The following is a 57,671-nucleotide window of genomic DNA, read 5'->3' as shown; positions in this document are numbered from 1 at the left end:
CATGACTTATTTTTTTCTCAGATTTTAATGAATTGATCAAATATGTAATCATAATGATTAGAAAAATAATCAATGCAATAATGAGATAAAGTAATATGGTAGGAAGTTGAATCATGCGAAAAATTCTAACTCAAAGATAGAATAATTTATGAATAAAAAAATCCAGAAAGTAGAACCTTCTGGATTTTTAGAAATATTGTGAAAGAAATTATTAAGCGTAATATTTTGCTTTTAATTCTTTTACTTTTGGATCATCTAAGAATTCATCATATGTCATATAACGATCGATGATTCCGTTTGGAGTTAACTCGATAATACGGTTACAAGTTGTTTGAATCAATTCGTGGTCATGAGAACCCATTAAAATTGTTCCTTTGAAATTAACCAAAGAATTATTCAATGCTGTAATCGATTCTAAGTCTAAGTGACCTGTTGGCTCGTCTAACAATAATACGTTTGCACGTAATAACATCATGCGAGAGAACATACAACGCATTTTTTCACCTCCTGATAAAACAGAAGATTTTTTAAGAGCTTCGTCTCCAGAGAATAACATTTTCCCTAAGAAACCACGCATAAATTCTTCGTGACGTTCATCGTCTGATTCTGTATATTGACGTAACCAATCAACCAAGTTGATATCTTCTTTGAAGAAATCTGTATTATCTAAAGGTAAATACGCTTGTGTTGTTGTAATTCCCCAAGTAAAATCTCCAGAATCTGGCTGAGCTTTTCCTGAAAGAATTTCGAAAAATTGAGAAACCGCTTTCGAGTTACGAGAGAAAATACCAATTTTATCACCTTTTTTCAAGTTGATGTTTGCATCTTTAAATAAAACTTCTCCATCTACAGAAGCAGATAAATTGTTTACTTCTAAGATTTGATCACCAGCCTCACGCGATTGTTCCCAGATAAGTGCTGGATATCGACGAGAAGAAGGTTTGATATCTTCGATATTTAATTTCTCGATCATTTTCTTACGAGAAGTCGTTTGTTTTGCTTTAGCAACGTTAGAAGAGAAACGAGCAATGAAATCTTGTAATTCCTTTTTCTTTTCTTCAGCTTTTTTGTTTTGTTGCGCACGTTGTTTTGCAGCTAACTGAGAAGACTCGTACCAGAATGTATAGTTACCAGAATATAGGTTTAATTTAGAGAAATCTAAATCACAAATATGCGTACAAACTGCGTCTAAGAAGTGACGGTCGTGCGATACAACGATTACAGTATTCTCGAAATTACCTAAGAAATCCTCTAACCATTGAATTGTATTAACGTCCAATTCGTTGGTAGGCTCATCTAAGATTAACACGTCAGGATTTCCAAATAAAGCTTGAGCAATCAAAATACGAACTTTCGCTTTATTATCTAAATCTCCCATTAATGTATAATGCATATCCGAATCAATTCCTACATTCGATAATAATGTAGCAGCATCAGATTCTGCATTCCATCCGTTCATTTCTTCATAAACGACACCTAATTCTCCTGCTTTGATACCATCTTCTTCAGAAAAATCTGGTTTAGCATATAAAGCATCCATACGTTCTTTAATATCGTATAATACTTTATTTCCACGTAAAACAGTATCCAATACTGTATATTCGTCATATTTGAAGTGATTCTGTTCTAAGACAGACATACGTTTTCCTTTTTCAAGACTAACTTGTCCTGAAGTTGGATCGATTTCACCTGATAATATTTTTAAGAAAGTAGATTTTCCTGCTCCATTGGCACCAATTATCCCGTAACAGTTGCCATTTGTAAATTTTATATTAACTTCGTCGAAAAGTACACGCTTGCCGAATTGAAGCGATAAATTAGAAACATTTAACATAATTTTTGGTATGATGTTTGTTTGACCTTCCGGCAAAGTTACAAATTTTAATTGGAATAAAATAAAGTGCAGAAAGAAGTTACGATTAAGAATAAACGTGCAAGGTTTGAGTATGAATTATTAGATTCTTACGAAGCCGGCATCCAATTATTTGGGACTGAAATAAAATCTATCCGAATGGGAAAAGCTTCGATTACTGAAAGTTTTTGTCAAATGAAGGATGGAGAACTCTATATTGTTAATATGTTTATTGACGAATATGATTGGGGAACATACTTTAATCATAAAACGAGACGAGACAGAAAACTTTTATTACAAAAATCTGAGTTGCGAAAATTAGAACGCAAAACGAAAGAGACAGGATTGACAATTGTAGCAACCACGCTGTTTATAAACAATAAAGGGTTGGCAAAATTGAAGATATATTTGGCAAAAGGGAAGAAACTTTTTGACAAAAGAAACACAATAAAAGGAAAAGATTTGAAAAGAGATTTGGATAGAATGATAAAGAATTCTTAAATTTGTCTTATAATTGTATAAAATTAAGTAAAATTTAATATATTTAAAACGCTAAATATTTGATAATGAAAAAGTTTAATCTATTATTATCTGCAGTAGTATTATTCCTAGCGGGTAATTCTTTTGTAGATGCTCAGAATTCTAAGAATCCTTGGGCAATTACAGTTGGTGCTCACGCAGTTGATCACAACTCGATCACTGGACCATTCAACCAGTATTTCAAAACAGATAATTGGGATATCGTTCCTCCTTTATCTAAATTATCTATCATCCGTAACTTAAACAGATCTTTTGATGTTGATTTAACTGCTTCAGTAGGTGAAGTTGATAACAACAGATTACGTATCAAAGATGAATTATTCATCAATGCTGGTTTAGGTTTACGTTATAAGTTAGCTAATGGTTATATCTTAAAAGAAGATTCTTGGTTTGATCCATATATCCGTGTAGGTGCTGGTTACCACAGATACGACTACACAGGATTACAATTTCCATTAACAGCTTACTATGGTAATGGTGATGGAAATGAAACTTATCAATTAACTGAAGTTGAAGATTTAGAGAAAAATCATTTCGTAGCTTCTTTAGGTGCTGGATTTAACTTATGGTTTACTAAAAACTTCGGTTTAAACGTTGCTTCTGATTATAACTGGTTACCAGCTTACGGAGGAAACAATTATTTTGACTTCTTCCAACACACAGTAGGAGTTACTTTCCGTTTCGGAAGACCAGATAGAGATAAAGATGGTATTCCTGATGATGAAGATGCATGTCCAGATACTCCAGGTATTGCTACAAATGATCCATCAACAAACGGATGTCCAGATACTGATGGAGATGGAATCTTTGATAAAGATGATGCTTGTCCAACAGAATTTGGTTTAGCTGAATTCCAAGGTTGTCCAGATACAGATGGTGATGGTGTTCCAGATAAAGACGATGCTTGTCCAACAGTTCCAGGACCAATTGAAAACAATGGTTGTCCTTGGCCAGATAGAGATGGTGACGGTATTCCTGATAAAGATGATGCTTGTCCAGATGTACCAGGTTTACCTCAATTCCAAGGTTGTCCAGATACAGATGGTGATGGTATTCCAGATCCAGATGATGCTTGTCCAACTGTACCAGGACCAAAAGAAAATAACGGATGTCCATGGACTGAAGTTCACGTAGCAAAACGTTTATCTAATATTTTATTCGAATACAACTCTGATAAAATTGTTCCTTCTTCTTACGAAGATGTACGTGTAGCTGCTCAAATTTTAAATTCTGATGATTTAAAAGAAAAAAGCTTCTACATTGACGGACATGCTGACCAAAGAGGTAAAGACGCTTATAACAAAACATTATCTTTAAAACGTGCTCAAGCGTTAGTTAATATTTTAGTTGAAAGAGGTGGAGTGGATAAAGCTCGTTTAACTGCTCGTGGTTTAGGAAAATCTCAATTGTTATGTACTGAAAACACTGAAGAGTGTTACCAAAGAAACAGACGTGTTGAGGTATTACCTAGAACAGCTGTAGTAACTGAAACAAAAGTTATCAAAAAAACAGCTACAAAAAAGAAATAATAATTCTTTGAATAGCTTACAATAGAAATAGCCACCTCATTGAGGTGGCTATTTTATTTTTATGAAATTAGGATTAAAATTATTTCTTTCTAAAAACCAATATAATGATGCAACCAGCTGTAAAAATAGATAACAAATAGCCAATCCAAGAAAGTAACGGCATATCCAAAACTATGGGACGAACAGTCGTATTCGCAAGCATACTTGCTCCAATTCCAAAAGCTAAAGTAAGAATAGCTAAAACAAGTTTATTGATACTATCTTTTATTAATTTCTGAATATTATCTATTTGGTCAATCTTGAAGTTTAAAGCCAATTTATCATTGTTTACTTTTTCAATTAATTTCAAGGTATCTTCTGGCAAATCGTTGATTAAATCCTGAATATCTTTAAAATTATCAATTGCTTTTTTACTCAAATATTTAGGATGAAATTTTTGTCGAGCCAATTTTACTGCATAAGGGCGCATCGAACGTTGCACATTAAGATCAGCGTGTAATTGTTGTCCAATTCCTTCTATAAGCGCAATTCCGCGTAGTAAAATGTAAACATATTCGGGTAATAAAACATGATTTCGCTGTAGAATATTATTGAATTTTTTGATGATGATTTGAACTTCTATCGTATCAACGGTATTGTATTCTAAGTAATCAAAAATATCTGCAATATCACGTTCTAATTGTTTTTCGTTTTCGATATAATGTTTAATTGCCATTTTTTTGAGTGAACGAACAATTCGTTTCGGATTTTTTAATCCAAAATCAATTACAACATTTTCTAAAGCCTCTTTTTCGTTGATGGCTAAAATTCCCATCGAACCAAAATCTATAAAAGCAAGTCGTCCATCTTTTAAAATAAAAATATTTCCGGGATGTGGATCAGCATGAAAAAATCCATCATCAAGTAATTGTTTCAAATAAATATCAAAACCTTTCTGTACGATTTTTTTCGGGTCAACTCCTAAAGCTTCTAACTGTTCAACATCGTTTACCTTGAAGCCTTCGATGAATTCCATGCAAAGAAAATTATTGTTCGAATAATCTTCATATGTTTTCGGAACATAAACATCTTTACTATTCTCGAAATTTTTTCTGAAACGTTCGATGTTCTGAAATTCATTGGTTAATGAAAGTTCTTTCAGAATTGAATTTTCAAATGATTTTTCGATTTCAGAAATGAATAATTTTTGAAGTTTCTCATATTTTTTTTCCAAAAAATGAACAATGTCTCGAATCAGGGCTAAATCTGATTCAATTATTTTCTGAATATTAGATCGTTTTACTTTGAAAACAACTTTTTCTCCATTCAACAAAGTGGCACGATAAACTTGCGAAATACTTGCAGCAGCAAAAGGTTGTTCTTCTATAAAAAGAAAATGTTCGTCTGGTTCTATTCCAAATTCATCTCTAATTTTTTGTTTGATGTCAATTTCTTCTGGCGGAACATTATCTTGTAATTTTTTTAGTTCTTCAACCAAAGATTCAGGAACCAAATCTTTACGATTACTCAATAATTGTCCAAATTTTATATAGGTCGGACCAAGTTCTTCCAAAGCCATTCGGAAACGTTGATTGAATGATTGGTTGAAAAATTCGGTATTGTGATCAGAATGAAACAAATCATTTCCGCGAGAAAGAATTTCTTCAAAACCATATTTAGAAACGACTTTTACGATTTTAGAAAATCGTTTTATTTTCTTTAGACTATCCATAAAGTTGAGATTCGATTACAAGTTACGAATAAACAAGTGTGTAATTTCTTTATAAAATCTTAAATTTCTTTGAGTTGAATCTAAAATTATTCCAAATATTAAAATATAATTGTTTATCTTTGCACTCGCTAAAATGGTTTAGGAATCAAGCGATTAATTATTAAGTTAAACATCTCTCGGTCATTTATTTGCATTTGAAGATTTCGAAATAAAATAGATTGAGATACAAATTTTTAGAATTATGTCTAAAGAAACAAAACAAGAGGAGGTACAAGAAGTTGTATTAAACACTCCAGTATTAGATGCGTCTGCTAATGCAAACGTAGCGCCAGAATCATTTGATTGGGAATCTTTCGAATCAGGATTAAACGAAGAAGATCGTAAAGAAAAAGCTGAATTAGAGCAAATGTACGATACAACTTTAGAAGACTTACATGAGAATGAAGTATTCAAAGGACAAGTTGTACGTATTACAGATAAAGAAGCTATCGTAGATATCAACTTCAAATCAGAAGGTGTTATTTCATTAAACGAATTCCGTTACAACTCAGACTTGAAAGTTGGGGATATTGTTGAAGTAATGGTTGATCAACGTGAAGATAAAAATGGTCAATTAATTTTATCTCACAAAAAAGCTCGTACATTAAATGCATGGGATGCTGTTAATAAAGCACACGATTCTCAAGAAATCGTTAACGGTTACATCAAAGCTCGTACTAAAGGTGGTATGATCGTTGACGTATTCGGAATTGAAGCTTTCTTACCAGGTTCTCAAATCGATGTTAAACCAATCCGTGATTACGAACAATTCGTAGGAAAAACTATGGAGTTCAAAGTTGTTAAAATCAACCCAGAATTCAAAAACGTAGTAGTTTCTCACAAAGCGTTAATCGAGGCTGATATCGAAGTTCAGAAAAAAGAAATCGTTGCTCAATTAGAGAAAGGACAAGTATTAGAAGGTGAAGTTAAAAACATCACATCTTACGGTGTATTCGTAGACTTAGGAGGTGTTGACGGTTTAATCCACATTACTGACTTATCTTGGTCTCGTATCAACCACCCATCTGAAATCTTAGAAGATGGACAAAAAATCAACGTTGTAATCTTAGATTTCGACGAAGATAAATCTCGTATCCAATTAGGTATTAAACAATTAGAAGCTCATCCATGGGATGCTTTAGATGCTGATATCAAAGTTGGTGATAAAGTTAAAGGAAAAGTAGTTGTTTTAGCTGACTACGGTGCATTCGTTGAGGTTGCTCCAGGTGTAGAAGGTTTAATCCACGTTTCTGAAATGTCATGGTCTACTCACTTACGTTCTGCTCAAGATTTCGTAAAAGTAGGTGATGAGGTTGAAGCAGTAGTTTTAACTTTAGATAGAGAAGAAAGAAAAATGTCTTTAGGTATCAAACAATTAACTCCAGATCCTTGGACAGATATTACAACTAAATACCCAGTAGGTTCTACTCACAAAGGTAAAGTTCGTAACTTCACTAACTTCGGTGTATTCGTAGAATTAGAAGAAGGTGTTGACGGATTAATCTACATTTCTGACTTATCTTGGACTAAGAAAATCAAACACCCATCAGAATTCTGTGCAGTTGATGATATTTTAGACGTAGTAGTGTTAGAATTAGACGTAGAAGCTCGTCGTTTATCTTTAGGTCACAAACAATTAACTGAAAACCCATGGGATCAGTACGAAGCTAAATATGCAGTAGGTACAGTTCACACAGGTAAAGCAGTTGACGTATTTGACAAAGGTGCTACAGTACAATTCGAAGATGCTGACGTTGAAGCTTTCGCTCCAGCTCGTACATTAGAGAAAGAAGACGGATCTCGTATCAAAAAAGGTGAAGAAACATCTTTCAAAGTTATCGAGTTCAACAAAGAATTCCGTCGCGTTGTAGTTTCTCACACAGCTACTTTCCGTGAGGAAGAAGTTAAAGCTGAGAGATCATCTAACAATAATAACAACAATTCATCTAACACAATCGAAACTTCTACTTTAGGAGATATCGATTCATTAGCAGAATTGAAAAAGAAAATGGAAGAAGGAGGAAACTAATTCTCTAACCAAAATTTTTTAAAATAATAGAAAGGCTACTCATTTTTTGAGTAGCCTTTTCTTTTGAATAATGATGTTGTTTTATAGAATTAAAATGAATTTAATTTATAGTTTAAAATCATATCAAGAATAACATACAATTTTTGATATATTTTTTGAATATTATTCAAAATAGTCTTAATTTTGCAGTCGAAATGGAAAAGATAGAATTTAATTTAGATGCTACTGATTTGAAAATCATGCGATTAATGCAAGATAATGCACGTATTAACAATGCGGATATCGCAAGAGAATTGGGAATGGCACCTTCTGGAATATTAGAACGTGTGAAAAAGCTTGAAAATAAACAAGTTATTTTGGCTTATCACGCAAAAATAAATCCAGTGGCAGTTGGACAAAAATTACTTTCGTACATGTTCATCAAAACCGTAGATATTATCGGTGATGAAACAGTAGGAAGACAACTTGCCGAAATTCCAGAAGTTTTAGAGGTTCATGATATTGCTGGAGAAGATGGTTATCTAATCAAAGTGAGAACTTCTGATAACGAAGGTTTGGTGGAATTGATGCGCAAACATTTGAGTAAAATTGGCGGAATCACTTCTACGCGTACAACTATAGTTTTACAAACAATAAAAGAAGAACAAAATATCGTTATACCAACGATTTAAAAAAATATAGATTGAATGAAAGGGAATCAACCAAGTAAGTGGCTGATTATTGCAGCGTATTTCGTGGTTTATGTAGTTTGGGGATCAACTTATTTTTTTATAGATAAGGCTTTGCATGGTTTTAGTCCGTTTATTTTGGGTTCGTTTCGCTTTATTGCGGCGAGCACAATGTTGATGGGGTATTGTAAATTGAAAGGTTACAAGCTGTGGGATAAACAAATAGTGAAACAATGTATGTTTACAGGTTTTATGTTGTTGTTTATTGATATGGCTGGGATTATTTGGTCCGAACAATTTTTACCAAGTGGAATTGTTGCAATTATGGCAGCATCGGCAGCAATTTGGTTTATTGTGTTAGATAAACCGAAATGGAAACAAAATTTTTCAAGTATTCCTACTATTTTAGGTGTTCTGTTAGGTTTTGTTGGCGTTTTGATGTTGTTCTATGAACAAACAACCACTGTGCATGCAGATGCAGATCAACAATTCTTAAATATGATTGGGTTGATTGTTCTTATCTTTTGTTCGATTGCTTGGACGTTAGGTTCTTTGTATTCAAAATATGTAACAGAAAAGCAGAAAAAAGAAGTTACGAAACCAAAAGAAGATTTGAACATCATGGTCAAAACGGCTTGGCAAATGATTACTGCTGGAGTTTTGTTTAATACAGTTGCAATCTTCAATGGAGAATATGCTAATTTCAATTTTGCGAATGTAGTGACAGAAGATTGGATGGCAATGGTTTATTTAACAACTTTTGGCTCTATTCTTGCTTTCGGATCATATGTTTGGTTGTTGCAATACCGACCAGCTGTGGAAGTTTCTACTTATGCATATGTAAACCCTATTGTAGCCGTTGCATTGAGTTATTTTTTTACAGATGATGTCGTAACTCATTTGCAGATTTATGGTTTGGCAGTAATTTTGTTCAGTGTTTTATTAATGAACTGGAATCTTTATAAAAACACAAAATTAGTTCAGAAAATTCTGCATTTTGTTTCTCGTAAACATTATGCGCATTAAATATTATGATGATTATTAATAAGAAAGCTTCTCGATTTCGAGAAGCTTTTTTTGTATTATTGAGTTTTAAAATTAATAATTAATTCATTGTTGTCTAATTTTAATGGGTAGCCATCTTCTGATTTGAAACCATTTGAAATTACAAATTCATATTCTTTAGTTGGAGTTAATTCCATAGTTATTACGAATGTAGTGTTATCATTAGAGAAATTGATTTTTGTAAACTTAGGACTATACTCTTTTCCTTTTTTTGAGAATCTTATTGAATATTCTTTTGGATTCATTGGTTTAGAAAATATAATTTTAAATTCTTTGATAGATGAATCTATATTTGTTGAACCATTTTCGAAAGGCTCAATTTTTATGATATAAGGTTGTTTTTTTTCGTATTCTTTTATTAATTGATCTTTATCAAAACCTTCTTCGTAAAAACCAGATTTTCTTAGAAAATTTTCAACTTCTTTTTCATCTTGATAATTCAGTTCAATAATATCTTTTATCGCTTGTTTTTTATTTTTAGCTTGATTGTAATATGATTTACATATTTCATATCCAATAAAATATCCCAGATCAGCAGCTTCACCCTTTTGTCCTCCATTGTATAACCAATTTGAAAAATCATCTATAAACATCTCTTCTTTAAATTGTTTTTTCAAATCATCGAAGTGCTGTTTTCCATAAAAAATATATTGTTTTTCAATTGGTTCTCCTAAAACAAGCTCTGTAATAAAATCGCACGAACCTTCTTTTAGGGTATGGTGTAATAATGAGTTGTTTTCATTTGGTTTTTGTTGTGTGTGTACATATTCATGAATATTTAGTGAAATAATATTATCAAGTGATTGCTTCGCAAAAACATTTTTTAGCCAATCATTTTCAAATTCTGAAACATCTGTTTTTGGAATTCCTGTAGCGATTTCAGAACCAACTAAAACCATATTTTCATATAAAGTTCCACCTGAACGCAAGCCACCAATTGTAAAATACATTTCTCCTTCTTTTAGCTCAGGATATAGTTTTTTTAGTTTTTTTACAGCTTTAGTTAATTCTTTTGTTTTATTTTTTATGGTAAGTGTATTAGGTCTAATAGAATTCCAAAACTTAGGATAATTATCAATAAGTTTAATATAAAGAGTATCATTATAATCTCTTACTTTCATAAAGGATTTTAAACCTTTTGTCCCTTTATCAATGTATAAAGTATTAATGAATTTTATTTTTTGTGAATAATTATTTGTAGTTTGAATACTATCAAAAGCTATCCAGAAATTATCTATATCAGAAGTGTAAATTTTATTAGCTATTGAATTTTGTCCAAATGAAATACTCGTAAGAATAAAAAATATTAAAGCTAAAGTTTTATTTTGCATATTGTGTTTTTATATGAGATGTCAATTTAATCAAAAAGTTACAAAATGATTCAAAAAAAAAAGCAGCTCTTCTCAGAACTGCTTTTGTATATTGTGATGAATTATTTCTTACAATTTAGTACATTTTACAATTTCCAAACCGTATTGCGTCGTATGTGGTTCTTCTAAAGTGCGTGTAATCAAATTCATTTTTTGGATGCCTAAATCTTTGATGATTTGAGAGCCAATTCCGTGATCTTTTTCATCGGCTGGTAAAACACCTGATTTAGATTTTCCTTCAGAAAAACTTTTGAAAATCTCTAATTTTTGTTCAATCAACTCAGAACTTTGAATGTTATTAATAAAAATTACAACACCTCTTTCTTCTTCGTTGATAATGTTCATTGTTTTTTCTAACAATGGTGTTTCGCCGTTTTGTAAAGCGCTAAACAAATCATAGTAGCTATTTGTTGATTTTACACGAACTGGAACTACATCATCTTTTGTCCATTTTCCTTTTTTCAAAGCGAAGTGAACTTGATTATTTGTTGTTTGTTGATAAGCGATTAATTCGTATTCTCCGAATCTTGTTTTTGCAGGAAATTGCTCGATACGTTTTACTAATGATTCGTTTTCTAATCGGTAAGCAATCAAATCTTCAATCGAAACAATTTTAAGATCAAATTTCTTCGCAATCTCTAACAATTCTGGCAAACGAGCCATTTCTCCATCTTCTTTCAAAATTTCGACAATACATCCAGCAGGATAATGTCCCGCCATGCGAGCTAAGTCAACAGCAGCTTCTGTATGTCCCATGCGAACCAAAACTCCACCATCTTTTGCTATAAGAGGGAAAATATGTCCTGGTTTTCCTAAATCATCTGGATTTGTATTTTCGTCAATTAAAGCTTGAATAGTTTTAGAACGATCCGAAGCCGAAATTCCTGTTGTACAACCATGTCCTTGTAAATCGACAGAAACGGTAAAATTCGTTTCATAAATCGCTGTATTGTGACCAACCATAAGATCTAAGCCTAATGCTTTACATCTTTGTTGTGTAAGTGGTGTACAAACCAATCCGCGTCCATGCGTTACCATAAAGTTGATGACTTCTGGCGTAGCAAACTCGGCGATACATAGGAAATCTCCTTCATTTTCACGATCTTCATCGTCAACTACAATGATAACTTTTCCTTGTTTTAAATCTTCTAAAGCTTCTTCAATTGTGTTTAATTGAGATGATCTATTTTCCATTGTTTTATGTTATTGATAACGAGAATGCTCCTCGTTTTTGTTTGTTTTCTTAAACTTATTAAAGTATTTTATAATCGGATCGATGTAAATACTTATGTCAAATAATCCTGAGTCTTGGTTGGCTTTATAACTAAATAAAATAGAGAACGGAAGCGCGATAATATTCGCTGCCCAAGCAGCAAAAGTTGAGTCTAATTTACCATTTTTCGCCATGTTTTCTGCGGAGAAATTTAGAATAAAATAGATAACGAATATGACAATAGAAATAACAACCGGCATTCCAATTCCTCCCTTTTTAACAATTGCTCCTAACGAAGATCCTATCAAAAAGAAAATAATACACGTTACTGCGTACGAAAAGTTTCGGTTGTAATGAATGTTTACTTTTGCATATAGTTTTTCTCGACCTATAATTTCTTGTTCAGAAAATAACATATTTTCTTGATCTCGATTTACCATTTGTATCGATTGATTGATAATTCTGTCTTGATCTTGAGCAGAATGTTCTTTTATATCGAAAATCATTTTGGTATTTACAGAATCAATCTCTTTCATTTTATGAAAGTAATAATAATTCTGATTGAACATATTTGTTTTTAAATCTGAATAATACTTTTTATAGTCTACATTTAACGAATCTATCAAATGTCTCAGACCTTTTCCATCCAAATATTTATACGAGTTTCCTGGATCTTCGTCTTTCCCTGAATTTAAAATATCCGAAATATCAATGTAATAATTAAGCGTATCAAATTTAGTATATTGATTTTCTTGACGTTTGCGTTGATCAAAGTTTTTATTTTTGATGTTATCGGTATAAGCAATTCCATCAAAAAGTTCCATTTTCAAGTAATGATTATCATTTTTGTCTGGTGCAAGATTTCCCTTTTTCGCAATAATTGTCATCGTATTTTCTCCAAAAGGTGCATTCTGATGAACAAAAACGTCTTCTAATTTTTCTGAATTTTCGCCCGTAACTTTATTAATTTTCATCTGAAAACCAGGAACCGTTTCAATAAAAACACCTTCTTTCATATTTACAGTAGGTTTTGTCTGTAAAATACTATAGAGCATTGTTCTTGCTTTTCGTTGAGAATAAGGCATTACTTTGTCTCCAAAATAATACAACCCTATTGACATTAACATAATTAATCCAAAAAGTGGGGCAAGAATTCTTGTTAAAGAGATTCCAGACGCTTTCATTGCTGCCAACTCGTAACGCTCACCAAATCCTCCCATTGTCATGATAGACCCCAAAAGAATGGTAAGTGGCAGTACAAGTTGCACCACGTTAATACCAAAATAAAAAAGTAATTCCGCTATAGTGTACCATTCTAAACCTTTTCCAATAAATTTTTCCATTTCTTGCCATGCAAACTGCACAATAAAGATGAAAAACAGAACACTAAAAATGAAAAAAAATGGACCTAAAAAGGTCTTAATTAAATACCAGTCAAGCTTTTTTAACATTGATTATAATTGTGTAATAATATAGCCTTGCGACTTATATTTCTTTTGGTCAAAGTTAAAGTAACTTTTGTGAATAAGTAAATTTTGAACGTAATCTTTTACAACGATAGACATTGTATCTCCATTTTTACCATATTCTTTATAATCATGGATTTGATTATTCGCTGTATTGACTCCTAAAACCGAATATTTGATTGTTGAAGTTTTAGTTGGCGTTAATTTTATATACTGAATTGTTTTTCCTCCAACGGTTTTTTTATCTGTTAAAGCGTAGCTGAAATCAGTACGATATGTGTTTAAAACTTTAGTTGGTGTTAAGAAATCATCTGTGTTAGATGCATCAGAAATAGTTACTTCTTTGTCATCTTTTGCAATTGTATATAATTTAGTTCCTGTGAAAATTTGGTTGATATCGCCTACATTCAAGTTAAATTTTTGTTTCATTGCAAAAACTTCTCCCGAACGACTTGTTGATTTTCCATTTGCATTATGGCTAAAATCAAATTTGATGTAATACGAGTTTGCGTTGGTATATTTAGCGTAAACTTTGTCTAAGATTTGTTTTGCTGATTGAGCGTTTAATGTTCCAACCCCTACTAATAAGAGTATGAAAGAATAGATAATCTTTTTCATACAATTTAATTTTCTATCTGTTTTTAATAAATTTTAGTTCAAATTATTCAACAACTGTTCCAAACTCATGTCATCTTGTATCAATACCTGTCTTGCTTTACTTCCTTCGAAAGGACCAACAATTCCAGCAGCTTCCAATTGATCAATTAATCGTCCAGCACGGTTATATCCTAATTTTAATTTTCGTTGTAATAAAGACGCGGAACCTTGTTGATTCATTACAATTAATCGTGCAGCATCTTCAAAAAGTACATCACGATCAGATAAATCAATATCTAAATTAGATCCACCTTCTTCACCAACATATTCTGGTAAATGCATCGCGTCTGAATAACCACGTTGTTCACCAATAAATTCGGTAATTTTATCCACTTCTGGCGTATCCACAAATGCACATTGTAAACGTACTAATTCGTTTCCAGTTGTGTACAACATATCACCTTTACCAATTAATTGATCGGCTCCTTGCGAATCTAAAATCGTTCTCGAATCTATTTTTGACGTTACACGGAAAGCGACACGACCAGGGAAATTGGCTTTAATTGTTCCTGTAATCACATTTACAGACGGACGTTGAGTTGCAACAATCAAGTGAATACCAACGGCACGAGCTAATTGAGCCAAACGAGCAATCGGTAATTCAACTTCTTTACCAGCTGTCATAATCAAATCAGCAAATTCATCCACGATTAATACAATATATGGTAAGAATCTGTGACCTGCTTCTGGATTTAATTTACGTTGTTTGAATTTCGCGTTATATTCTTTGATGTTTCGAACGAAAGCATTTTTCAATAATTCGTAACGATCATCCATTTCAATACAAAGTGAATTTAATGTGTTAATTACTTTTGTATTATCTGTGATAATTGCTTCTTCCGAATCTGGTAATTTTGCTAAATAGTGACGCTCTATTTTAGAATATAAAGTAAGCTCAACTTTCTTCGGATCGACCATCACAAATTTTAATTCAGATGGATGTTTTTTATAGATTAACGAAGCGATAATTGCATTCAAACCGACCGATTTACCTTGTCCAGTTGCACCAGCCATCAACAAGTGAGGCATTTTTGCTAAATCGGCAACAAAGGTTTCGTTCGTAATTGTTTTCCCGAAAGCAATTGGTAATTCCATATCAGCATTTTGGAACTTTTGCGAAGCAATTACCGAATGCATGGAAACCATCGAAGGATTAGAATTTGGAACCTCAATACCAATTGTTCCTTTTCCAGGAATCGGCGCAATAATACGAATACCAAGCGCAGCCAAACTTAAGGCAATATCGTCCTCAAGATTTTTGATTTTAGAAATACGAACACCAGCTTTTGGTACAATTTCGTACAATGTAACTGTAGGACCGATTGTTGCTGAAATTTCATCGATTCCGATTCCATAGTTTCCTAAGGTTTCGACAATTCTATTTTTGTTCGTTTCTAATTCTTTTTGATCAATTAACGTATTTCCGTTGTCATATTTTTTTAACAATGAAATAGGAGGAAATTGATAATTTGGTAAATCTAAACGTTGATTGTACTCACCTTGTTCTTGTACCAATCGAGCAGAAGTCGCTTCAAATTCTTCTTCCTCATCAACGTGTTGAACTTTTAATTCTAATCCATTTTCAGAAGAATTTTGAGTTGGTTGAATTTCTGTTTCGAAATTTTCTTCATCATTAATTGATAAAAAATCTACTTGATTATTTTCTTCCTCATCATCTGCCAAATCTTCAACCACTAATTCTGTAATATTAAGTGGAGTTTCTTCGATTGTTTCTTCCTCTTTTGGTTGATTAATTTTAAATTCTTGATGAAATGCTTCGTTTGGATTTACCTTATGAGATTGAATTGCTTCTTTCTCTTGTTGTTCTATCAATTCTAATTCTTGCGATAAACTATCTTCTTGTTGTTTTTCAGCATCTTGATTGAATTTATTTATCTTTTCTTGTTCTTCTTTTTCCTTACGTTTTCTTAATTCAAGCTGTTCTCTCTTGATTTTTTCTTGCTCTTTTTCTATGCGCTCAATTTCCTTTTGTTTCGCACGTTCTTCCATTTTTTCTTGGATAGATTGATACGTCATTCGGAAATGAATCACACAATAAATCAATAAACTAACGAAAAGCAATAAAATTACACCCCATTTACCAATAAAGCTATTTAGGAAATCATTAATTTCAAATCCCATTACGCCAGAAAGCATGTGTTGAGTTGGTAAAATACAACCAAAAAATATTGGTAACCAAATCATGAAGAAAATGCTTTGATAAAGCGTTGTGAAAGGCTTAATTTTTTTCCAATTTGTAGCCACTTTAACTCCTAAGAGAATAAAGAAGACTGGGACAAAAAATGAAACAATTCCGATTCCTTGCAAAATGAATGTTTCACCTAATAATGCGCCAAACTTCCCGAAAATATTTTCAGCGGTTTGACTTTTATCTAATAAATCAGAGATTTGGCTCTGATCCATAAAACCATTAAAAAAATAAGAAATAAACGAAGCTAATAGTAATAAACCGATTACTAAAAACAGTATACCTACAATTGTTTTGACGATTTGTTTTTTAGGAGTTTTTGGTGCTTCCTGCGTGTTTTTTATAGCCATTTTAAGGTTGAGTATAATTGAGGCAAAAATAATAAATCTTTGACAGACGAATCTAACGAAAAGTATTTAAATTTACTAAAATCGCAATCAATTTTAACTCAATTTGCTATCTATTATTGATTATTATTAGAAATGATTTATAAAAAATAAAAAACTGAGTTAGATATTGTATCTAACTCAGTTTTGAATATTTGATTATTTAGTCCGTTTTTTTTGCTTAATCATTTTTGAAATGATCCATTTGACGCTTGGCTTCTGCACGAATTAGATTTAATTCTATTTCAGATTCTTTCTTAATTTTTTCAAGACTTTCTTCCATCGATTGTTTCAAGGCATCAATATCTTTTTTGAGTTCTAATGATTTTCTCTTGTTAAAACGCTCCAAATAATAACCTGCAGCAGCAATTACAACCGAAACAATAATTCCCATTACAACTAATAAATAGTTTAAAGTTCGATGAAATTCCTCCATTCCTTCTTTATGAAAATTGATAATATCAGCGACATTTTGTTTGCTTAATTCTAAATTATCTTCTTTCAAATCAAGTTCTCTTAGCTTGGAATCTATCTTATTTTCATACAATTCTATCTTAGCATCTATAACCTCACTTTTCGAAATAGTTTGTTGTCCGTAACTATTTATTGATAGTAGTAAAATAAAAACTATAAAAGTAGACTTCATCTTAATCGTGTTTAAAAATTAATCAATGTACTAATATAGTAAAATATAATGATGGTTTCTATTTGATTAATTCTTCCAAACTAAATTTCCTTTGTGCGCTAAAGCTAAAACAGGCGACATTCTCGCAACTGCTTCGGCAGAGCAACTTGCATCAATCAAAACGATATCAGCATTATCACCAGTTTTTGGCCATTGTTGATTTCCTTTATTGTCTAATGGCGTAATGTTTTTTGTTACAAAACCTAAATTTCTCGATAAATTATATTCAGTTTCTAACCCATATAATTCTGAGATCAAATTTGCTTTTTGCAACATGTTTCCAGTTCCAAACGTGCTCCAGTAATCTTGTACATTATCATTTCCGATTAAAACTTCAACACCATTTTTTACCAAACTAGGAATTGGCATGGCGACTTTATTGCGAAAAGGAACAGAAGAAACAATTCCAACTTTTGCTTCGGCTAATTTTTCTGCAATTTCTTGTTCTTCGCTTTTTGATAAATGTGCTAAAGCAAAAGCATGACTTACATATGTTTTTCCTTTTAATTGCGGATTTTTTATCGTTAATTCAGCTAAATATTCAATTGTACGCATTCCTTCTTTTCCTGTGTCGTGTAAATGAATATCGATTCCTTTATTATTATCCAAAGCCAATTGAACCGTAAAATCGATTGCTTTTTCGATGTTTTTATCAATGCTAAAAGGATCTAATCCCCCAACAAAAGCAACACTTTTTAATTGTGCAGCTTCTTTCATCAACGGAGCAGAATCTGTATAATATAAACCATGTTGAGGAAAAGCAACCAACTCGGCACTGAATGTTTCCTTCTTATTTTCTAAGGCTTTTTCTAGATTTTCTAAAGACTTTAGCCCAGAAGTTGTATCAATATTGAAATGAGTACGAGCGAAAGTAGTTCCGTAATGTTGCAATAAATTGATTAATTGCTCGCCACGCTCTACCGAAGTTTTTAACAATTCTGGGATAATTTCTTGCTCATATGCAATCATATCCGCAACAGTTCGGCGTTTTGGCGAAAGCGCCTGCCAAGGTAAACCGTACAAAGTTTTGTCTAAATGCACGTGCATATCCTTGAAAGCTGGTAACATTAACAATCCTTTTGCGTCAATTGCATCTGTTAATTGCGGATTATTTGCACTTACTTTTGCAATTTTATTATCTTTTATTTCGACAGAAAATAAATCGGTTTTTGTTCCGATAATACCAGATTCATCTTCAATAAAACCTGTTTCTAATCGTACATTTTTTAAGGTATAATTTCCTTTTGTGATTGCTGTATAATTTGTTTGCATGCTGATTTATGATTTAATAATGGCTACAATTTCTTTATAACCTCTTTGTTGCGCATGTTGCAAAGGCGTTACTCCATCAGAATCTGGAATATCCATTTTTGCACCTGCATCTTTTAATATCTGAACAATTTGTTGATATTTTTTGCTTCCGTCACCCAAAACAATGGCTTCCATTAGTCCTGTCCAACCCAAACGATTCACATGATCTACAGGATAATTTTTGGTATTGGCTAATAATCGTACCGTTTCTACATGTCCGCGCTCACAAGCAGGTATCAATGCAGAACCATTGTAGCGATTAAATATATCAAAACGAGCACCATGATCTAAAAATAATTGAACCAATTCTGTTTGTCCGCTTGCGCCTGCATACAAAAAAGCACTGTCTTGATTATCGGCTTGCTGATTCACATCAGCACCATTTTTTACCAATAATTTTGCGATTTCGATATTCGAATTATTAGTTGCAATTAATAATAATGAACGTTTACTATTATCAGTCGAATTAACATCTGCGCCATTTTCTAACGCTTTTGTAACTGCTTGAATATCGTTGTTTTTGACTGCTTTTATAATATCTTTTTCATTCATAATTTCTGTATTAGAATCTTCTGTTGGAGTTGAATGACATGCTGTAACCGTTGTCATCATAAACATTAAAATTAAAACTGATTTCATAATGATTTATAGTTTGAATGAGTTGAAATGACGAAGTTTTGAATTTAATAGACAATATTTCCTTTTACAATTAATGAACGAACTGGCGACATTCTCGAAACCGCTTCTGCAGAACAACTCGCATCAATCAAGATAATATTCGCCTCATCACCAATTTTTGGCCATTGTTGTACGCCTTTATCATTTAAAGGAATTGGTCCTGCTGTAGCTAATTTCAACATTCTTGATAATCCAAATTCAGAACTTTGTCCGTATAATTGTGCTGCAAGATTTGCTTTCTGTAAAACACTTCCTGTTCCAAATGTGTTCCAATAATCCACAATGCTATCGTTTCCTGTTAGTACGGTTACATTATGTTTTAATAAAGTTGGAATTGGCATAACTAAACTACCAAAAGGAATAGTAGATACAATTCCAATTTTCGCTGCGCCCAATTGTTCAGCAATGGCTTCTTGTTTTGATTTGTCTAAAGTTGCTAAAGCAAAAGAATGACTGACGAATGTTTTTCCTCTTAATTGAGGATTTTCGTTTACTTTTTTAATTAAATAATTAATTGTATCATGACCAGATTTCCCTGATTCGTGCAAGTGAATATCGATTCCTTTGTTATGATCTACCGCTAATTGAATTGTTGCATCCATTGTTTTTTCGATTGATCCGTCCACGTTTGTTGGATCTAAACCTCCAATAAAATCGATGTTCATTTTAGCAGCTTCTTTCATATACGGCATCGAATCAGTGTAGAATAAACCGTGCTGAGGAAAAGCAACCAATTCAGCTCCAAACGAATCTTTTTTGTTCGCCAAAGCAATTTCTAAATTCTTCAATGAATCTAATTTAGAAGTTGGTTCTATGTTCACATGACTACGCGCGAAACCAGTTCCGTACGATTGTAATAATTCAATCAATTTTTCGGCTTTGTATGTCGATTTTTTCAACATTTCTGGCAAAACTTTTTGCTCTAATTCAATCATACCTTTGATTCCTCCAGAACGACGAACTGCGCGCCATCTATCGGCGTACAAGGTTTTGTCTAAGTGAATGTGCATATCTTTGAAAGACGGTAACATCAACAAACCTTTCGCATCGATTGCTTTTGCATTCGGTTGATTTGGACTAATTTTTTTGATTTTTCCATTCGAAATTTCAATAGTAAAAAGATCTGTTTTTGTGCCAATGATTTCATCATGTTCATATTCAAAACCTGTTTCTAAACGAACGTTTTTCAAAGTGAAATTTCCTGATTTTGTCACATTCGTTTTATCTATTTCAAAATCTGGTGCTGCTTGTAAAAATCCTGGTAAGAAAGAAAATCCTGCTAATCCTAAAGCTGAATTTTTAAGAAAATCTTTACGAGATATGTTATTATTCATTGTGTTTAAATTTATTGTAGCTAAATTACAATGAATCAAAACAAATGGTTAGTATAATAACTTCTAAAACTTGTAAGATTTATATGTCATTAAGGGTTTCTAAATTCTGATGGAGTAAGATCGGTTTGCGCTTTAAAAAAGTTCGAAAAATAGGCGTGGTCAGTAAAACCTAACTCGAAAGCTATTTCTTTGATGGATAAATCTCCTGATTTTAAAAGTCGTTTTGCTTCGATAATAATTCGTTGTTGAATAAGTTGTGTAGCAGAAACTTTCAGATGTTTTTTGCATAAGATATTCAGGTAATTAGCCGAAATATGTAATTTCTCTGCATAAAAAACAACCGATTTTTCTTCCTTGTAAAATTCATCAATTAACATATTAAATTTCGCTAATCTTGGATTGGATTGATAAACTTTAAATTCTGTAAAAATTTGTTCTGCTTCTTTACTCACAATTGCCGCAATAACCGCTGCACGAGCATTAATCAAATGAACCAAAGAATTCTCAGACTTTAATTCTTCTTTTATGGCATTGAATTCATACATCAATTTAGAAAAAGCTTCGTCCGATAATTTTATAACTGGATGATTTTGATAATTGGTAAATGAAAAGCGAAAATATGGTGCAAATTGCTCGAAAAATGAGCGTTCTGTCATCAATTGATAACCAATTGTTCCATCGTTTATTTGCCATTTATGCATCTGTCCAGGAAACAAAATATGAATTTCTTTGTTATCGATTGGATAATCTTTCGAATCAATATTATGCGTTCCAGAAGCTTTGTCAAAAAGAATAATTACAAAAAAATCGTGCTTGTGTGGTTTATCTATATGTCGTTCGCCATGCAATTCATTAAACAGCAATTCATCGCGACCAGCTAGTTGTCCTTTTCGAAAACTTTTTATGCTGATAATAGGTATTGAATCTTGGTTTTCTGAATCTTGCATAAGATAAAAATTAGTTTAATAATCAAATGAATTGTTAGAAATTTTACTTTTTTGACTTGTGTAATTTATAAATAAAAATAGAATTAATTGATGAGCTTTGAAAGAATTTTTATTAGAAACTTAAAACTATTATATTTGCATTTGTATGGAAAATTTTGTTGTTTCAGCCAGAAAATATCGCCCGCTAAATTTTGAAGATGTAGTTGGACAAGCGTCTATTACAAATACTTTGGAGCAAGCGATAAAGTCAAATCAATTGCCGCAAGCTCTTTTATTTTGTGGACCAAGAGGTGTTGGAAAAACAACATGTGCTCGAATTTTAGCACGTAAAATCAACGAAGAAAATGGAGTAGAAGGCGATCAAGATTTTGCTTTCAATATTTTTGAGTTGGATGCGGCATCTAATAATTCGGTTGACGATATCAGAAATTTAATCGATCAAGTGCGTATTGTTCCTCAAATAGGGAAATATCGTGTCTACATCATTGATGAGGTTCATATGTTGTCAACAGCTGCTTTTAATGCGTTTCTGAAAACGTTAGAAGAGCCACCAGCGCATGCTATTTTTATTTTGGCAACTACAGAAAAACATAAAATTATTCCTACGATTCTTTCTCGTTGTCAGATTTATGATTTCAAACGAATTGGAGTTGAAGATATCAAAGGACATTTGAAAAATGTTGCTGAAAAAGAACAGGTAACTTTTGAAGATGATGCATTACATTTGATTGCTCAAAAAGCAGATGGTGCGTTACGCGATTCATTGTCAATCTTTGATAGAATGTCAACTTTTACCAATAAAAATTTGACCTATTCTTCAGTAGCAGAAAACTTGAATGTATTAGATTACGATTACTATTTCAAGATGACAGATGCGTGTTTGGAAAATGATATTCCGCAAGCGATGTTGCAACTAAATGATATTTTGAACAAAGGTTTTGATGCTCATTTATTTATTTGTGGTTTGGGCGCTCATTTCCGAGATTTATTGATGGCGAAAACAGCTAATACAGTAAGTTTGTTGGAAGTTGGTGAGCGTATAAAAGCAAAATATTTGGAACATGCACAAAAATGTTCTGCAACGTTTTTATTTGGAGCAATCGAAATTTGTAATGAAGCAGATTTAAACTACAAATCGAGTAAGAATCCACGTTTAACCGTTGAAATTGCATTGATGCAATTGGCTTCTTTAACGGCAGAAGAAAACGGGCTTAAAAAAAAAAGTATAGGATAGTTCCGCCAACGTTTTATTTTTCTGAACAACAAACTTCTAAAATTGAAGTTCCTCAAGTTCAGCAAAATAATTCTATTCCACAAAATGGACAAACTTCACAGCAGGTAAATACGCAACATGCTAAAACTTCGATTTCGGAAGAAGTCAAAGAATATACACGTGCTTCAAAACCGATCAGAACAAATGGTAATTCGTCGTTTAGTCTTAAGATGGCTTTGCCTGGAGCAAAAGTTGAAGAACATCAGGAAGAGATTTTACGAAATGATTTGCCTCGAGAAAAGTTTACATTGGGTCAAGTAAAAGAAGGTTGGAAAAGATTTTTGGATCGATTAAAAATCGAACATAATATTCCGTCCTATAATGCTTTGATGACAACAGAGCTTGGTTTGGAAGGTGATGAAATTATTTTCGAGTTTACTTCCCATTCATCAGAACAAGAGTTTGAGGAATACCGTGATCGAATCAGAAATAGTTTGAGAGCATTCCTTAAGAATCACTATTTTAGTATTCAAATTAAGTTTTCTGAGAAGGAAGCAACGAATCATATCTTATCAAACAAAGAGAAATTTGAGAAATTATCAGATAAAAACCCGATTTTGTTAAAATTAAAAGAAGAATTTGGTTTAGATTTGTATGATTAATGAAAGTTTCTTATTAAACTTGCAATAAATTTTTATAAATAATGAAAAAAGTTCTTTTAGGGATTTTTGTTGTTGCGTCGTTAGTGTCTTGTAACAAAGGAAAATCTGTAGACAAATTAGAAAGCGAAGATCAAAAAGCTTCTTATGCTTTCGGAACTGGTCTTGGTGAGCAAATCAAAGGTCTTGGAGGACGTTTAGTTGAAACTGATAGTATCAACTACGATCAATTAGAAAAAGGGATCCGCGATTACTTAAAAGCAGGTAAAGAAGGTAGAGAATCTTACGCGATTGGTCAACAAGTTGGTCAGCAAATTGAGACGGTTATTAACCAACAACAATTAGATCAAATGGACAAGGATATTATTGTTCAAGGGATTATGGATGTTGTACGTCACAAAAAATTGTTGATTACACAAGAAGCGGGAATGGGAATTTTAGATACGTATGCAAAAAATCACCAACAAAACTTGGTTAAGAAAAATGCAGACGAGTCTAAAAAATTAGTAGACGAGAAGAAAAAAACTTCTGGTGCTAAAACAACTGCTTCTGGATTAGTTTATGTTGTAGAAAAAGAAGGAACAGGTGCTAAACCAAACATTAATAGTATTGTTAAAGTAAAATATACTGGTAAAATTTTAGCTACTGGTAAAACTTTTGACAGTACAGATAAAAACCCTGAAGCTAAAGGAGGTGTAGAATTTCCTTTGAACCAAGTTATTCCAGGATGGTCAGAAGGTTTACAATTAATGTCTAAAGGATCTAAATACAAATTCTATATTCCTGCTAACTTAGGTTACGGTGAAATGGGAGCTCCTGGAGGACAAATTGGACCAAACCAAGCATTAGAGTTCGAAGTAGAGTTAGTAGACTTTAAAGAAGGTCAACCAGCTCCACAAGGACAACCAGGTGCACAAGGAGGACAAGGTTTATCTGAAGAGCAAATCAAAGAGTTACAAAAACAATTCGAAGCTCAAGCACAACAAGGTAAATAATCATCGATTAGATATAACAAAAAATTCCACTCAATTGAGTGGAATTTTTTTATGGATTAATTTTTAAATTATTTCAAATATTTAAAAATTTGATTTGCTTCTACAGAACCTTTTTTGATGGTAACAAGATTTTGATCCTTGTCAAATAAATAAAATGTAGGAATAGAAGTTGGTTGAAATATTGGACCAAATTCGTAATTAGAATCATATAATAATTCTACATTTTTATTATTTACAAAATTAGGTGCGTGTTCTTTTAGGAAAGGGATAGCATCTTTCGCTTCGTATTCAGAAACTAAAATAATTTGAGTATTTTTTAAATGTTCTTCGTAATTATTGCTGAAATGATTCAAGGCTAATTGACAGTGAATACATGTTGGCGAATATAAAACGATCAACGTTTGTTTTCCTTTTTTGATGTCTTTTGAACTGAAAATTCCTTCGGATTGCATTTTAACGAAAGAAAATTCTGGAATAGATTTTATCGTATTTTCTGTTTGCGCAAATGTAAAAATTGAACAAAAGAATATAAATAAAGCAGTAATTTTTGTTTTCATGTTTTTAAGAAAAATTTTGACGGAAGTTAGTCAATTCTATCCAAAATAAAAACGACAGTTTATAAAACTGTCGTTTTCCTATTAAATAAATGCTAAAAATATGTTTAACTCTGAGAAAATTAGAATTTGAAATTTACTTGTGCAGCCATATTAAATGGATCGATTTGGTTGATGTAACCTCCACGGAAGTAAGAATTGTATCCTAACTGATCTGTAATGTTATTAAAGAATAAACGGAAGTCAAATCTTTTCATAGAATATCCAACTTGCGCATTTAATGTATAATAATCTGGCAATAAGAAAGGTTTGCTTCCTCCGTAGAAATTACCATGAGCATCACGATCTAAACTTTGTTCGTTAGATGGTCTTGAACCTACGTAGTAAACACCAGCAGAAACAGTGAAACCATTCAAGAAATTATTTTCAATAAATTTATATTGAACCCAAGCATTTGCTGTATTGTAAGGCGCATTAGATGGTCTTGAATCTTCTACATATTGAGGAGAATCGTGGTAACCAGCATCTAAGTATGCATATCCTAACATAACTTGTAAGTTTGGTAATGGACGACCAGCAACTTCAAACTCAATACCTTTACGTCTCAAATTACCAGCTTTTTCGTATAAACCAGTTGCTGTTTGATTTTCGTATGTTTCGAATGTTAAGTTATCGTTGTTCATGTTGAAGTAAACTACGTTTGCACGTAAACGGTCGTTGAACCATTGTGTTTTAACACCAACTTCTACTTGATCTGTAACAGAAGGTCCAGCTTTGCTTCCATCAGTCATAATGTTTAAAGCAGAGCGTAAACTTGTGTTTGTTGCATAAGTAATGTAAGCATTTACATTTCTCCAAGGAGAAACAACTAAACCAACAACAGGATCTACAACACCATCGTGGTTATCGATTAAATAGCTATAACGTAAACCTCCAACAAATGTGATTAAATCTTTATAAGAGAAATGATGTTGTGTCATAAATCCGTAAGAATAACCTCTTGATAGATTTGTTTTGTCTTTGTTCCAAGCTAATTTAGCTTCTTGCTCAGGAGTTAAGTTGATCGAATGGTTAATATCTTTGAAAACATCAATTTGATCAATAGTTCCGATACCATCTGCAGTTCTTGTTTCTAAACGGTTGATTGTATAATCATATCCAGCTTGCCAATTCCATTTGAAATCACCAAATCTCATATCTTTACCAATCAAGTCAATTTGTAAAGTCGAGTTTCTATCATCTCTAAAAGAACGACCTAATCCACGATTACGAATGTTATATTCTGTACTTCCTTTTGGTAAAGCTAACGTTGCTCCTAATTGGTCACTGTTGTAGAAGTTACTAAAGTAAGCAACTCTAGCACTAATATTATTTGTTAACTGTCTTGTAATACGAGCAGCGTAAGAATAGTTTTTGATTTCGGTATTATCGATATCATATCCCATAAATTTATCACCGATATCGTATAAAGCTTCAGTAAAATTATCTCCTAAATTGATAGTTCCACGATCTGGCGTTTTATCTCCTTTGTAATAATCAAACTCAGCAACAAATTCAGTTTTATCATCAATTTTCCAAGCCATAGATGGATTTACATAGAAAGAATTACTGTTAATAACATCTCTATAACTATCTCCATTGTTATATGAACCTGTTAAACGGAAAGCTAAATTTTTATCTTCTGTAACTGTTCGTTGAATATCATATGTAGAACGGAAAGTATTCCAGCTTCCATATTGTGCAGAAATATGTCCTTGGTTAATATAACGTGGCGTTTTTGTTGTAACGTTAATTACACCACCAGCAGAACCTAATCCATTTCCAATTCCTTGTGTAACCGCAGCAGAACCACGAATAACTTGAATAGATTCTACACCAGCCATATCAATAACAGCAGATCCTGTACGGAAATCAGAGTCCATACGAACACCATTTTTTAAGACAGGAACTCCTCTATATCCACGAATAGACATCGATTCGCGAATACCCCCATAATTTCCAAATAACGTAACACCTGGTACATTACGAGTTGCATCCGTGATTGTTTGTGCACCTTGTTCTTCAATTAACTTTTCAGAAATAATTGAAATAGATTGAACTTGATCTTGAGGATTTGCAGGAAAACGTGTAATTGTTTCTAAACCTCTTTGATTCTTGTTACGATCTCCAAAAATTTCAACTTCTTGTAGATTGCTAATTGAATCTTTTTTCTCTTTCGTTGTTTCTTGAGCAAATGCCGTAGAAAAACTAAGCAGAGTAATTGACGCAAGTAGAAGATTATTTCGTTTCATATGTTATATATATTTATTCTAAATAAAATTAATAGTGCAAATTTAATTAGACTTAGTATAAATAAAAAAAAGAAATCGACTGATAGATATCATCTATCAGTCGATTTTGTTAAATATTTTAAGAAAATGGATGTTTACTCGAAAAAAGAGAAGTGTACGTTTCCGTATTTTTTGTGCTGTACAAAGTTTGGATGCTCTTCAAAAGAAATGCTTGAAGGATGTTCTAAAACAAAATTTCCACCTTCTTCTAACCATTGATTATCGATAACCAAATTTGGGATTTTTTTGTAAGTTTCTACATCCAAATCGTAAGGAGGATCAGCAAAAATAATATCAAACTTTTTGATTGGTTGCTTGTCCAAATATTTAATGACATCACTTTTTACAGTAGAAATAATATCATCTAATTTTAATTGTTTCGCTGTTTCGTCCAAAAATTTTACACAACCGTAGAAATTATCAACCGAAGTTACTTTTTTTGCTCCACGTGAAGCAAATTCTAATGAAATACTTCCAATTCCAGAGAATAAATCTAAAACGGTAATTTCGTCGAAATACCATTCGTTGTTTAAGATATTAAATAAAGCTTCTTTCGCGAAGTCTGTTGTTGGGCGCACCGGCAAGTTGGTTGGTGCTGTGATTCTTTTTCCTTTTAATGTTCCTGAAATGATTCGCATTCGAATAATTTATATAATGTAAAATATTGCCCAAGTTGTTTGTCTGCTTCGTTAAACGAAATATGACGCACATATTTTTGTAAAGTTTCGTAAAAATCTGGCGAATTTAAGATATCGCCAAAAGCATACAATGAAACGGTATTTGGACTAATATTTAATTGATTTAATGTATACAAAATGTAAAACAAAAAGTCTTCTTTCGTTTTTGTTTCAAATAGATTATAAAAAATAAATTCTCCATTGCTCAACACGCAAACTTCTAATTTTTGATGCATTAAATTGATATAAATTTCATCGTTTTTAGAATTAATCATTCCATAATCTACCAAGAATTTGCCCGAATGATACAAACGCGCATTTTGCAAATTCGGTAATGAAAGCAAAATATCTTTTAGTGGATAATGAATATTGTAGATAATTGATGCATCTACATTTTCCAAAGGACAATCGATCGCTAATTTTACAGGACTATAGTTAGAAAGTGATAACAATTCCTCAAAAGGTTTGTGCGCAAAGTGATTTGGAACAACATTTACAGTTGTCGACAAAAAACAAATATGCACATAATCATATTCTTGTAGCAAAGTCAAATTAGAACGCAATTCATGTTCAATCTCAATTTCCGTTTTGTTAAGATTTGTAAAATCTACCGAATAGTCATACACATCCGAGTACGAAGTCGTTTCTCCGTCGGTTGTTTTGGTAATATAACTAAGCATATCGTGAGATAGTAAAATCGCTAACGAATGTTGAGTTGTTTTTGACATAAATTTTTCTTTATCCTTGAATTTTTAACTCGTTGATTAAGATATATATTAATCCTAATGAAATCAAAAATAACAAAATTTTGAAAGCAATCTTCATACAGAAAATTTATTTTAGCAAAGATACTATAATTATTTTGTTGATTAAAGAAGCATTTCAGCCGAATCTATTTTAAATTTACAGAAATTTGAAATTAAAAATTGTGAAAAAAATAGCCGTAATTCCAGCTCGTTATGCAGCAACACGTTTTCCAGGTAAATTGATGCAACAATTGGGCGATAAAACTGTGATAAGAATGACGTACGAAAATGTTGTCGCTACTAATTTGTTTGACGATGTTTTTGTGGTGACAGATTCTGATTTAATTTTTGATGAAATTGTTTCGCACAACGGAAAAGCAATCATGAGTATCAAAGATCACGAAACAGGAAGTGATAGAATTGCAGAAGCTATACAAGATATAGAATGTGATATTATCTTGAATGTGCAAGGTGATGAACCATTTGTGAACGAAAAAGCGTTGGCAGATATTTTATCCTCTTTTGATGGAGAAATGGGAAAAACTGTAGATGTGGCGACTTTAAAAGAATCCATTATAAAAGAAGAAGATATCAACAATCCTAATTTTGTGAAAGTGGTCACTGATATCAACGATTTTGCGCTTTATTTTTCGCGTTCAGCAATTCCATTTGCTCGTGAAACCAATTTTACACCAAATTATTTTCGTCATTTAGGGATTTATGCATTTAGAAAAGAAGCTTTGTTGAAGTTTTCAACACTTGAAATGCGTCAAAATGAGCGTGCAGAAAAATTAGAACAATTACGTTATTTGGAATACGGAATGAAGATTAAAGTGATTGAAACCGAATCGATAGGAGTAGGAATTGATACACCAGAAGATTTAGAGCGTGCAAAAAAGTACTTATCCACTATTGTTAAAAAATAATCTTTAAACTTTTTATGATTTATATTTGCCCTAAAATCAGCTATACTTGACGTGGAAATGAAATAATTAAGTTAATTAATACTTAAAAAAATATTTCGGTATGAATGTTGTTGTAAAATGGAGTAAATAAGTAAAATAGTGATTATGAGTGATTCATGGAAAGAATACGAAGCAGAAGGATTAATTGAAAAAAGATCCTTTTTAGTTTCAAAAGATGGTCTTGTAAAAAAATTATACACAGGACAAGATAAATACAAAATCTTAGAAGGAGCGATTAACAATGGTTATCGTGCGATTTGGGTAACAAAAGCAGACGGAAAACGTACAGCTAAATATGTACATAAAATGGTTGCCGAAACTTTTTTACCAAATAAAGACAATAAAGAATATGTAGTGCATTTGGATCATAACAAATTAAACAACGCAATGGATAATTTGAAATGGGCAACATTGGACGAATGGAAAGAGCACAACAAGGATTTATTTAGAATGATGAAAGGACGTTCTCGTTTAGACAGTATTCCAAATAGTAAGTTGACAGAAGCACAAGTTATTCGTCTGAAAAAGAAATTAATTGATCCAAATAGAAAAACAAAAATTTCTACACTAGCAAAACAATTTAATATTTCTCAAGGTCAGGTTTACCGTATTTTAAGAGGTGAAAATTGGGCTCATATAGAAGTTAAAAAAGACTAAAAGACAATATTTCTTTACAGAACTTTAAATTAGTTTTTATATCTTGTTCGACAGATTGTTAAAAATTAAAAAAGTTCTTATGTCGAAATTGACGTTTAGCGCGCTTATGATTTCATTATTTTCTGTGACTACATTTGCACAAAATGCAGAGAAAATAATCGAAACTCATATTCAAAAAACAGGAGGTGAAGCAGCTTGGAATAATTTGAACAGTATTATCCTAAAAGGAGAAGCCATTATAAATGTTGGAGATTCTTATCCAATGATTGTTTATCATCAACGCCCTTACAACAAAAAAGTAGTGTTTGTGATGAATGGAAAAGAAATCTTGAACGAAGGATATGATGGTAGAATGGGATGGACATACAGTGAAGTTGCTAAGAAAAATGTAGCTGTAAAAGATTATAAACCAGACTCTTTTGATTCGGATATTTTGAAATATAAACAAAAAGGATTTAAAGTAAAATACTTAGGTGTAGATAAATACGATCAAAATAATAGCTGTTACAAAATAGAATTAACAAAAAATACAAATTCTACAATATATTGTTTTGATAAAAATTCGTACGAAATTGTAATGGAAAAAAATAAAGACGAAACACTTTATTACTCTAATTTCAAGACGTATAACGGATTATCTTTTGCCACAAAAGTGGTAGGAAAACCAGTTGATGGAGGAGAATATGTGATAAAATTTAATGACATAAAAATCAACCCAGCAATAGATAAGAAAAATTTTAAATTCTAAATATATAAAAAGTGGTTCATCAAGAATCACTTTTTTATTTCTGTTGATTTATACTGCTTAGGTAGTATAAGTTTTTTACTTTTGTACTCTGAATGAAGAAATTAAAATATGGCTTTAGACTCTATATTTGATCAAAATAAAAAATACGAGAAGAGCTTTTTTCTAAGATTATTAGAGAAAGCAAGAAAAGATTATCCAGATTCAATTTCTTTTATAGATGATCTAATTTCTAAACTTCAAAATAACCCTACATATCGATTAATTTTTCGCGAAGAACTTCAAAATACATTCGGGAAAATCAATTTTGTTAGCTATTTAGTAGATAGTGGAATTCATCTGGAAGATAATTTATTATCCATTTTTCGAAAGAAAATAATGGATTCTCTTTTACCAGATATCGAAGATAATAATGAATTAACTTCTGTGGTAAATGAGATTTTTTATAATTCGAAAAACTTATCAGCAATCCGAATTATTCCAAGAGATCGTTGGCGAAAATTTTTCGAAGTATTGTATCAAGATATCGAACCAGATAATTTTAAAGGAAACGTTAACAATATTCAGAATCAGCTTTTACAAGCAATTTCTATTTTGACGGTTCGTATTACTGGTGGGTTTTCGGACAAAGAAATGATGCGTTACAGTAACGAGGTTAATTATCTTGATAATCCATTCTCTAAACTTTCGATGCAGATTAGCAACATTATCGAAAATCCGCAAGCTGGATTTGATATGTTAGAGATTAAAGAAAGTATTTCTAAGTGTAAACATTTGTTAAATGATATTTTAACGCAAAAAGATTACAAAGGAATTTCATTGAAAGTTGCATCAAAAATCAATCGTTTGCAACAACAATTGGTTCGTTTACAAACAATTTTAAACAGTTATAATGAACTAAGATTACACGGAATAATTTCTTTCTATAGTCTTGCAACAAAGAAATGGGTTGAATTTTATGCACCAAAGAATTTTATGAGTAATCAGTTAGGTTCTACGGTTTATTTAATCACTTTCTTAGTGACTTATCATAATGGTAAGACGGGTGAAAAATATATCACGCAAACAGCCAAAGAGTACAACAAAATGTTTTGGACAGCTTGTGGAGGTGGTTTTATTGTTTCTTTTTTGTGTTTTATTAAAACCGGAATTGGAAATATACATGATACATCGCCACTGTTTAAAGCGTTTTTCTTTAGTATTAATTACGCTGTTGGTTTTTGTACGATTTATTTGACACATATGACGCTTGCTACAAAACAGCCTTCTATGACAGCAGCTCGTTTAGCTCGTTCGCTTGTGCCGACTTCTGGTTCTGAACTGAATGTGAAAGATTTTACAACTTTATTTGCACAATTAGTAAGAAGCCAAATGATTGCTTTTTTAGGAAATGTTGTTGCAGGTTTTGTGGTTTCATTAGGAATATTTTATTTACTCAACGAAATCTTAGGATTAGAAGTTTTAAAATATTCTAAAGCGTATCATTATTGGGAAGAAGTAGTGATAATGGATTGGCATATTTTTTACTTTGGAGCAATTGCTGGAGTCTTCTTATTCCTTTCAGGATTAATTTCGGGAATAACAATTAATAATCAACGTTTTCATAATATTCCAGAACGTATTTATAATCATCCCATTTTGAAGAAATCATTTTCAGAACGTAGACGAAGAAGAATTTCGAATTGGTTTGAGAAAAATATGGGTGGAGTTGTAGGTAATGTTGCATTCGGTTTTATGATGGGATGTGCTTTTTTGATTGGTGATTTTACTGGTCAACCTTTCGATATTCGACACATTACTTTCGTTTCAGGAAACTTCGCGATTGGTATTGGAGGAATGGGTTATCATTTTGATATTGGACCAATGATTATTGGTTTTATTGCAATTTTTATGGTAGGTTGGAGCAACTTCTTAGTTAGTTTTATCTTATCATTATTAATGGCAATGCGATCTAATAATATTCCTTTTTATAAGATTTTTACAATGATTTCACATACATTAAAAGCATTTTTCCGAAATCCATTACCATTTTTTATTCCGCCTTTATGGACAAAAAACAAAGAAGAAGCTTAGTTAGAAATGGAAACGAACTTAGAAAAACAATTACGTTACGATAAAGCTTATCTTAAAATGGCTTTTGAATGGGCAAATCTATCCTATTGCGAACGCAAAAAAGTTGGTGCAATTATTGTTAAAAATCGAATGATTATTTCTGATGGTTACAATGGTACGCCAAGTGGTTTTGAGAATAAATGCGAGGATGAAGAGGGGAATACAAAATGGCATGTTTTGCACGCCGAAGCAAATGCAATTCTAAAATGTGCAACTTCTACACAATCTGCAGAAGGAGCGACATTGTATATTACACTTTCGCCTTGTACAGATTGTAGCAAACTTATTTTACAAGCAGGTATAAAGCGCATCGTTTACATTCAACAATACAAAGATCTTTCTGGGTTAGAGTTTTTAGAAAAATCAGGAATTACAATTAGACAAATTACAGAAGAAGAATTATACAGTTAACATTTCAATGAGAAGTTTTTTCAAGGTTATTAATATCGTATTAGTTGTGATAATTATTTTCTTAATCGGTTTTATGGTTGGGAAAAAATACGACTTTGCGTTCGATGAAAACAAGGATGTTGTAGGTTTGCAATATTCGGATAACGAACAAAAAATTCGTCGATTAGTTTCTTTGATTGACAATGAATATGTGAACGATGTTAATTCGGATAGTTTGGTTGATGATGCGATTCATTATATGGTTGCCAAGCTAGATCCACATAGTACATATATCGACAAAGCTTCTGTACAAAAGGCAGAAGAGCAATTGAAAGGTGAATTTGTTGGAATTGGAATTCAATTTCGCACAATGAATGACACCATTGTTGTTGAACGTACTTTACCTGGAACGAAAAATTATGGCAAACTAGAATTTGGAGATCAATTAATTGCTGCAGATAATCAATCTTTGGTTGCAAAAGATAATAAAACAATAGAAGGTTTATTGAAGGGGAAGAAAGGATCGGAAGTTAAACTATCTGTTATTCGCGATCAAAAACCAATTTCTGTTACGCTAAATCGTACTATTGTACCAATTCCTACGGTTACTGGAAAACATATGTTAACGAAAGATATTGGTTATCTTAAATTGACTCGTTTTTCTGAAAATTCTGCAAATGAAGTTCACGAAGGTTTACAAAATTTATTGGATCAAGGAATGAAAACTTTGGTTTTTGATTTACGTGGAAATCCAGGTGGAATCATGCATATTGCCGAAGAAATAGCCGATGAATTTTTAACAAAAAATGAATTAATTGTTTACACACAAGACAAACAAAAACGTAAAAAATATATTTACGCTACAAATAAAGGTCTTTTCGAACAAGGAAAAATTTACGTCTTAATGGACGAAAATTCTGCTTCCTCGAGTGAGATTGTTGCGGGAGCGTTACAAGATTATGGACGCGGAATTATCGTTGGTCGTCGTTCGTTTGGTAAAGGTTTGGTACAGCGCGAAATTAATTTGGGCGATGATACTAAAGTTCGTTTAACGGTTGCAAACTATTACACACCTTCTGGACGATCTATTCAAAAACCTTTTGATAAAAAAACGGCAAAATACAGCGACGATTTATACAAACGTTTAAAATCGGGTGAATTATATAGTAAAGATTCAATTAAAATTAATAAAGACTTAGAGTTTACGGCGCCTTCAGGTAAAAAAGTGTACGGTGGTGGTGGAATTATTCCTGATGAGTTTGTTGCATTAGATACAAATTCGGTTTCGAATTGGTTGTATTATAATCAAGATGCAAATTATTTTAATGACTTTTTATTCAAGAAAATTTATTCAATTCACGATTTTTTCATGTTTCATAACGAAGCAATTTATTTGAAATATTTCAGTGCTGGAATGTATAGAAATGAGTTTTTAGGTGTTTTAGGAATTCCTTCAAATGAGTTCAATCCTGTCTTTTCAACAACTGTTGATAACTACATGAAAGCCACAATTGCTGGAACTTTATATGGTTCTCGAGCATTTTATCAAGTTTGGATGCCCGAAGATGAAATGATAAAGCGTATTTTTGAACTTGAAAAAATAACGAAGTAAATGCTGTGGAAAGATGCTTTGTATGACTATCAAATGTATCTGAAATTAGAAAAAAGAGTTTCTGCCAATACAATTGAAGGTTATCTACGCGATATTCAAAAATTAATTAATTATTCTGATAAACAACCTTTAGATTATTCACAAGATGATTTGAGGGATTTTGTACACGATTTTGCATCGAGTGAATATAGCGTGCGTTCGCAAGCGCGTGTTATTTCTGGCTTGAAAAGCTTTTTTGGGTACTTACAACTCGAAGATTTTAGAGAAGATAATCCAACTTCTTTGCTCGAAACTCCAAAAATTGGGATGAAACTTCCTGATGTACTTTCTGAAAAAGAAATTGATAAAATGATTGAAGTAATTGATTTATCAAAACCAGAAGGACAGCGCAATCGTGCGATTATAGAAGTGCTTTATGGTTGCGGTTTACGTGTTTCAGAATTGATAAATCTCAAAATTTCTGATCTCTTTTTTGATGATGGTTTTATTCGTGTCATTGGGAAAGGAAACAAACAAAGGCTTGTTCCGATTAGCGATTATACGATAAAATATATTAACTTGTACAAAGAAAGTATTCGTATTCATCTTCCTATACAAGCTGGTTTCGAAGATTTTTTGTTCTTAAATAGACGAGGTAAAAACCTTACACGTGTGATGATTTTTACAATCGTAAAAGAATTATCGATAATTGCTGGAATTAAAAAAACAATTAGTCCGCATACGTTTCGTCATTCTTTTGCGACTCATTTATTGAAAAATGGAGCAGATCTTCGTGCAATTCAGTTAATGTTGGGACACGAAAGTATTACGACGACTGAAATTTATACGCATGTTGATCAAGAATTTATTCGAGATGCGATTATTAAATTTCATCCAAGAAATAAATAATAATCATTAACCTAAAAAGATGATAAAATCGTTTAAATTTTGTCCAAATTGTGGACATTCTATCGATCATTTTGATTTTAGAAAAATGTCGTGTAACAATTGTGATTTGGTTTATTATCAAAATGTGGCAGCTGCTGTGGCGGTTATTCTAAAAAAAGAAGATAAAATTCTTTTTACAGTTCGAAATAGAGAGCCAAAGAAAGGAATGTTAGATTTAGCTGGAGGTTTTACAGACCCAAATGAATCGGCAGAAAGAACATGTCAACGAGAGATTGAGGAAGAATTAGGAATTAAAATTCCATTAGAGAATTTCAAGTATTTTTTATCTCAACCCAATACATATGAGTACAAAGAAGTTCCATATAAAACGTGTGATTTAGCATTTATTGCTGATTTTCCTGATGAAGAAATTACGCTTGAAAAAGATGAAATAGCAGAAGTAAAGTGGGTTTCTATTAACGAAATTAATTTAGATGAAATAGGTTTTGATTCGTTGAGAAAAGTGGTGGAAATTTATATTAATTCTTTGAATAACTAATGCGATGTTGAAACGAGTTCAACAGGACTTGTTTTAGATACGTATTTTAAAAATACAAATAATGAAAAAAATACTTTTACTAAGTGCGTTATTTTTAACAATTGTTTCATGTAGCACGCAAAATATAGCGGTAGATTATGACCGAGATTTTGATTTTGAAACAAATAGAACATATTCTTTTACACAAACAGGAAATTTAGGATTGAATGATTTAGATTCTGCTAGATTATATTCTTCGATTGAAAAAGGAATGTTATACAGAGGTTTTCAGAAGTCGAATGATGGAAATTTAACGTTAGACGTGAAGCCAGAAGAATATGTTTCGAAGCAACAAAATTCTAATGTTGGAATTGGAATGGGAACGGGTGGTTATGGTTTTGGAGGTGGAGTTTCGGTTGGAATTCCGATTATGTCTCAAAAATTAAATCAAAATTATACGATTTCGATGAAGGATGAAGGAAGATTGGTTTGGGAAGGAACCTTGAAAATTCAAATGCCCTTGAAAGCTTCGCCAGAAGTTCGTGCAGCAAATATTCAGAAAGGTGTAACGAAATTGTTGCAAAAATTTCCACCTAAAAAGAAATAATAATTAAAAAATCCCTCGAAAACTAAAATTACGAGGGATTTATATTTTGTCCGATTTGGATATGCCGTTTCAACGGCAGAATGCGCCTTTCAGAGGTTTTTCAAACCTAAAATCATTTATCCAAAACGGCACTTACACAATATCAGTGTTTTAACCTAAAAAATATTGGTATATAATAATGTTTATGTTTAGTAGGTTTTTAAAATTGATCAATCTTTTATTTTATAATATTTATTAAATTCCTGTTAAAAAATTAACACTTTTTTTATAAATATTATAATTAATAAAATCTATTTTAGTCATAATTACTTTTTAAAACACTAAAAATGAAAAAAATTTTAACTACCTTGTTAATAGCCTTATCTATTACTTCTATTTCATCTTGTGATGAAGATGTCACTAGTTCTTTAATTGAAGAAACTTCTATAAATTCTAATACTCAAAATGGTAGTATTGTAAATGGAAGATTATATTTCAAATCTGAAGATGATTTCAAATCTTATTATTCAAAATTAGATTCTAAAAATTTAGAGCAAATCTCAAATGAATTAGATTCTAAATTATATTCTAAAGATTTTAATTCTTTAGTTCCTTATTTTACTGAATACACTAGTCCTGATGTTATAAAAGAATTTACTGAAACTTCTTTGAATAGTTTTGGAACAGGATCTGGACCAAATCCTTTAAATATTGATTGGTCAGGTGATTTCAATAGCCCTGATATTTTAGGAATTAATGCTTATGGAATGGTTAAAAAGTCTGATAAATGGTATGGTAATAAATTTATTTTTAATGAAGATAAATAAATTTATTAATTTGTTATTGTTATTAACAATATTCAATTCTTGTGCTTTAGTTCCTTCAATATCTGTACCCTCATATATTATAGACAGTAATACAAATAATCTGAAATTAAATACAAAAGATGGAAAATGGTTGCTTTGTGAAGTAGCCATTCCATCTAATATTTATACAGAAGTTATAAATGATTCTAAAAGTATATTATCTCCTAAGTTTGGAAATCGTATTTCTTTTTTTTTAGAATCATCAGCACTTATACCTTATAAATTATCATTTGATTTAGATGAAAATATTTTGAATGATATAAAAAATGGTAATGATTTTGATTATTTAATATTATTAGACATTAGTATTAATAAAAATGATTTTGCTGATTATTCTCTTATTCCTTCATCAGATAACAGCGCTCAAAAACAATCCATAAGTAGGATAAATGTATACGACCTTAATACAAGAAAACTAATATATAACAAGCAGGTTAAAGGTATTATAATGTCTAATTCTTCAAGTGGTCCTGTATATACAAAAAACATTAATAAACTTGCTTTTAAAACATTCAATAAGTTATTAAACTCATTCTCAGATGATCTAGAAACACTTAATTAATATATAATATGAAAAAAATAACTTTATTAATAACTTATTTATTATTTTCTCTTTTTACAAATGCACAAGAGTCTTCTGTAGAAAAATCTATCTTTTCTGCACAAACAGGATTCTTAGGTTTTTGGATTAACAATGAATGGATATGCAAACAAAAATAGGAGTATTAGTTAAGCTACATTTTTATAACTAATTTTTTGTTGATTAAATTCTTCAATCGTTTTATAATTTAAGGCACTATGCCTTCTTTTTTTATTGTAAAATATTTCGATGTATTGAAATATTTCCAATTCCATTTGTTGTTTATTTATGAGTTTATTTCCATAAATCAATTCTGTTTTCAGTGTTTTAAAGAAACTCTCTGCCACAGCGTTATCCCAGCAATTTCCTTTACGCGACATACTTCTAATAACATGATGAGATTCTAGCATATTAGCAAATTTATTGTTGGCATATTGAACTCCTCGATCTGAATGAAAAATCAATCCTTTTTCTATCTTTCTGTTTGCTAAAGCGACTTTCCAGGCTGATAAACTTGTTTTTTCAGTGCTCATTTCATCGTACAAACTCCAACCAATAACCTTGCGATCGTACAAATCAAGAACAATTGTTAAATACAAAAATCCTTCAATTGTTCTGATGTAAGTGATGTCAGAAACCCATTTTTGGGCAGGTTTAGTGCTTTCGAAATCTCTATCAAGAATATTTTCTACAACCAAATAATTATGTTTAGAATCTGTTGTGATTTTAAATTTCTTGCTCAATTTACTTCTAATTCCAAGTTCTCTCATGTATTTTGAAACTGTAATTCGAGATATTTTAAATCCTAAATTATTTAATTCTGCTGTAATTCTTGGACTACCGTAACGTTGCTTTGAATCAAAATAAATCATTAAAATACGTTGTTTCAGCTCTTCTTTTTTATGAAATCTAACAGAAAACGGACACTTTTTCCATCTAAAATAACTGCTTTGACTGATTTTTAAAACTTTACACATTTTTTCAATCGGATAAATAATTTCATGATTTTTGATGAATTGATATTTCAACGACCGCTCTTGGAAAAAATGCTGATCGCCTTTTTTAGGATGTCTCGTTCAAGTTCAGCATCCTTCAGTTTTCGCTCTAAATCGTGAATTTTTTCCTGCTCTGCAGTGAGTTTAAGATTTCCTTTACCTGGAAAACTTCCTGTACCAAATTCAGCATATTCTTTGCGCCATTTATATAGTAAACTAACTGTTATACCCAATTCTCTGGCTAATTCTGATATGTTTTTTCGCTCAAAACTTAATTCAACCGCTTGGAGTTTAAAATCGCTTGGATAAATTTTACGGATTCTTTTCATATATTAAAATTAAGGTTTTATGCTTAACTTTTACTCCCAACTAAGTTAGTATATCCAGTGATGTTGCTGTAAACTTACATTTAAGAATTGGTTACTATTTTTAATAAAAAACTTATAACACCTTTTATGTTAAGTAAAAGGTGTATTATATTTTAAAAATTAACTCATTTTCTTCTGATTGTTGAAGTTTAGATTTTTGTAAAAGTTTCAACGTTTCGGGTTGATTTGCATTTGCTTTTGCAGCAATTTTATCTAATTTCAATTCATTTTTTGCATAATCTACAATCGCATTCAAAACTTCTGTTCCGTAACCTTTGTTCTGAAATTTGCGTTTCAGACGAATGTTGATAACTGCACCGTATTTTGTTTGACGCAAACCTCCCCAACCAACAAATCGTCCGCTTTTTTTCTCGTGAACACCCCAAAGACCAAAACCATGTTCTTGGTAATGTTTCTCCATATTTTCGATAAAAAACTTCGCTTCGTCTTCAGATTTATATGGTTTTTCGTTGACAATTTTCATCAATTCTTTGTCAGAATTTAATTGAAATAATTCGAATGCATCAATTTCGAAAAACTCTCGTAATACCAAACTTTTTGTTTCGCAAATAACTTTCATTAAAACTTTTTAGTTCTTGCAAAGTTACTTCGATTTAAAGAATAAAAAAAGTCTTACCAATTATGATAAGACTTTTATATTTACTTTTTTGTTGTTGTTTTTGGTTTTGCTGGAGTTGTTGTTTTAGGAGGCGTAGCTGTTGCTTCCGAAACCTTTTGGTTAATCTCTTGTGTTAAGATTTGTCTTTTTAGATTGAAGATTTCTGTATCTTTTTGATCAATCTTAGCATCTAAATCTTTTACTTTTTGCGTTAATTCTGCAACTTGCTTTTCTTTTTCGTTTAATTGAGTATAGAAAAGTTTTGATTTTTCTCCAGAACTATTCAATGCAGAATACAATTCTTGCAAATTAGTATCATGTTCTTTTTGAGCCATTCTAATCATAGCTTGTGCATTTGTCAAAGCTGTATCTTTAATGTATAATTCGCTTTTAGCTTTTGCTAAATCTTTTTCAAGAGTTTCGATTTTCAAATTAGCTAATGTCAAATCTTTAGATGTATTTGATTGATCGTCTAAAGCTCTGTAATAATTAGCTTCCAATTCTTGGTGTTGTTTCTGAGGAACGCAACTTGCAATTGCAAAAAGTGTTAAACAACAAAGTACAATTTTTTTCATTTATATAATCTTAAACGTCTAATTCTAATAAAACAGGACAATGATCTGAGTGCTTTGCTTCTGGTAAAATCGTGGCACGCGTCATATTTTTTTCTAATGTATTACTCACCATATTGTAATCGATTCTCCAACCTTTGTTATTATTGCGCGCATTTGCACGGTAAGACCACCACGAATAATGATGAGGTTCTTTTACAAAATAACGAAAAGAATCAATCATATTACATTCATCAAGAAAAGCAGTCATCCATTCTCTTTCGACAGGTAAAAAACCAGAAACTTTTGCATTACGAACAGGATCGTGAATATCAATTGCTTCGTGACAAATGTTATAATCGCCACAAATTACAATGTTTGGATGAGAGATTTTAAGTTCTTTGATATAATCTTTAAAATCTTCGCAAAATTGTAATTTAAAGTCTAATCGATCAATATTTGTTCCACTTGGCAAATACAAACTAATTACCGAAACATTGTCAAAATCAAGTCGCAAAACGCGACCTTCTCTGTCAATATAATCTATTCCAGTTCCTATTTGTACATGATTTGGTTTTATTTTCGAGAAAATAGCCACTCCGCTGTATCCTTTTTTCTCTGCTGCATGCCAATAAATGTGATAACCCAATTCCTCAAACGGTTTTGTGTCCACTTGTTCTTGCATTGCTTTTGTTTCTTGAATACATAAAACATCTGGTTGTGCAGCCTCTAACCATTCAACCAAACCTTTCGTCATCGCAGCGCGAATTCCATTTACATTGTAACTGATGATTTTCATAGTTAGCGAAATTACTAAATATTTATGACGGATTGATTTAGAATGATAAATAAAGTGAATATTTTTTGTAACTTTTTAGAAGTTAATGCGTCTATATAATAAAAGACATCTATATGAAATACATTTTTCTTCCAATTTTAATATTCAGTTCGTTAGGATTTGCGAGTTGTTCGGTCGATTTAAATTCTAAATCACCAGCTTCTAATTATTTAGATCGAGTAGAAGCGAGTAGTAATACAGTAACGGAAACGCGTAAAGTTGCTTCTTTTGAAGGAATTGACGTAAGTAGCGCAATAAGTGTTACAGTCGAGGATGGTAATTATAATGGTCAAATTTCGGTTGAAGCGCCAGATAATATTATGAATAGAATCACGACTGAAGTGAAAAATGGTGTTTTGGTGATGAAAATTAATGGAACCATAAACTTGAAAAATTCTTCTATTAAAATTAAATTCCCTCATCAAAAATTACGTTCATTTAATCTTTCTGGTGCAACGAATGTAACCGTTTTACCAACACAAAAAGTAGAAAAAATGGCGGTTGATTTATCAGGAGCAAGTAATTTGAAATTAGATGTAGTTTCTAATTCTATTTCGGTTGATAATTCTGGTGCATCAAGTATGAAAATTTCTGGAAATGTACAGGATTTAAACATTTCAGTTTCGGGAGCTTCTTCATTTGTTGGAAAAGAATTGAAAGCTGCGAATGTAGTTGTTGATTGTTCAGGAGCAAGTTCTACAACAGTTTGGGCTGTGAATAATTTGACTGCTGATAGTTCTGGAGCGAGTTCTGTTCGTTATGTAGACGAAAATGGTTTGAAAACGAAAGTGAGCACTTCTGGAATGTCTTCTATCAAAAGAATAAACTAATAGTTTTTGTTTAAAACTATGATAAGTTAATATTTAGTACTACAAAAAAATCGGATGAATTTCATCCGATTTTTTATATCTATTTTCTTTATTAGAATTGCCAACCTAATGTCAATAAGAATAAATTGTTGTTTAATTTAACTTTTGGAGCGTAAGTGTTAGGTAAAGAAACAAATTCATTATTAGTATTAATATAATCTGTTCCACCAATCAATTGTTGATATTTTTGAGTTTGATACTGATAAGCTGCATCTATATAGAATCCGCCAAAATCATATCCTAAACCAAAACTTGCACGATTAATATCTCCTTGAAATGCTTTCGATAAAACAGCAGCGTTTGTTACAACATTATTTTCGTTTGCAATATCCATTGTAAAATCTTTGTAAGGAGAAGTTATATAATTATAACCAGCTCTTACTTTGAAACGATCTACACGGTATTCCGCACCAACTCTAACTTCACTTGAATTTTTTACAAAATCATTGATGAAATTATTAGAAGAATTAAAATATTGTGATGGTTTTAATTTTGTATCATTGTTCATGTGATAGGTATAATCAGCACCCAGAGATAAATTTTTACCCACAACAAAACCTAAACTTCCTACAAGACGTCCACCACGAGTCATATCATAATCAGAAGAATACATATAATAAGAAACTACAGCAGTTCCGTTATTGATGAAGTTTGCTGCATAATAATCTTCCGAAACATTGTACCAAACTGGAGAATGATAAGCCGCACCTAAACGTACATTGTGATTCACTTTGTAAATAGCACCTAAAGAGAAAGAAAATCCTTGCCCAATTTCACTATATGGAGCTCCATCTGCATTGTATACGTAGGTTTTTCCATTCTCGTCATCACGCTCTGCATATTGTTCGTAACCCGAATAGTTAGTTTCGTGGAAGTTTAATCCAAACCCCAAATAAATTTTGTCATCATAACTTGTTCCTAAATTAACAGAGAATTTAGATTTGTATCCATCAATATCTTTGATGTAACCATTGAAAGTTCCGTCTGGATCAGCAAATTTAATACCTTCATTTGTTCCAATTGATGAATAATTGTCTAAACGCTGATTAAGATAAGCGACACCAACTGTAAAACGATTCCATTTTGAAGCTTCATTTGCAAAAACAAATGTTCCTCCAAATTGTTGGAAATCAAAATTGCTTTCAGATTCTTTGATATTTGTTCCGAAATTAGTTTTGTTGCTAAAAGTAGAAACACCAGCTGTTACTTGGACATCAGAGTTAATTGCTACTCCTAATCCAGCAGGGTTTTGCTCGACAGAAGTAATGTCACTTCCTAATGCACCAACAGCTCCACCAACACCAATATATTTAGCATTTCCGCTGTTAATATCTTGCGAATATAAATTTATAGCATTTGTAGAATACTGAGTTTCGTATCCTTTGTTCTGTTGTGCAAAAGCCAATGTACCAGCTAAGGTACAAAGGCTTAATAATATTTTTTTCATTTTTATATGATCTAAATCTAGTTATCTTCTTCCACCACCACGAGAGCCTCCTCCTGTGCTACTTCCGCGAGAACCACCTCCCATGCTTCCGCTACTCATACTACTACCTCTACTTGGAGAAGGTGTAGAATATGATGGGCGAGAATTGTTCATGCTATTTGTTCTTTCATAGCTTCTCGTTGGTTGTTGGTATTGTTGAGCTTCGCGAGTCGGTCTTGTGTTGTAAGTAGGCTGTTGTGTTTGTGTCGGTCTTACTTCACGAGTTGGACGTGTTGTATTGTTAATTGTATTATCACGAGTTGGTCTTAAACCTGTAGAGATTTGGTTGTTTCTACCATTTAAACTTCCAACAGGACGAGTAGAATTAATCGTGTTATTTAAACGACCACCATTTCTGTAACCTGGTTGAGAATAAATTCCTCTTGGACGATTGTATCCATATCCATATCCATAATAACCAGGATATCCGTACCAATTGTTCCATCCGTAGTAACCTCCGTAATATCCACCATACCAAGGATTGTAATATCCCCAATGATATGGATTATAGAAACCTCCCCATCCGTAGCTGTACCAAGGATTGTAATATCCCCAATGATATGGATTATAGAAACCTCCCCATCCGTAGCTGTACCAAGGATAGTTGTTCCAGATATTAATTTCTACACCATCATTACGTCCCCAGTTATAATTACTCGATCCGTTATAAGTTAATGTATAGTCGTTGTTTCCAAAATAATTGTAACCACCTAAACCATATCCGTTAATTTTAACTTTGGTTGCTGATTTAGATTGAGTATTATCATTTGTGCTATCAACATCATCTTGGTAATAAAATTGTTCAGCACCATTTCCTTCTGCATCGAAGTATGGACTACCAATTTTTATTTCCCCTTTATTTTCTTGTTCTCCTTGCTCGTTACCATGTTGTAGTTGAGCTTGTTGATAGGTTTTATCTGTTTTCGGATTATAGTAAACTCCGTCGCTTTCGTAACCACTTGGTTGATAAGTCGAACAAGATGAAATTCCTAATGCAGCCACAAGAATTAATGTAGTTGCAGAAATTTTATTAGAAATTTTATAAACTTTGTTCATAATTATAAATTTACATCGTTTGTAATAATTAAATTTGCATAAATTTAAAGGCAATTTTTATGCCAAGTAAAGATACGAAACTTATCAACAAATATAAAAGATTATGGCAAAATTAACAACTCGTGCTGAGGATTATTCTAAGTGGTACAATGAGCTTGTTGTAAAAGCAAATTTAGCTGAGAATTCGAAGGTTAGAGGGTGTATGGTGATCAAACCATATGGCTATGCTATTTGGGAAAAACTACAAGCAGAATTAGACAAAAGATTTAAAGAAACAGGTCATCAAAATGCTTATTTCCCCTTATTTGTTCCTAAAAGTTTATTCGAAGCCGAAGAAAAAAACGCAGAAGGTTTTGCAAAAGAGTGTGCGGTTGTAACGCATTATCGATTGAAAAATGATCCTGATAACAAAGGAAAGTTGATTGTAGATCCAGAAGCAAAATTAGAAGAAGAATTAATTGTTCGTCCAACTTCAGAAGCAATTATTTGGAGTACATACAAAGGTTGGATTCAGTCGTACCGCGATTTACCAATTTTGATTAATCAATGGGCAAATGTTGTGCGTTGGGAAATGCGTACGCGTTTGTTTTTGAGAACTGCCGAGTTTTTATGGCAAGAAGGGCATACAGCTCACGAAACAAAAGAAGAAGCAATTGCGGAAGCGCAACAAATGCAAGAAGTATATGCGGATGTTGTAGAGAATTTTATGGCAATTCCAGTTGTAAAAGGAAGAAAGTCAGATTCTGAGCGTTTTGCGGGTGCTGATGATACCTATACAATCGAAGCGTTGATGCAAGATGGTAAAGCTTTACAAGCGGGAACTTCTCACTTTTTAGGGCAAAACTTCGCAAAAGCTTTTGATGTAAAATTCGCAAGTAAAGAAGGAAAACAAGAATATGTTTGGGCAACTTCTTGGGGAGTTTCTACTCGTTTGATGGGTGCATTAATTATGACGCATTCTGACGATTTAGGATTAGTATTACCTCCAAAATTAGCACCAATTCAGGTTGTTGTTGTTCCAATTTATAAAACAGAAGAACAATTAGAAGAAATTCGTCAAGTGGTGGATAAATTTTCGTCTGAATTGAAAGCAAAAGGAATTTCGATCAAATTTGATGATGATGATAAAACGAAACCAGGTTGGAAATTTGCTGAATACGAATTGAAAGGTGTTCCTGTTCGTATTGCAATTGGACCAAAAGATTTAGAAAAAGGTCATGTTGAGGTTGCTCGCCGCGATACATTAGAAAAGCAATTTATTGCATTGGATGATGTGTCAACTGAGGTGGAAAAATTGTTAGAAGATATTCAAACTAATTTATTCCAAAAAGCGTCAGATTTTAGAGATACTCACACAACAGAGACAACAACTTTTGAAGAATTCAAAGATATTATCGAAAATAAAGGTGGTTTTGTTTCAGCTTTATGGGACGGAACAGAAGAAACAGAAGAAGCTATAAAAAATGCGACGAAAGCAACAATTCGTTGTATTCCTCAAGCTTTTGAAACGCCTACAGAAGGTGTTGACGTTTTCTCTGGAAAACCTGCAAAATACAGAGTTTTATATGCAAAAGCATATTAATTTGTTAAATAATAATTAGCAAAAAAACTTTCCAAAATAAAAAAGGAGCTAATTAATAGCTCCTTTTTTATTTTAATGTTTTTTGGCGTGCAATTCTTTTAAACGTAGTTACTATAGCAGAATATTATTTTTTGTTAAATATCAATCATTTACAAAAAAAGGAGTATATTCGATTACTAATTAACACTAACATATATGAGAAAAACTCTACTGTCGGTATTCTGTTTATTTTCTATGTATGGACTATCAGCACAACAAGATGTGATGTGGGAGAAATTTATAGGAGGTGAATTTGCAGAATATCTTTACAATGCTATTCCTACTCCTGATTATGGCTTTTTGATCTTGGGTAGTTCTGCTTCTGATGCAACAGGTGATATACAAAAGAAAAACCAAGGTAGTTTAGATTATTTTATCTGGAAAATGGATGAAAATGGGAAGCAAGAATGGCAAAATTCTTTTGGTGGAAACGGTTCTGATTTCTTGTATTCGGCTAAACCTACTGCTGATGGTGGATACATTTTAGCTGGAGCTTCTACTTCTTCTAAATCAGGAGATAAAACAAGTGATAATCAAGGAGCTGAAGATATTTGGGTGATAAAAATTGATGCACAAGGAAAAACACAATGGCAAAATTCTTTTGGCGGAAATGGGAATGACATTCCTGTAGAAATTATTCGAACAAAAGATAAAGGATATTTAATAGCTGCTAATTCTAACTCAACACCTTCTCAGTACAAAAAGAGCGAGAATTTTGGAGGAAACGATTATTACATCATCAAACTAAATGAAAAAGGAGAAATCCTTTGGGAAAAAACGTATGGTGGATCATTTGATGATAAAATCAAATCGGTTATAGAAACGAAAGACGGTTTTGTTTTAGTTGGCAATTCGAACTCTCCTATAAGTGGAAATAAAACGATAGATCAAACTTCTAATGGAGCTTGGATAGTTCAGATTACTCAAAAAGGAGAAATAATCTCTGAACAGAATTTAAATTTAAATTCAGAAAATCAGTTGATTTCATTTCAAGAACATGAAAATGGTTATTTGTTTTCTATTCTAGAAAAGGCTGAAAATAAGTTAAACCCAAAGGTTATTCAAACCGATTTTACTTTTCAAACTCAAAAAACAACCGAATTAGAAATAGATAATGATTTGACTATTACAGAAATCAAATTAATTGATAATAAATTTCTTCTAACAGCGAATAAAATCTCTACGTTAGGGCAATTAAAAAGTAACAATCATTCTATCGAGAGTTATTACATCACTCAATCTTTTGATGAAAATGGTTCAAAGGTTTGGAACAAACAGTTTGGAGAAGAGGGATTCAATTATCTCGAAAAAGCAATCACCACTCGTGATGGCTCAATCATTCTATTTGGAAATTCTACTCAACAAGCTAAAGGAAACAAAGGTCAATCGGATTTTTATTTAGTGAAACTCGGAAAAGAAGAAGATGATATCAAACGAGTATACGTTGAAACTTACCCAAATCCTACACGTGATTTTGTAAATGTTTTAATCAACAAAGAGTTTGAAAAAGCAATAATTGAAGTTTATAATTTAACCGGTCAACATTTGCAAACTAAAGAGGTGAAGTATCGTTCAACACCAATTTCGTTAGGGAATTATCCAGCTGGTGTTTACATCCTAAAAATCAAAACCGACAACCAAACCGAATCTATTAAAATTATTAAAAAGTAATTATGAAGAAAAAAATAGTGCTATTTATTTTATTAGCTGTAGGAAATGTTTTTGGACAGGTGAGTATAGGAGAAAATAGTAATAATTATAATATAGATTTATATCCTAAAACACCTGAAGCATATGCATTTGCAAAATTCGTTGATATTCCTGCAGGTAGTTATACAGGTGTAGCAAACTTTAATATCCCTATTTACACAATTCAGGTTGATGGATTAACTATACCTATACAGTTAGATTACTCAACAGCAGGTGTTAAAGTAGATGAAATAGCTTCAAGAGTAGGTTTAGGTTGGAATCTTAATGCAGGTCCATCATTGACAATGCAAGTTGTAGGAGCCAAAGATTACTATAATACAAGAGAAATATTTGATCCAGGAACATTTTATCCTAATGATGTTACAAGTGCAGACAATCCTTCTTATCAGATTGCAATGGCCGCAGTAGGAAATGGGATGGAACCAATAGAAGAATATAAACCAGATATTTATTCTTATAGTATTGGAAACTATTCAGGGAAATTTATTATTGATTCTAAAAATTCAAAAGGAATTACTATCCCATATTATCCTATTGAAATTAAAAAGCAAGATGGTACAATAATAATTATAGATGATCAAGGAAATGAATTTTTCTTTTCAAGTCCAATGTCAAGTTATAACTATAACACTTGTGCCTCAGTTTTGGCCGAAGCTTCAAATTCTACATATATATTAGAAAAAATTTTAACCAAAAATAAAAAAATAATTAAATATGAATATGAACATCCTGCGCATACCATGTTTGCTACTGGTTTTTCAGAACAAAAAAAAGTTGATGAAATAAAAGCAGTTAATTATTTTAATGATGATTCGCAAGGTTCAGGTCCTAATATATCGCCTTTTTGCTTGTATTATTCATCTTCAAATGAACCTGTATTAAAAAGGATAAAGTATGAGAATAATGCAATTGAATTTAATTATAATGTAAATAATAGTAAAAAAGAACGACAAGATTTACCAGGAGAAGTTTTTTTAGAAGAAATTATTGTAATAGACTATAATGGTAAACCTATTAAAAAATTTAAGTTAAACCAAACCGCAAATTATTTTGTTTCTCCTTCGCTTGATATTCATCAAGATTTAACAAGGCAAATGAACTTAATTGATAGTAGATTAATTAAAGGTATTGATAAACGATTAAAATTAGAAGAGATTGAAGAGATATTTTCTAATCAAAAATATAGATTAGAATATTATGAAGAAAAACCATTAATTAATCGTTTCTCTTTTGCGCAAGATTATTGGGGGGTTTATAATGGTAAAAGCGGACAGATGTCTTCTATCCCAGCAGCTACCATAACTAACTTTAAAGGGAATACATCTTTTTATGGAGGAGCTGATAAAAAACCTAATCTTGAATATGGAATCATAGGAAATCTAAAAAAGATTATATACCCAACAAAAGGAAGTTTAACTATTAAATATGAAGCTGATCAATATTTTAAGAAAGAAAGTGTTGATTCTATTATTTATCATGTAGAAAAAACTTATAATACTAGGTCTACATATGATTATTTAGATTTTGAGGCGAGAAAAGGAAATAATATACGAATATATGATGTTAAACTAAATTTCACAGGAGATAATGATAATGGTTCAGGAGTAGAAACAGTTGGAAATTGTTATTTATCCGTTCTAAATAAATCTACTAATCAAAACATAATAAAAAATCCTTATCAATATACATTGGGAAATGGAACGCCTTACAAAGCATCAGATATTGAAGGTAAAAGTTTTAAAATGTCTATTGAAAAAGGTTATGATCATTTAACTGAAAAATCTATTGATTGTTACGCAACATTATCATGGATTGAAAGAGAAACTTTTATTGTACCTGAACATAATGAATCTATAGGAACTATAAGAGTTAAAAACATTACTCTTGATGATAACAATAATAATACGATTACTAGAGATTATACTTATGCGATTCCAGAAACAACAAAAGAAAGTGGAACCTTATATGGTGAAAATCAATTCAGAACTTTTTATACCTCAAATTTTACTAAAGGAGATACTAAATTAGCTGGAAAACAAAGGATAATAACAAACAATCCTGGGTGGCAAATTAATACAATAAATGGAAAATCTGTATTATATAAATACGTAACTGAAACGTATAAAAATTTAAAAAAGGAAAGTGAAAATTACACAAAACTGACAATGTATAATAATAGCGGATGTTCTACGCGTTTTGATGGTTATGGAACATCAAATTTTATATATCCTATATGTAATGAAGCTTTTTTACAAGGAAAAGTTAAAGAGGAGGTTTTAAAAGATAATGAGAATACAATAGTAAAAAAAACTATATTTGATTACAATGAAGATAGATTTTTAAATAGATTTTCATCAAGTGCACTTCCAAATCATTCTGGAATAGAATATGGTTTAGATATTACAAAAGTACAAGATGAGAATGGTTTTGTTTTTGCTAAATTTGAATATGCTCCTTTTTCAATAGATAATGCATGGATACAAAATATTAGAACAACAACAACTGATTTTTTTCCAAATGATAGTATAGTGATAACAACAGAAAATCACTATTCACCTACTTATAAACATTTGTATCCAGCAAGTGTAACAACCAAAAACAGCAAAAACGAAACATTAACTACGGAATACCAATATCCACCTGATTTAGTTGGACAAGAAGATTACATGAAAGAACTAACCGATGCTAACCGCATTGCAGAGCCAGTTGTTGTCAAACAAAGTGTTGATGGCGTATATATTTCTGAAGTTCATAATCAATATAATTTATTCAATGGAATCGTTCAGAAAGCTGCTGTTCATCAAAAGAAAGGAAATGGTGTCAATATTAAAACTACAGCCGACCGAAAAATAACTTACACCAGTTATGATGCTAAAGGTAATCTTACACAATATACTTTAGAAAATGGAATTCCTGTTTCTATTATTTGGGGATATGGCGGTCAATATCCTATCGCTAAAATAGAAGGAGCTTCTTTATCAGAGGTTAGTAGTTTTATTCAAAATTTAGAAATAGCAAGCAACAATGGTACTTTAACGAAAGATTCTTTTGCTAGTTTACGAACAGCATTACCTCAAGCTATGATCACTTCTTATATCTATCAACCTCTTGTTGGTGTCACTAGTATTACAGGGCCAAACGGACAAACAGAATATTACAACTATGATGCAGCTAACCGTTTGCAATCTATCGTAAATGATAAACAAGAAGTATTAAAAACCTTTGAGTACAACTACAAACAACCTTAAGCTATAGCGAGATGAAACACTTTTATAAAAATTTTATATACGGTACGCTTCTGACTTTAGGAAGTGGTAGTGTATATGCACAAACCTCTACGGAGAATTACATTAAAACAGTCGAATGTTTAAAAGCCGATTGTTCTGAAAAGAAAGAAACTGTTGTTTATTTTGATGGTCTAGGACGTGAAAAACAAGCCTTGCAAGTAGGTGCTTCACCTACAGGTAATACGATTGTAACACCATTTGAATATGATGGTTTTGGGCGTCAAGCCAAAGAATATTTGCCTTTTCCTATTTCTGGAGCAAGTAATCAACTAAATACTGGAGCAACAGGAGATACTTTTTACTTAGAAACGACAGGAGACTATATTCCTTATTCAGAAAAAACATTTGAGAATTCACCTTTAAACCGAGTGTTATTTCAGGCTGCTCCAGGAAGAGACTGGATGAAAGGAGCAGGTCATGAGATAGGATTTCAATATGCAACAAATTCAGATGGAGAAGTTTTTAATTTTGGCGTAGCAGATCCTACTACCAATCCAACTTTAACGTTAAGTAATTCTATAACATATTCAGGAGGAGCTTTATATAAAACGATTACAACAGATGAGAATGGTCAACCTATTGAGGAATTTAAAGACAAAGAAGGGAGAGTTGTTCTGAAAAGAATTCACATCGAATCAAAAACAGTAGCTCCTTTAAATTCGTCTGGTAATCATGATACGTATTACGTGTACGATATTTATGGTAATTTAACCTTTGTTCTTCCACCACAATTAATAAATACCGATTATGGAAATATCAATTCTTACAGAAATAATCTTGCCGAATTAGGTTATCAATATTTTTATGATGAAAAGAACAGGTTAGTTGAAAAACAACTTCCTGGAAAAGGACGTGAATTTATGGTGTATGATAACCAAGATCGTTTAACCTTACAACAAGATATCAATCAACGAACGGCAGTTGAAAAAGGATGGACTTTCTTTAAATACGATAAATTTGGAAGAATGGTGTATTCAGGTTTCTTTAAAAATACAGCGACACGAGGTTCAATGCAAACCGCTTTGAACAATAAAAAAACGGCTAATAATGAAGAAAGAGTACCAACTGTATTTGCTAATAATGGACAAAATATTTTCTATACCAATGCGCAATTTCCTAACGGAAGCTTAACCGTTCAATCTGTTAATTATTACGATCATTATCAAAATTTAGGTGTTACACCTTCGTCTATAGATAATCAAAAAGTTGTTGGGGTTGATGATACAAAAACCAAAGGTTTAGCTGTTGCAAGTTATACCAATGTATTAGGTACTGCAACGTGGAACAAAGCGTATACATATTATGATTCGAAATATATTCGTCCAGTAGCTTCTCACTTAGATAATTATTTGAAAGGATATCAAACAACCGCATCTATTTTAGATTTTAGAGGAAAGGTTAAGCATACAGTTACCAAGCACAAACCAACGGATATAGGAGCAGAAATAACAATCAATGAAGGTTTTGAATATTATGAGAATGAATTATTAAAGTATCAAACACACCAAATTAATAATGGTGCAATAGAATACATTGTTCAAAATTCGTACAACGAAATCAATCAGTTGACGAGTAAGAAAGTTGGAAACACGGTTGCTTCTAATCCATTACAAACGGTAGATTATAAGTATAATATTAGAGGTTGGTTAACAGATATAAACGATGTAGAACAAGCTATTAGACCAAAATTATTTTCATTTAATATCAACTACGGTTCTCATTTCAATGGAAATATATCTGGAGTTTCTTGGAAAACCAATGAACAAGATTCATATAAAACCTATAGATTTGATTATGATGGATTAAATCGACTGTTAACGGCAGATTTTGCTGTAATACAAACTGGTTTTATAGGAGGTTCTACCAATGTTGGTGCTTATAATGAATATGTAAAAGGCTACGATTATAATGGGAATATAAAAGGTTTTACACGTAATGGAAACTTATTGAACAATAATCTATTTACAATCGATGATTTAACATACGATTATCAAGCTAATTCGAATAAACTTCTTAATGTTTCTGACAACAGAACAGAAGATGGTTTCGCTGATAAGAATAAATACAGCGGAACAACAATTGAAGATCCTAAAAATGATTACAAATATGATCTTAATGGTAATCTTACCAAAGATTTAAACAAAGGAATAACAAAAATTAGTTATAATTACTTAAATTTACCAACAGAAGTTCTTTGGAATGCATCTAAAAAGATTAATTACACGTACGATGCAAGTGGAGTTAAGTTAAGAAAAGTCGTAACAGATGGAGCTACAGTAACCACAACCGATTATTTAGGAGGTTTTCAGTACGTAAATAACAGTTTACAGTTTTTTCCAACAGCTGAGGGGTATGTGAATGTAACTGGAGGTACAACTTTTAATTATGTTTACAATTACACTGATCATCTTGGAAATGTACGATTGAGTTACCAAAAAGAAGCAAATGGTACGCTAAAAGTATTAGAAGAAAACAATTACTATCCGTTTGGGTTAAAGCATAAGGGATACAACAATACTAATCTTGCAAATACTAACTATAAGTACAAATACAACGGCAAAGAGTTACAAGAAGAATTAGGTCTTAATTGGACTGCTATGGACTTCAGAAATTATGATGCTTCAATAGGTAGATTTATGTCTCAGGATGGACTTGCTGAAGTAATGCCTGATTGGACTCCTTATCGTTTCTCTTTTAACAATCCAATTTATTTTTCTGATCCAACTGGCTTATTTGAACAAAATATTGAAACTTGCCCTACTTGTCCAAAAACTCCAGAATTTAAACCTTTTATTGATGATCCTAATAATGAATATGTTTATGATACTGAAACAAATACTGTAAGTGCAGTAATACAGCTAGCTGAAACTACTGTGACAAATAGTAATAAAAAAGAATCTAACACGAATAGTTATATACCTCAATATGAGTTTATTGATGGTATTTTAAATAATAAATATTATGATTTGACTTCTTTAGGTTTAGAACAAGGAATTGCCAAAACTACATCTTATTTAGATAAAGCTCTTAAAACTAAATCTACAGTTAATTTTACAATTTTAGATGAATATACTCGTCCTAGTTATAGAACATCACTTTTAAATTCAGCAATCAAAACTTCAAAAGTTGCATCAGCTGCAAAAGTTCTTAAAATATCAGGAAATGCTTTAGCTGGAGTAGGTGCTGTTGTATCAATTTATCAGTATGGCTCAGGTCAAATCTCTGGCACGGAGTTTACTGTAGATATGATAATGAGCGGTGTAGGTTTTTTAGGACCATTTGGTGCAGGAGCCTCCTTGATTTATTTTGGAGGTAAGGCAATATATGAATATTCATCAGGTAAGGATCTATTTGAAAAACCCACTCAATAATGAAAAAAATTTTAAACTACATCATATTCCACTTTATTGAATTCCAAAAAAAAGTAGGTAATCAAGATGTTTCAACATTTACAACATCAGTATTTTTCACAATAATGCTTTGGATGAATATTTTAACATTAATAAATTATATTCTAATGAAGAATCATTATCCTAATAAAAATTATATTATTCCAGTTATTTTATTTTGTTTAGGATTATTCTTAATTATAAATAACTATATAAGAAAAAAGCAGTATGAAGTTTATAATTTTCAATCCTCTTTTATAGGTTACCTATATTTGTTAATTTATATAACAATTAGCTTTGTATCGTTTGTATATAGTGTTGAATTACTAAAATCAAAATAATGGTAGTGTATCAGATGTGTTGCCGGAAAACAACCCAACATTCTCAATAAAGCAAAAGGCAAACGTTTGTTTGCCTTTTGTTATTTTATAAAGTAGCTAGATTTTTAACGTATAATTTTTTAAATTTATCGACATAAGTTCTTTGAGTTTGTTTTAGAAGAAAACAATTATTATCCATTTGGGTTAAAACATAGTGGATACAACAATACCAATCTTGCAAATGCTAACTATAAGTACAAATACCAAGGACAAGAGAGACAAGAAGAATTAGGTCTTAATTGGGATAGCTTCAAATGGAGAAATTACATGCCAGAAATCGGTAGATTCTTCAACGTAGACCCATTGGCAGAGCAATACTCTTATCAATCACCTTACAATTTTGCAGAGAACCGTGTGATTGATGGTAGAGAATTAGAAGGTCTTGAATGGTCTAGTTCAATTGAAGGAGATAAAATTCACTATAATGTGAAAATTCAAATAGTTAATTCCGCAGGATTAAGTGATAAAAAGATCAATAAAATTGCGCAAACTATACAAAAAGATTTTAACGAAATTTATTCGCAGGTAGAAGGGTATACTGCATCTATGACTTATGATATTTCTACAACATCAACATCAGATTACACTATTGAAATTGTAGATCAAATTCAAAGACCTGCTACAAGAACTGATGCAGATGGGAATACTCAAGTTAAATATTTGAATGGTAAGACTGAAAAATTTGGAGATACTCAGGATAATAACATGAAATTATCTGCTAAAGACAGTAGTGGAAATAGTCGTTCTGCATCAGGAATTTCTAAGACAGCGCAACATGAAATAGGTCATTCAGCGGGTCTTACCCATCCATGGGAAGCAAATGCTCCTGTTTCAAGTGATATAGACCAAAAGACAGGAGATATAAAAAATAATACTATTCGAAAAAATCTTATGAATTCTGATGGCAATCCTAATTCAACTTTAAGAAATACCTCTGGAACAGCATTAACTCCTGGACAAATGAAAACTATTGAAGAAACAATAAATAAAAATACAGGTAAATAAAATGAATTTTTATATTTTAATTATATTATCAATTATTTCAATAACATCATGTAATTCAAGCAAATTAGTTGAGATGAATTTATGTAAAAATGGAAAACAGATTGAAATATTTAAAGAAAAAAAACTATTTTCAAAAAGTCAAAAAGACTTAACCCTATATCTTGACACTGGCTTTAATAGTAACATTAAACTTATGATTAATGACGAAGTCATAATAGATACTTTAATTGAAACTTCTCCAATTTCAGAACCTATAATTTATCATTATTCGTATAAAGTAAATAATGATATACAGATACTAAAAATTAAAACAGATACAGATTGTTTAGAAACTATATTAGATAAAAATTATAGTATTCTAGGACTTTATAATTATTCTAATAAATGGACTTTATCATATAGAAAAGATTTTCCTATTCTTGAATAGGAAAAGATACTGTTCCAAATGTGTGGTACTGTTCCAGATGTGTTGTTAAAAAAACAACATTCACAATAAATCAAAAGGCAAACGATTGTTTGCCTTTTGTTATTTTATAAGTTTTAGTAAATCCTTTATTTCTTTATCGGAGATAGAATTTTGCTCACTTTTATCGTAAAGAGAAAGTAGATAAATCGTTTCATTTTCAATAAAAAGATGCGTTATTACTCTTGCTCCGCCGCTTTTACCTTTACCTTTCGACTTTATTGCCAAACGTATTTTGTAACAATTATCGGCT

52 protein-coding genes (1 of these 52 running past the window's edge) are annotated in these 57,671 nt (G+C 31.6%); 27 read left to right on the top strand and 25 right to left on the bottom strand.

Annotation, left to right across the window (positions count from 1 at the left end):
- Both N5D46_RS07545 and N5D46_RS07540 read right to left on the bottom strand, forming a co-directional pair.
- On the bottom strand, nt 1-115 hold the beginning of the coding sequence (locus N5D46_RS07545; protein ID WP_280045221.1) for a sensor histidine kinase. 644 nt of this gene lie to the left of the window's left edge; 115 of the gene's 759 nt are visible here — the first part of the coding sequence; the start codon lies at nt 113-115; its stop codon lies beyond the left edge, outside the window.
- A gap of 96 nt (nt 116-211) precedes the next feature.
- Nucleotides 212-1,834: an ATP-binding cassette domain-containing protein gene (locus tag N5D46_RS07540; protein ID WP_038332655.1), complete on the bottom strand. Its 1,623-nt coding sequence runs from the start codon at nt 1,832-1,834 to the stop codon at nt 212-214.
- 66 nt (nt 1,835-1,900) lie between these two features.
- On the opposite strand from N5D46_RS07540, the gene smpB reads away from it, so the two are divergent.
- Nucleotides 1,901-2,353: an SsrA-binding protein SmpB gene (gene smpB / locus N5D46_RS07535; protein ID WP_038332657.1), complete on the top strand. Its 453-nt coding sequence runs from the start codon at nt 1,901-1,903 to the stop codon at nt 2,351-2,353.
- Nucleotides 2,354-2,418: 65 nt separating this feature from the next.
- Entirely contained in the window at nt 2,419-3,921 is a 1,503-nt protein-coding gene (locus N5D46_RS07530) for an OmpA family protein (RefSeq protein ID WP_280045222.1), read from the top strand.
- Nucleotides 3,922-4,000: 79 nt separating this feature from the next.
- Here N5D46_RS07530 and N5D46_RS07525 read toward each other — a convergent pair whose 3' ends face one another.
- Complete coding sequence (locus tag N5D46_RS07525) at nt 4,001-5,632, bottom strand: AarF/UbiB family protein (protein WP_280049630.1); 1,632 nt, start codon at nt 5,630-5,632, stop codon at nt 4,001-4,003.
- 241 nt (nt 5,633-5,873) lie between these two features.
- Here N5D46_RS07525 and rpsA point away from each other — a divergent pair, with 241 nt between their 5' ends.
- From rpsA to N5D46_RS07510, 3 genes are all read left to right on the top strand, one after another.
- A complete protein-coding gene (gene rpsA / locus N5D46_RS07520; protein WP_115001847.1) occupies nt 5,874-7,700 on the top strand; it encodes a 30S ribosomal protein S1 in 1,827 nt (608 codons plus the stop codon).
- Nucleotides 7,701-7,894: 194 nt separating this feature from the next.
- Nucleotides 7,895-8,371 (top strand): Lrp/AsnC family transcriptional regulator, encoded by a 477-nt coding sequence (locus tag N5D46_RS07515; RefSeq protein ID WP_038332665.1) that lies wholly within the window; start codon nt 7,895-7,897, stop codon nt 8,369-8,371.
- 15 nt (nt 8,372-8,386) lie between these two features.
- Nucleotides 8,387-9,394 (top strand): EamA family transporter, encoded by a 1,008-nt coding sequence (locus N5D46_RS07510; RefSeq protein WP_280049629.1) that lies wholly within the window; start codon nt 8,387-8,389, stop codon nt 9,392-9,394.
- A gap of 56 nt (nt 9,395-9,450) precedes the next feature.
- Here the strand turns inward: N5D46_RS07510 and N5D46_RS07505 are convergent, their stop codons facing one another.
- From N5D46_RS07505 to N5D46_RS07460, 10 genes are all read right to left on the bottom strand, one after another.
- Nucleotides 9,451-10,764, bottom strand: a complete 1,314-nt coding sequence (locus N5D46_RS07505) for an Ig-like domain-containing protein (RefSeq protein ID WP_219034404.1) — start codon at nt 10,762-10,764, stop codon at nt 9,451-9,453.
- 108 nt (nt 10,765-10,872) lie between these two features.
- Nucleotides 10,873-11,997, bottom strand: a complete 1,125-nt coding sequence (gene ribB, locus N5D46_RS07500) for a 3,4-dihydroxy-2-butanone-4-phosphate synthase (RefSeq protein WP_280035473.1) — start codon at nt 11,995-11,997, stop codon at nt 10,873-10,875.
- Nucleotides 11,998-12,006: 9 nt separating this feature from the next.
- Entirely contained in the window at nt 12,007-13,467 is a 1,461-nt protein-coding gene (locus tag N5D46_RS07495) for an LptF/LptG family permease (protein WP_280049628.1), read from the bottom strand.
- A 3-nt stretch (nt 13,468-13,470) separates the two neighbouring features.
- Nucleotides 13,471-14,100 (bottom strand): outer membrane lipoprotein carrier protein LolA, encoded by a 630-nt coding sequence (locus N5D46_RS07490; RefSeq protein ID WP_280049627.1) that lies wholly within the window; start codon nt 14,098-14,100, stop codon nt 13,471-13,473.
- 33 nt (nt 14,101-14,133) lie between these two features.
- Entirely contained in the window at nt 14,134-16,698 is a 2,565-nt protein-coding gene (locus N5D46_RS07485; RefSeq protein WP_280049626.1) for a DNA translocase FtsK, read from the bottom strand.
- A gap of 217 nt (nt 16,699-16,915) precedes the next feature.
- Entirely contained in the window at nt 16,916-17,380 is a 465-nt protein-coding gene (locus N5D46_RS07480) for a hypothetical protein (RefSeq protein WP_280049625.1), read from the bottom strand.
- A gap of 66 nt (nt 17,381-17,446) precedes the next feature.
- On the bottom strand, nt 17,447-18,691 hold the full coding sequence (locus N5D46_RS07475; protein ID WP_280049624.1) for an amidohydrolase: 1,245 nt from the start codon (nt 18,689-18,691) through the stop codon (nt 17,447-17,449).
- Nucleotides 18,692-18,697: 6 nt separating this feature from the next.
- Nucleotides 18,698-19,369, bottom strand: coding sequence for an ankyrin repeat domain-containing protein (locus tag N5D46_RS07470; RefSeq protein WP_280035464.1), 672 nt, complete (start codon nt 19,367-19,369; stop codon nt 18,698-18,700).
- A 44-nt stretch (nt 19,370-19,413) separates the two neighbouring features.
- Entirely contained in the window at nt 19,414-20,742 is a 1,329-nt protein-coding gene (locus tag N5D46_RS07465; RefSeq protein ID WP_280035462.1) for an amidohydrolase, read from the bottom strand.
- 89 nt (nt 20,743-20,831) lie between these two features.
- A complete protein-coding gene (locus N5D46_RS07460; protein WP_280049623.1) occupies nt 20,832-21,689 on the bottom strand; it encodes a helix-turn-helix transcriptional regulator in 858 nt (285 codons plus the stop codon).
- Between the two features lie 145 nt (nt 21,690-21,834).
- Here N5D46_RS07460 and dnaX point away from each other — a divergent pair, with 145 nt between their 5' ends.
- The 3 genes from dnaX (at nt 21,835) to N5D46_RS07445 (ending at nt 24,556) form a co-directional block, all read left to right on the top strand.
- Nucleotides 21,835-22,923, top strand: coding sequence for a DNA polymerase III subunit gamma/tau (gene dnaX, locus N5D46_RS07455; protein ID WP_115001827.1), 1,089 nt, complete (start codon nt 21,835-21,837; stop codon nt 22,921-22,923).
- A gap of 209 nt (nt 22,924-23,132) precedes the next feature.
- Nucleotides 23,133-23,564: a hypothetical protein gene (locus N5D46_RS07450; RefSeq protein ID WP_280049622.1), complete on the top strand. Its 432-nt coding sequence runs from the start codon at nt 23,133-23,135 to the stop codon at nt 23,562-23,564.
- A gap of 41 nt (nt 23,565-23,605) precedes the next feature.
- Nucleotides 23,606-24,556: an FKBP-type peptidyl-prolyl cis-trans isomerase gene (locus N5D46_RS07445; protein ID WP_125349774.1), complete on the top strand. Its 951-nt coding sequence runs from the start codon at nt 23,606-23,608 to the stop codon at nt 24,554-24,556.
- Between the two features lie 68 nt (nt 24,557-24,624).
- Here the strand turns inward: N5D46_RS07445 and N5D46_RS07440 are convergent, their stop codons facing one another.
- The 4 genes from N5D46_RS07440 to N5D46_RS07425 form a co-directional block, all read right to left on the bottom strand.
- The gene (locus tag N5D46_RS07440) at nt 24,625-25,113 is read right to left on the bottom strand and encodes a TlpA disulfide reductase family protein (RefSeq protein WP_038332693.1); all 489 of its coding nucleotides are present in this window, start codon (nt 25,111-25,113) and stop codon (nt 24,625-24,627) included.
- 119 nt (nt 25,114-25,232) lie between these two features.
- On the bottom strand, nt 25,233-27,401 hold the full coding sequence (locus N5D46_RS07435) for a TonB-dependent receptor plug domain-containing protein (protein WP_280049620.1): 2,169 nt from the start codon (nt 27,399-27,401) through the stop codon (nt 25,233-25,235).
- A gap of 134 nt (nt 27,402-27,535) precedes the next feature.
- The gene (locus N5D46_RS07430; RefSeq protein WP_280049619.1) at nt 27,536-28,078 is read right to left on the bottom strand and encodes an RsmD family RNA methyltransferase; all 543 of its coding nucleotides are present in this window, start codon (nt 28,076-28,078) and stop codon (nt 27,536-27,538) included.
- Entirely contained in the window at nt 28,054-28,845 is a 792-nt protein-coding gene (locus tag N5D46_RS07425; protein WP_180905191.1) for a DUF3822 family protein, read from the bottom strand. Before N5D46_RS07425 ends, N5D46_RS07430 begins: the two co-directional genes overlap by 25 nt.
- A 200-nt stretch (nt 28,846-29,045) precedes the next feature.
- On the opposite strand from N5D46_RS07425, the gene kdsB reads away from it, so the two are divergent.
- The 12 genes from kdsB (at nt 29,046) to N5D46_RS07365 (ending at nt 38,921) form a co-directional block, all read left to right on the top strand.
- On the top strand, nt 29,046-29,789 hold the full coding sequence (kdsB, locus tag N5D46_RS07420) for a 3-deoxy-manno-octulosonate cytidylyltransferase (RefSeq protein ID WP_280049618.1): 744 nt from the start codon (nt 29,046-29,048) through the stop codon (nt 29,787-29,789).
- 144 nt (nt 29,790-29,933) lie between these two features.
- Entirely contained in the window at nt 29,934-30,485 is a 552-nt protein-coding gene (locus N5D46_RS07415) for an HNH endonuclease (protein WP_038332702.1), read from the top strand.
- Between the two features lie 79 nt (nt 30,486-30,564).
- Entirely contained in the window at nt 30,565-31,233 is a 669-nt protein-coding gene (locus tag N5D46_RS07410) for an outer membrane lipoprotein-sorting protein (RefSeq protein WP_221627915.1), read from the top strand.
- A gap of 108 nt (nt 31,234-31,341) precedes the next feature.
- Nucleotides 31,342-33,303 carry a site-specific recombinase Gcr gene (locus N5D46_RS07405; protein ID WP_280049617.1) on the top strand — a complete coding sequence of 654 codons (1,962 nt, stop codon included), beginning with the start codon at nt 31,342-31,344 and terminating at the stop codon, nt 33,301-33,303.
- A 6-nt stretch (nt 33,304-33,309) separates the two neighbouring features.
- On the top strand, nt 33,310-33,753 hold the full coding sequence (locus tag N5D46_RS07400) for a dCMP deaminase family protein (RefSeq protein ID WP_125349767.1): 444 nt from the start codon (nt 33,310-33,312) through the stop codon (nt 33,751-33,753).
- A 7-nt stretch (nt 33,754-33,760) separates the two neighbouring features.
- A complete protein-coding gene (locus N5D46_RS07395) occupies nt 33,761-35,344 on the top strand; it encodes a S41 family peptidase (protein WP_125349766.1) in 1,584 nt (527 codons plus the stop codon).
- On the top strand, nt 35,345-36,232 hold the full coding sequence (gene xerD / locus N5D46_RS07390) for a site-specific tyrosine recombinase XerD (RefSeq protein ID WP_280049616.1): 888 nt from the start codon (nt 35,345-35,347) through the stop codon (nt 36,230-36,232).
- A gap of 19 nt (nt 36,233-36,251) precedes the next feature.
- Nucleotides 36,252-36,770, top strand: a complete 519-nt coding sequence (locus N5D46_RS07385) for an NUDIX domain-containing protein (protein WP_280049614.1) — start codon at nt 36,252-36,254, stop codon at nt 36,768-36,770.
- A 61-nt stretch (nt 36,771-36,831) separates the two neighbouring features.
- Nucleotides 36,832-37,356, top strand: a complete 525-nt coding sequence (locus N5D46_RS07380; protein WP_280049612.1) for a DUF4136 domain-containing protein — start codon at nt 36,832-36,834, stop codon at nt 37,354-37,356.
- A 326-nt stretch (nt 37,357-37,682) separates the two neighbouring features.
- Complete coding sequence (locus N5D46_RS07375; protein ID WP_280049611.1) at nt 37,683-38,162, top strand: hypothetical protein; 480 nt, start codon at nt 37,683-37,685, stop codon at nt 38,160-38,162.
- On the top strand, nt 38,149-38,763 hold the full coding sequence (locus N5D46_RS07370; protein WP_143080497.1) for a hypothetical protein: 615 nt from the start codon (nt 38,149-38,151) through the stop codon (nt 38,761-38,763). Before N5D46_RS07375 ends, N5D46_RS07370 begins: the two co-directional genes overlap by 14 nt.
- Before the next feature lie 8 nt (nt 38,764-38,771).
- Nucleotides 38,772-38,921, top strand: a complete 150-nt coding sequence (locus tag N5D46_RS07365; protein ID WP_280049610.1) for a hypothetical protein — start codon at nt 38,772-38,774, stop codon at nt 38,919-38,921.
- A 9-nt stretch (nt 38,922-38,930) separates the two neighbouring features.
- Here the strand turns inward: N5D46_RS07365 and N5D46_RS07360 are convergent, their stop codons facing one another.
- The 5 genes from N5D46_RS07360 to N5D46_RS07340 form a co-directional block, all read right to left on the bottom strand.
- The gene (locus tag N5D46_RS07360; RefSeq protein ID WP_280049608.1) at nt 38,931-39,809 is read right to left on the bottom strand and encodes an IS3 family transposase; all 879 of its coding nucleotides are present in this window, start codon (nt 39,807-39,809) and stop codon (nt 38,931-38,933) included.
- A complete protein-coding gene (locus tag N5D46_RS07355; protein ID WP_225540518.1) occupies nt 39,806-40,105 on the bottom strand; it encodes a transposase in 300 nt (99 codons plus the stop codon). The genes N5D46_RS07360 and N5D46_RS07355 overlap by 4 nt, the downstream gene beginning before the upstream one ends.
- A gap of 145 nt (nt 40,106-40,250) precedes the next feature.
- The gene (locus tag N5D46_RS07350) at nt 40,251-40,724 is read right to left on the bottom strand and encodes a GNAT family N-acetyltransferase (RefSeq protein WP_280049607.1); all 474 of its coding nucleotides are present in this window, start codon (nt 40,722-40,724) and stop codon (nt 40,251-40,253) included.
- Nucleotides 40,725-40,804: 80 nt separating this feature from the next.
- Complete coding sequence (locus N5D46_RS07345) at nt 40,805-41,338, bottom strand: hypothetical protein (RefSeq protein ID WP_038332722.1); 534 nt, start codon at nt 41,336-41,338, stop codon at nt 40,805-40,807.
- A 10-nt stretch (nt 41,339-41,348) separates the two neighbouring features.
- Entirely contained in the window at nt 41,349-42,113 is a 765-nt protein-coding gene (locus tag N5D46_RS07340; RefSeq protein WP_038332724.1) for an exodeoxyribonuclease III, read from the bottom strand.
- Between the two features lie 113 nt (nt 42,114-42,226).
- Between N5D46_RS07340 and N5D46_RS07335 the strand changes: the two genes are divergently transcribed.
- On the top strand, nt 42,227-42,982 hold the full coding sequence (locus N5D46_RS07335) for a DUF2807 domain-containing protein (protein ID WP_280049603.1): 756 nt from the start codon (nt 42,227-42,229) through the stop codon (nt 42,980-42,982).
- Nucleotides 42,983-43,073: 91 nt separating this feature from the next.
- Here the strand turns inward: N5D46_RS07335 and N5D46_RS07330 are convergent, their stop codons facing one another.
- Both N5D46_RS07330 and N5D46_RS07325 read right to left on the bottom strand, forming a co-directional pair.
- Nucleotides 43,074-44,468 carry a hypothetical protein gene (locus tag N5D46_RS07330; RefSeq protein WP_280049601.1) on the bottom strand — a complete coding sequence of 465 codons (1,395 nt, stop codon included), beginning with the start codon at nt 44,466-44,468 and terminating at the stop codon, nt 43,074-43,076.
- Between the two features lie 21 nt (nt 44,469-44,489).
- Nucleotides 44,490-45,563 carry a hypothetical protein gene (locus tag N5D46_RS07325; RefSeq protein ID WP_280049599.1) on the bottom strand — a complete coding sequence of 358 codons (1,074 nt, stop codon included), beginning with the start codon at nt 45,561-45,563 and terminating at the stop codon, nt 44,490-44,492.
- 103 nt (nt 45,564-45,666) lie between these two features.
- Here N5D46_RS07325 and proS point away from each other — a divergent pair, with 103 nt between their 5' ends.
- The 6 genes from proS (at nt 45,667) to N5D46_RS07295 (ending at nt 57,382) form a co-directional block, all read left to right on the top strand.
- The gene (gene proS / locus N5D46_RS07320) at nt 45,667-47,145 is read left to right on the top strand and encodes a proline--tRNA ligase (RefSeq protein WP_280049598.1); all 1,479 of its coding nucleotides are present in this window, start codon (nt 45,667-45,669) and stop codon (nt 47,143-47,145) included.
- A 195-nt stretch (nt 47,146-47,340) separates the two neighbouring features.
- Nucleotides 47,341-48,855 (top strand): T9SS type A sorting domain-containing protein, encoded by a 1,515-nt coding sequence (locus N5D46_RS07315; protein ID WP_280049597.1) that lies wholly within the window; start codon nt 47,341-47,343, stop codon nt 48,853-48,855.
- A 2-nt stretch (nt 48,856-48,857) separates the two neighbouring features.
- Nucleotides 48,858-52,142: a hypothetical protein gene (locus N5D46_RS07310; protein WP_180905175.1), complete on the top strand. Its 3,285-nt coding sequence runs from the start codon at nt 48,858-48,860 to the stop codon at nt 52,140-52,142.
- Between the two features lie 11 nt (nt 52,143-52,153).
- Nucleotides 52,154-55,552 carry a DUF6443 domain-containing protein gene (locus N5D46_RS07305; RefSeq protein ID WP_280045226.1) on the top strand — a complete coding sequence of 1,133 codons (3,399 nt, stop codon included), beginning with the start codon at nt 52,154-52,156 and terminating at the stop codon, nt 55,550-55,552.
- Between the two features lie 482 nt (nt 55,553-56,034).
- Nucleotides 56,035-56,955: an RHS repeat-associated core domain-containing protein gene (locus tag N5D46_RS07300; protein WP_280049633.1), complete on the top strand. Its 921-nt coding sequence runs from the start codon at nt 56,035-56,037 to the stop codon at nt 56,953-56,955.
- A gap of 1 nt (nt 56,956) precedes the next feature.
- Nucleotides 56,957-57,382: a hypothetical protein gene (locus N5D46_RS07295; protein ID WP_280049595.1), complete on the top strand. Its 426-nt coding sequence runs from the start codon at nt 56,957-56,959 to the stop codon at nt 57,380-57,382.
- A 99-nt stretch (nt 57,383-57,481) separates the two neighbouring features.
- Here N5D46_RS07295 and N5D46_RS07290 read toward each other — a convergent pair.
- Nucleotides 57,482-57,671: type II toxin-antitoxin system RelE/ParE family toxin (locus tag N5D46_RS07290; RefSeq protein WP_280049593.1), on the bottom strand; the 190-nt coding region annotated here is incomplete at its 5' end.

The organism is Empedobacter sp. GD03865 (genome assembly GCF_029840775.1).
GTDB classification, from domain to species: Bacteria; Bacteroidota; Bacteroidia; order Flavobacteriales; family Weeksellaceae; genus Empedobacter; species Empedobacter falsenii_B.
The sequence above is the reverse complement of the archived record's forward strand: the minus strand, read 5'-3'. Positions and strand labels throughout refer to the sequence as shown.

What these genes read in the sequence shown, in the direction of transcription:
- N5D46_RS07540 (WP_038332655.1), bottom strand. Translation starts at nt 1,834, where the DNA reads ATGTTAAATGTTTCTAATTTATCGCTTCAATTCGGCAAGCGTGTACTT.
- N5D46_RS07530 (WP_280045222.1), top strand. Translation starts at nt 2,419, where the DNA reads ATGAAAAAGTTTAATCTATTATTATCTGCAGTAGTATTATTCCTAGCG.
- N5D46_RS07525 (WP_280049630.1), bottom strand. Translation starts at nt 5,632, where the DNA reads ATGGATAGTCTAAAGAAAATAAAACGATTTTCTAAAATCGTAAAAGTC.
- rpsA (WP_115001847.1), top strand. Translation starts at nt 5,874, where the DNA reads ATGTCTAAAGAAACAAAACAAGAGGAGGTACAAGAAGTTGTATTAAAC.
- N5D46_RS07515 (WP_038332665.1), top strand. Translation starts at nt 7,895, where the DNA reads ATGGAAAAGATAGAATTTAATTTAGATGCTACTGATTTGAAAATCATG.
- N5D46_RS07510 (WP_280049629.1), top strand. Translation starts at nt 8,387, where the DNA reads ATGAAAGGGAATCAACCAAGTAAGTGGCTGATTATTGCAGCGTATTTC.
- N5D46_RS07505 (WP_219034404.1), bottom strand. Translation starts at nt 10,764, where the DNA reads ATGCAAAATAAAACTTTAGCTTTAATATTTTTTATTCTTACGAGTATT.
- ribB (WP_280035473.1), bottom strand. Translation starts at nt 11,997, where the DNA reads ATGGAAAATAGATCATCTCAATTAAACACAATTGAAGAAGCTTTAGAA.
- N5D46_RS07495 (WP_280049628.1), bottom strand. Translation starts at nt 13,467, where the DNA reads ATGTTAAAAAAGCTTGACTGGTATTTAATTAAGACCTTTTTAGGTCCA.
- N5D46_RS07490 (WP_280049627.1), bottom strand. Translation starts at nt 14,100, where the DNA reads ATGAAAAAGATTATCTATTCTTTCATACTCTTATTAGTAGGGGTTGGA.
- N5D46_RS07485 (WP_280049626.1), bottom strand. Translation starts at nt 16,698, where the DNA reads ATGGCTATAAAAAACACGCAGGAAGCACCAAAAACTCCTAAAAAACAA.
- N5D46_RS07480 (WP_280049625.1), bottom strand. Translation starts at nt 17,380, where the DNA reads ATGAAGTCTACTTTTATAGTTTTTATTTTACTACTATCAATAAATAGT.
- N5D46_RS07475 (WP_280049624.1), bottom strand. Translation starts at nt 18,691, where the DNA reads ATGCAAACAAATTATACAGCAATCACAAAAGGAAATTATACCTTAAAA.
- N5D46_RS07470 (WP_280035464.1), bottom strand. Translation starts at nt 19,369, where the DNA reads ATGAAATCAGTTTTAATTTTAATGTTTATGATGACAACGGTTACAGCA.
- N5D46_RS07465 (WP_280035462.1), bottom strand. Translation starts at nt 20,742, where the DNA reads ATGAATAATAACATATCTCGTAAAGATTTTCTTAAAAATTCAGCTTTA.
- N5D46_RS07460 (WP_280049623.1), bottom strand. Translation starts at nt 21,689, where the DNA reads ATGCAAGATTCAGAAAACCAAGATTCAATACCTATTATCAGCATAAAA.
- dnaX (WP_115001827.1), top strand. Translation starts at nt 21,835, where the DNA reads ATGGAAAATTTTGTTGTTTCAGCCAGAAAATATCGCCCGCTAAATTTT.
- N5D46_RS07450 (WP_280049622.1), top strand. Translation starts at nt 23,133, where the DNA reads ATGGCTTTGCCTGGAGCAAAAGTTGAAGAACATCAGGAAGAGATTTTA.
- N5D46_RS07445 (WP_125349774.1), top strand. Translation starts at nt 23,606, where the DNA reads ATGAAAAAAGTTCTTTTAGGGATTTTTGTTGTTGCGTCGTTAGTGTCT.
- N5D46_RS07440 (WP_038332693.1), bottom strand. Translation starts at nt 25,113, where the DNA reads ATGAAAACAAAAATTACTGCTTTATTTATATTCTTTTGTTCAATTTTT.
- N5D46_RS07435 (WP_280049620.1), bottom strand. Translation starts at nt 27,401, where the DNA reads ATGAAACGAAATAATCTTCTACTTGCGTCAATTACTCTGCTTAGTTTT.
- N5D46_RS07430 (WP_280049619.1), bottom strand. Translation starts at nt 28,078, where the DNA reads ATGCGAATCATTTCAGGAACATTAAAAGGAAAAAGAATCACAGCACCA.
- N5D46_RS07425 (WP_180905191.1), bottom strand. Translation starts at nt 28,845, where the DNA reads ATGTCAAAAACAACTCAACATTCGTTAGCGATTTTACTATCTCACGAT.
- N5D46_RS07415 (WP_038332702.1), top strand. Translation starts at nt 29,934, where the DNA reads ATGAGTGATTCATGGAAAGAATACGAAGCAGAAGGATTAATTGAAAAA.
- N5D46_RS07410 (WP_221627915.1), top strand. Translation starts at nt 30,565, where the DNA reads ATGTCGAAATTGACGTTTAGCGCGCTTATGATTTCATTATTTTCTGTG.
- N5D46_RS07405 (WP_280049617.1), top strand. Translation starts at nt 31,342, where the DNA reads ATGGCTTTAGACTCTATATTTGATCAAAATAAAAAATACGAGAAGAGC.
- N5D46_RS07400 (WP_125349767.1), top strand. Translation starts at nt 33,310, where the DNA reads ATGGAAACGAACTTAGAAAAACAATTACGTTACGATAAAGCTTATCTT.
- N5D46_RS07395 (WP_125349766.1), top strand. Translation starts at nt 33,761, where the DNA reads ATGAGAAGTTTTTTCAAGGTTATTAATATCGTATTAGTTGTGATAATT.
- xerD (WP_280049616.1), top strand. Translation starts at nt 35,345, where the DNA reads ATGCTGTGGAAAGATGCTTTGTATGACTATCAAATGTATCTGAAATTA.
- N5D46_RS07385 (WP_280049614.1), top strand. Translation starts at nt 36,252, where the DNA reads ATGATAAAATCGTTTAAATTTTGTCCAAATTGTGGACATTCTATCGAT.
- N5D46_RS07380 (WP_280049612.1), top strand. Translation starts at nt 36,832, where the DNA reads ATGAAAAAAATACTTTTACTAAGTGCGTTATTTTTAACAATTGTTTCA.
- N5D46_RS07375 (WP_280049611.1), top strand. Translation starts at nt 37,683, where the DNA reads ATGAAAAAAATTTTAACTACCTTGTTAATAGCCTTATCTATTACTTCT.
- N5D46_RS07370 (WP_143080497.1), top strand. Translation starts at nt 38,149, where the DNA reads ATGAAGATAAATAAATTTATTAATTTGTTATTGTTATTAACAATATTC.
- N5D46_RS07365 (WP_280049610.1), top strand. Translation starts at nt 38,772, where the DNA reads ATGAAAAAAATAACTTTATTAATAACTTATTTATTATTTTCTCTTTTT.
- N5D46_RS07355 (WP_225540518.1), bottom strand. Translation starts at nt 40,105, where the DNA reads ATGAAAAGAATCCGTAAAATTTATCCAAGCGATTTTAAACTCCAAGCG.
- N5D46_RS07350 (WP_280049607.1), bottom strand. Translation starts at nt 40,724, where the DNA reads ATGAAAGTTATTTGCGAAACAAAAAGTTTGGTATTACGAGAGTTTTTC.
- N5D46_RS07345 (WP_038332722.1), bottom strand. Translation starts at nt 41,338, where the DNA reads ATGAAAAAAATTGTACTTTGTTGTTTAACACTTTTTGCAATTGCAAGT.
- N5D46_RS07340 (WP_038332724.1), bottom strand. Translation starts at nt 42,113, where the DNA reads ATGAAAATCATCAGTTACAATGTAAATGGAATTCGCGCTGCGATGACG.
- N5D46_RS07335 (WP_280049603.1), top strand. Translation starts at nt 42,227, where the DNA reads ATGAAATACATTTTTCTTCCAATTTTAATATTCAGTTCGTTAGGATTT.
- N5D46_RS07330 (WP_280049601.1), bottom strand. Translation starts at nt 44,468, where the DNA reads ATGAAAAAAATATTATTAAGCCTTTGTACCTTAGCTGGTACATTGGCT.
- N5D46_RS07325 (WP_280049599.1), bottom strand. Translation starts at nt 45,563, where the DNA reads ATGAACAAAGTTTATAAAATTTCTAATAAAATTTCTGCAACTACATTA.
- proS (WP_280049598.1), top strand. Translation starts at nt 45,667, where the DNA reads ATGGCAAAATTAACAACTCGTGCTGAGGATTATTCTAAGTGGTACAAT.
- N5D46_RS07315 (WP_280049597.1), top strand. Translation starts at nt 47,341, where the DNA reads ATGAGAAAAACTCTACTGTCGGTATTCTGTTTATTTTCTATGTATGGA.
- N5D46_RS07310 (WP_180905175.1), top strand. Translation starts at nt 48,858, where the DNA reads ATGAAGAAAAAAATAGTGCTATTTATTTTATTAGCTGTAGGAAATGTT.
- N5D46_RS07305 (WP_280045226.1), top strand. Translation starts at nt 52,154, where the DNA reads ATGAAACACTTTTATAAAAATTTTATATACGGTACGCTTCTGACTTTA.
- N5D46_RS07295 (WP_280049595.1), top strand. Translation starts at nt 56,957, where the DNA reads ATGAATTTTTATATTTTAATTATATTATCAATTATTTCAATAACATCA.